The organism is Kluyvera sp. CHPC 1.2972, from assembly GCF_036759925.1.
GTDB lineage: Bacteria > Pseudomonadota > Gammaproteobacteria > Enterobacterales > Enterobacteriaceae > Kluyvera.
On the sequence record NZ_JAPKIB010000009.1, the window covers coordinates 115,343 to 171,177 of the forward strand.

The window sequence follows — 55,835 nt, forward strand, 5'->3', positions numbered from 1 at the left end:
TACTATATGTCGTTTGCCACCAAGGCCACCGACGATAACCCGCAGCTCGACTACGACGAAACCACCAGCCTGGTCTCTAACCCATACGTACAGAAGTCTGACTGGGGCTGGCAGATTGACCCGGTGGGCCTGCGCTATTCGCTGAACTGGTTCTATGACCACTATCAGCTGCCGCTGTTTATCGTGGAGAACGGCTTCGGGGCGATTGACGTGCTGGAAAGCGACGGCACGGTGAACGACCAGTACCGTATCGACTATCTCTCAGCGCATATTGCCGAAATGAAAAAAGCGGTAGTAGAAGACGGTGTGGATCTGATGGGCTACACCCCGTGGGGCTGCATCGACCTGGTTTCTGCCGGTACCGGCGAAATGAAGAAACGCTACGGCTTTATTTATGTCGATAAAGACAACGAAGGTCACGGTACGCTGGCGCGCAGCCGTAAAAAATCTTTTGCCTGGTATCAGAAGGTGATTGCGACCAACGGTGAAGAGCTCTAACCCGCTGAATATGTAAAATAAAACCCCGCGAGTCGGGGTTTATTTTTATCCTGTCTTATACTCTCTGGGGACCCATTCACCGCTTTGCTTGATCCTGGTCAATCATCACAGGTATGGCGCAATCGTAAAAAAGCGGTATAATCCCGCGATTTTTTTTGTGGCTGCCCTATCTAAAGGAGAAAGAGAATGAAGATTGTGGAAGTTAAACACCCACTCGTCAAACACAAGCTGGGCCTGATGCGCGAGAACGACATCAGCACCAAACGCTTCCGTGAACTCGCCTCCGAAGTCGGCAGCCTGCTGACTTATGAAGCTACCGCCGGTCTGGAAACCGAAAAAGTGACTATCGAAGGCTGGAACGGCCCGGTAGAAATCGACCAGATCAAAGGTAAGAAAATTACCGTTGTGCCAATCCTGCGTGCAGGCCTGGGCATGATGGACGGCGTACTGGAAAACGTACCAAGTGCGCGTATCAGCGTTGTCGGTATGTACCGTGACGAAGAGACGCTGGAGCCGGTACCTTACTTCCAGAAGCTGGTCTCCAACATCGATGAGCGTATGGCGCTGATCGTTGACCCAATGCTGGCTACCGGCGGTTCCGTTATCGCGACCATCGACCTGCTGAAGAAAGCGGGCTGCTCCAGCATTAAGGTGCTGGTGCTGGTTGCTGCGCCGGAAGGTATCGCCGCGCTGGAAAAAGCGCACCCGGACATCGAGCTGTACACCGCGTCGATTGACCAGGGCCTGAACGAGCACGGATACATTATTCCGGGCCTCGGCGATGCCGGCGATAAGATTTTTGGTACTAAGTAAACGAAAAAATAAAAAGAGCCGACTTTGATAGTCGGCTTTTTTTTGAATAAAAAAACTCAGACTAATAACACAGAGGAAAACACAATGACGCGCCGTGCAATTGGGGTAAGCGAAAGACCACCGTTGTTACAGACCATCCCGCTTAGCTTGCAGCATTTATTCGCCATGTTTGGCGCAACCGTGCTGGTGCCAGTCCTGTTTCACATCAACCCGGCGACCGTTCTGCTGTTCAACGGTCTCGGAACGCTGCTGTACCTCTTCATCTGTAAAGGCAAAATCCCGGCCTATCTGGGCTCCAGCTTTGCCTTTATCTCTCCGGTACTGCTGCTGCTGCCGTTAGGCTACGAAGTGGCGCTGGGCGGCTTTATTATGTGCGGCGTACTGTTCTGCCTGGTCTCCTTCATCGTGAAGAAAGCGGGTACCGGCTGGCTTGACGTGATGTTCCCTCCTGCGGCGATGGGCGCAATCGTTGCCGTTATCGGTCTGGAGCTGGCGGGCGTGGCGGCGAACATGGCGGGCCTGCTGCCGCCGGACGGTCAGTCTGCGGATACCAAAACCATTATTATCTCGCTGGTAACCCTGGGCGTCACCGTGTTTGGCTCGGTGCTGTTCCGCGGCTTCCTGGCGATTATCCCGATTCTTATCGGTGTGCTGGTAGGTTATGCGCTCTCCTTCGTGATGGGCGTTGTCGATACGTCACCGATTGCGAATGCGCACTGGTTCGCGCTGCCAACCTTCTATACGCCGCGCTTTGAGTGGTTTGCTATCTTCACTATCCTGCCAGCGGCGCTGGTGGTGATTGCCGAGCACGTCGGCCACCTGGTGGTGACGGCGAACATCGTCAAGAAAGACCTGATTCGCGATCCGGGTCTGCACCGTTCTATGTTTGCCAACGGCCTTTCTACCGTGATCTCCGGTTTCTTTGGCTCCACGCCGAACACCACCTACGGTGAAAACATTGGCGTGATGGCGATTACCCGCGTGTACAGCACCTGGGTTATCGGCGGCGCGGCAATCATTGCGATTCTGCTCTCCTGCGTCGGCAAGCTGGCGGCGGCGATTCAGATTATCCCACTGCCGGTCATGGGCGGCGTTTCTCTGCTGCTGTACGGGGTAATCGGTGCCTCCGGTATCCGCGTGCTGATCGAATCCAAAGTGGATTACAGCAAAGCGCAGAACCTGATCCTGACCTCCGTCATTCTGATCATCGGCGTCAGCGGCGCGAAAGTGCACATCGGCGCGGCTGAGCTGAAAGGCATGGCGCTGGCGACGATCGTTGGTATCTGTCTGAGCCTGGTCTTCAAGCTGATAAGCGTCCTGCGCCCGGAAGAAGTGGTGCTGGACGCGGACGAGAGTGAAACCTCTAAGTCGTGATCCTCAAACCGGGCGGATCGCCGCCCGGTTCTCTCCCCGCTATTTTCTGTGGTAAACTCTTCCCGTTTTTTCGTAAGCCCATGTTGAGGTCTCTCTGAACGCACCGGCACAGCTCTCTTTGCCACTATATCTTCCTGATGATGAAACCTTTGCCAGTTTCTTCCCAGGTGATAACCCTTCTTTACTTGCTGCACTGCAAAACGTGCTGCGGCAGGAGCACAGCGGATACATCTATATCTGGGCACGTGAAGGTGCCGGACGCAGCCATTTGCTGCATGCAGCCTGCGCCGAACTCTCGCAGCGCGGCGATGCCGTGGGTTACGTACCGCTGGATAAACGCACCTGGTTTGTTCCGGAAGTGCTGGAAGGGATGGAGCAGCTTTCGCTGGTGTGCATCGATAACATCGAATGTGTGGCGGGAGACGAATTGTGGGAGATGGCGATTTTTAATCTCTATAATCGGATCCTCGAGTCGGGCAACACCCGCCTGCTGATCACCGGCGATCGCCCGCCACGTCAGCTGAATCTCGGCCTGCCGGATCTCGCTTCGCGCCTCGACTGGGGACAAATCTACAAGCTGCAGCCGCTGTCTGATGAAGATAAATTACAGGCATTGCAGCTGCGTGCCCGCCTGCGCGGCTTTGAAATGCCGGACGATGTGTGCCGCTTTATGCTCAAACGGCTGGATCGCGAAATGCGCACGCTGTTCCAGACGTTGGATCAGCTCGATCACGCCTCCATCACCGCCCAGCGTAAGCTGACCATTCCGTTTGTGAAAGAGATTCTGAAGCTCTAGCACGCTTTCCGGCGGCGCTTCGCTTGGCCGGGCTACTTTATCGCGTAGCCCGGCCGAACGGAGTGACGCCGGGTTTACTCTCCACTATCCAAATCGTTGAGCAAATGCTGCATCAGCAGCGGAATCGGCCTGCCTGATGCCACGCTTTTGCCCCCTTCGCGCCACAGCGCCGTGCCGCTGACGTCAAGATGCGCCCACGGGATGTCAGCAGGGCAGAAGTGGTGCAGCAGCCAGGCCGCGGAGGCGCTGATCGCCGCGTTGTTGGTCGGCGTGTTGCAGAGATCGGCAATGGCGCTCTCCGTTTGTTTTTTCAATCGCGCATCTAACGGCAGAGACCAGACTTCATCGCCGCTCTGTTCCCCGGCGATGGTTAAGGTCGAACGCAGCCTATTATCCTGGGTCATCAGTCCGCTCAGCTCATAGCCCAGCGCTTTCACCACCGCACCGGTCAGCGTGGCGAGGTCGATAATATACTGGGTTTGCGCATGACGTTGGCTGGCCCAGGCAATGGCGTCGGAAAGCACCAGACGGCCTTCGGCATCGGTATTATTAATTTCCACCGTCATCCCATTGCAGGCACGCGCGACGCTGCCCGGCTGCATCGCATCGGGACCGATGGCGTTTTCCGCCAGCGCCAGTACGCCCATCACCCGTACCGGTAGTCCTAGCTCGGCGATGCTTAGCATTAGCCCAAGGACGTTGGCCGCGCCGCACATGTCATACTTCATGGTGTACATGCCTGCGCCTTCTTTTAGCCAGAGGCCGCCGGTGTCAAAGGTTACGCCTTTGCCAACATAGCTGCGCACGGGGCCATGGCTTGCTCCTTCGTAATGAATCGCCAGCAGGCGCGGAGGACGGCTGGCACCTTTGCCTACCGCGTGTAGCAAGCCAAGGCCTTGCTCGACAATTGCCTGCTCATCCAGCACTTCACAACGCAGGGCAGGGAAGGCCGCGCACAGACGTTGGGCCTCTTCGACCACGTACTGAGGTGTGCACTGTTCGGAGGGAATATCCGCCAGGCGACGGGCGGCAATCATGCCGTTGGCAATGGCCTGCTGTTGGTTGAACAGGGTCTCAAGACGTGCCCGTTCAGCATCGGGACAGAACGCGTCAATACGTGCCAGGCGCACGTCGTTTTGTACCGACGTTTTTAGCCCGAGGTCGGTCAATTTGTGGTCCTGGTTAAACAGGAAACGCAGCGTTTTCGCCAGTACGGTATCGTGAATGTGCGTGCAGTCGAACAGGACGTCACGGCATATCGGTTTAGCAAACAGCGGGCGAAGGAAGGTCAGCAGCGCGTCCGTCAGGCTGTCTTGCCAGGCGCTTTGCGGCACTACCGTGATTCGGGCAAATGGCCCACAGCCGAAACAGGTGTCTGCCAATGTTCCCTGGGCCGCACGAGCCGTCATTTCGGCAATCAGCGGGTTATTGCGCAGCGCTTCCTGCTGAAGCAAAGGGCTGTCAGGTCTGGTGATGAGGTGACTCTGTGCCAGTTCGCCGGGCAGCGCCGTCACTAAGCGGTAGTTAATCATCGTTTACTCCTCGATAGGGGCGCGAATGCGGTCGGCGTAGGCTTGCATCCAGGCGTCGTCCACCGGTTGATAATGGGTCTTCTCTTTAACGCGCTCGGCGCGGAACACCGTCAGCGGTTGAGTGGCGGTGGCCACCACAAAAGAGAAGGTTTTGATGTTGGTTGCGGCGCCGAACTCCCCTTTGCGGTTCATGCACACCACGGACAGATCCCCCGCGCGGCCAAAGCGCGACATCAGCTTATCTTCCAGTTCGTACACCACTGAATCTGCCGCCTGCTGTGGAGTCATGCCTTGTTCCATCCGGCGGACGATTTCGTAGCTGGTGCAGCCTTTCATTAAATCTTCACCCACGCCGGTGGCGGTAGCCGCACCGATTTGGCTGTCGCAGTAGAAGCCGGAGCCGATAATCGGCGAGTCGCCAATTCGCCCGCGCTTTTTCATAAACAGGCCGCTGGTGGAGGTGGCGACGCTCATCGACCCCCGTTTGTCGAGGGCGATAACGCCAACGGTGTCGTGACCGTCGTAAGGGCTTAAACCTTTATCCAGCGTCTCGCGGCAGCGTTTACGGTAGTGCTGCATCGCGCGTTCGGTGAGCATTTTTTTCTCGGCAAAGCCCTGGCTCAGGGCCCATTCACGCGCACCCTGGCCGACCAGCAGCGAGTTATAGCGCTGGCGACCCAGCGCCTGCGCCACTTTCACTGGGTTGGCGATATCGACCAGATTGCCCACCGCACCAAAGGCCAGCGTGTCGCCGTCCATCCAGGCCGCGTCGAGCTCAACCTCGCCGTTCTCGGTGGGCAGGCCGCCATAGCCCACCGATTTGTAGAACGGAAAATCTTCTACCGCGACCACGGCATCCACCACGGACGTCGTCGCCGCGCTGCCTGCCGCCAGCGCGGACGCCGACTCATCTACGCCTTCCAGCGCCATACGCCAGGTTGCAATAATTCCCCACATCTTGTTTTACTCCTGTTTTGCTAGCGTGCTGGATCCCTCAACGGCACTGATTTCTGCATTGCGGTACTGCTTATCGACGATGCGCATAAACGGCAGATACAGCATCGCGCCAATCAACAGGTTAATGATTTGCATCACGCTGCCGGAAATATGCCCGGTGACGATAAACCCGCTGATAACCGGCGGCAGAGTCCATGGGATAAATACCCCGGTGGTCACGGCGACGGCGCCAATTTTCATCGCCAGATATTGGATAGTCACCAGTACCAGCGGGACCAGGTTGAACGGGATCAGCATGATCGGGTTCATGATGACCGGCAGGCCGAAGAGTACCGGCTCGTTGATGTTGAAGATGGAGGCCCCCGCGCCCAGACGTGCCACTTCGCGCATGTTTTTACTGCGGGCGAAAATCAGCATGGCAATGACCAGCGACAGCGTAGCCCCGGCACCCCCCATCCAGATCATGTCGAAAAACTGTTCGGTAATAATGTGCGGCGGCGTCACGCCCGCCTGAATGGCCGCAATGTTGTCGGTCTGGTTTTCCATCCACAGCGGACGGATGATGCCGTTGACCATTGAGCCGGAGTTGATCCCGACTGACCAGAGAATCGTGATGCTGAAGACGGTCATCAGCGCGCCAAAATAGGAGGTGCCGAAGTGGCGAACCGGGGTGGCGACGACGTCATAAATAAACTGATGAATGGTGTGGTAGTGGGTGTTTTCAAAGCCGATGCGAATGGCCAGCACCAGAATCATCACCACCAGCGCTGGAATCAGCGCGGCGAAAGACTCCTGTACCGCAGGCGGTACCCCTTCCGGCATCTTGATGACCAGCTTTTTGCGCTTCAGCCAGCAGAACAGCTCGGTCCACAGCAGTGAACCAATCATCGCGACGAACAGGCCTTTGGTGCCAATCCACTCCACCGGCATTACGGTAATACCGCCGTTTTCGGCGACCTTAATAAACGGTGTCAGGATCAGGAAGCAGACCAGCGCCAGAATGCCGCAGGAGATTCGGTCATCACCGTAGTGTTCTGCAAGGCGATAAGCGACAAGGAAGCTGATAAACAGCGACATGGTAGAGAAGACCGCGTTAAACGGGATCTCGATAATGGCGCTCCAGCTTGCGCCAAAGGTGCTGGACATAAATTGCTGATAGCCTTGATTCGGGAACGACGAGATAACCAGCAGAATAGAGCCGACGATAATAAACGGCATGAAGGATACATATGCACCACGGATGGCACCGAGATGACGCTGTTGTGCGGTTTTCGCCGCAATCGGCATCAATTTCTCTTCTAAAAATCCCAGAACATTGTTCATTGTGAACTCCGTATAAGATTAACGGACATTGTGTGTGTTATGTAATAGAAAACGACGAAAGGATTATGGGAGAAAGCCTGGTGCGGAAAGGTGAAACGGGTCACAATGCATCGACTTAATCCATATAAATCTCATATGATTGGTTATTAATTTCTTAAGGAAGACCATGGAAATTAAACTGCACGCTAACGCCACAACGACACCGAGAATTCGTAAATATCTCCAGGAATCGAAAAAAAGTGACCGGGAACTGGCGATTGAACTGGGGATCTCCGTGACGACGGTACGTCGCTGGCGTAAGCGCGAGCAGACGACAGACAGAAGTACGACGCCGACGGTTGTACACAAAGCGATGAGACAAGAACAGGTTGCGCTGATTAATGCCCTACGCGAAATCCTCCGCGCGCCGTTAGACGATTTGCTGTCTATTGTGGTGGAAGGGCTTGGCATTCCGCTGTCTCGTGCGACGCTTAGCCGCTATCTGACGTCGTCGTACCCGAAAAACAATGAGGCGATACTGCATGGAAAGAGGGCGCTTAAGGCGGGCGTTCGGACACAGACGCTGACGCTGCATTACCGCTTTTTGTCGCTGCATATGGATGATGACGGTGACCACCATCTGCTGTGGACCCAGGAGCCTGTGAGCGGTTGGTGTGCGGCACGCGTTTACTCGGGTATGTCATCGCCGCTGGTCATTCACTGGCTGGATGAGGTGCTCGCGCAGTTTCCGGGTGATATCCAATCTGTTGAGATTAAAAGTGACGAGTGGTTAAACGAGGCGCAGGTTACCGTGCTGAGTCAGCATTTGGCTGAGCGGGGGATAAGCGTCAGCGTCATGATGACGGGGGAAAAGCGTCCGGCGGTGGCGGTAACCGTGCCGCTGGTGGAGATTATCCCCGCACTTCGGACCCATACGCCTGATCAACTGGCGATTAAGCTCTGCGCATTATTCAACGGCGGGAAGGCGCAGAAAAAGCTGGGGAATATGACGCCGCAGGCTTTTCTGGAAGCGCTGCGGCTTTAGGGGGGAATCAGCGGACGATTTCCAGCACCTGCTCCGGCGGACGACCAATGCGCGCCTGGCCATTGTGAACAACGATAGGTCGCTCAATCAGCTTCGGATTCTCAACCATCGCCTGGATAAGCTGCTCTTCGCTGAGCTGGCTATCGGCGAGGTTCAGCGATTTGTAGAGATCTTCTTTCTGGCGCATCAGTTCGCGCGCGCTACCAAGACCCAGCATCTTAATTAGCTTGCTGAGCGTTGCGGCATCCGGTGGCGTGTCGAGGTAAAGCACCACCTCAGGGGCGATGCCGTTATCTTTCAGCAGGGTTAAGGTCTCGCGGCTCTTTGAGCAGCGCGGGTTATGATAAATCGTGACCGAATCCGTCATCGTCTCTCCTGTTTACATTTTCTGATAAGGGCGGAAGCGTTCCTGCAACTCACGCAGCTGATCGATACGGGCATCGTAACGCGCCTGCTGCAGGCTGCGCAATTTCACCTGGGCGCTGGCCGAGCTGAGCATAGAAATCGCCTGATCGAGTCTTCCTACCAGCGCCATATTCTCGGCGCGCGCGGCCAGCTCCTGGTCACGGTTACCCAGCGCGGCTTCCGCCTGGGCTAGCAGGTCCCAGCCGTTGGTGTCGTCTTTATTGTTAAAGGTGTAGCGGTTCAGAATGGTTGCAGCTTCCGCTGGCTGCCCGCCCTCAAGCAGGGCGTTCGCCAGGTTGAGCTGCAGCACCGGATTGGTACGCAGTTCACGGGCATTTTTCAGACGACTGATGGCCTCGGTGGTTTTCTTCTGCCCGAGGTCGATATCCGTTGCCAGGTCAAGATACCAGGCATTTTGCGGCTCGGCGCTCAGCAGCGGCTGTAGCTGTTTACTCGCCTCGGCGTAGTTTTTCGCTTCCATAGCCAGCAGCGCACGGCCGTACTGCGCGGCGTGCTGCTCGCGAATGTTGCCCTTCGACCAGCTATCCAGCAGGTCGCTGCCGAGCTGGTTCTTACCGGAGTTATACATGCCGAGGGTACGTGCTTTAGCGAAATAGAAATCGGCGGAAGATTGCACCACCACCGGACGCATCTGGTTGGCGCGGTTACGCGCATCGGACAGACGGCTTTCCGGCAGGGGGTGAGTCAGCAGCATTTCCGGCGGCCGCGATGAGTAGCGCGACTGGTCGAGGAGCTTTTCCATAAAGGCGGGCATAGCCTGGGGATCGAAGCCTGAACGCTGAAGCACCTGGATACCGATGCGGTCAGCCTCTTCTTCATTCTGGCGAGTAAAGCTGATCATGCCCTGTTGGGTACCGGCCAGCGTGCCGCTTAGCGCCGCCATACCGGCCTGCGGGCTGGCCATCGCCAGTAAAATTGAGCCGAGTGCGCCAACCCAGGTTAGCGGGGCGTTACGTTTCTGATCTTCCATCGCTCGCGCCAGGTGACGCTGGGTGACGTGGGAGATTTCGTGCGCCATTACCGACGCCAGCTGGCTCTCGGTATCGGAATAGCGAAAGAGCGCCGAGTGCAGCACCACGTTACCGCCGAAGAAGGCGAAGGCGTTGATGTCGTCGTTATTAATCAGGTAGAAGTGGAACGGCGTACGGACGGAAAAGGCGTGCGAGACCAGACGCATCCCCAGTGAATTGATGTACTGAACCAGCAGCGGGTCATTAATCAGTGGGGCGCTTCCGCGCAGCTGACGAACATAGTAATCCCCCATCTGCATCTCCTGACCGATGGAGAGCGTGCTTCCTGCTGAGGTGCCCATATCCGGAAGCGTGTCCGCAGAATCCGCAAAAGCGGGTGCGATTTGCCCGAGCGCAAGCGTTGCAATAAGGGATGCCAACAGCGTTTTTTTCAACTGCCTGAACATAACCTCTGTCCTGTAATGTGGGGATGTGCCTGTTTTGACCAACAGCATAATGTTACGTTCCATTTTACGCTGCTCTGGGAGTGTATCTATCTGCTCACGGGATGAAAATGATAATCGCGAGATTGTTGGGATAAATATAAAAAGCGGAGTCTTTTTTGTGACACTTCGATACAATTCATCTCCGTGTGAAAGCAAAGCGTTCAGGGAATCGATTTATGCTCGAGATGTTGATGCAGTGGTACCGCCGCCGATTTAGTGACCCGGAGGCGATCGCGCTGCTGGTCATTCTGGTGGCAGGTTTTTGCATTCTGTTCTTCTTCAGCGGCCTGTTGGCGCCGCTGCTGGTTGCACTGGTGCTGGCCTACCTGCTGGAGTGGCCGACCGTCCGCCTGGAGCGGCTGGGCTGGTCGCGTACCTGGGCTACCACCGCAGTGATGGTGCTGTTTATCGGTATTTTGCTGCTGATGTCCTTCGTGGTGATGCCGATTGCGTGGCAGCAAGGGATTAACCTGATCCACGATATGCCGGGGATGCTGAATAAGCTTTCTGATTTCGCCGCCACGCTGCCGCGCCGCTATCCTGCGCTGATGGATGCCGGGATCATTGATGCGATGGCCGAAAATATGCGTACCCGGATGCTGACCCTTGGCGACTCGGTGGTGAAATATTCGGTGGCCTCGCTGATGGGACTGCTGACGCTGGCAGTCTATCTGGTGCTGGTGCCGCTGATGGTCTTTTTCCTGGTGAAGGATAAAGAGCAGATGCTGAACGCGGTGCGTCGCGTTCTGCCGCGCAACCGCGGTCTGGCAGGGCAGGTGTGGAAAGAGATGAACCAGCAAATTACCAACTACATTCGCGGTAAGGTGCTGGAGATGATCGTCGTCGGCGTTGCCACCTGGCTTGGCTTCCTGATGTTTGGCCTTAACTACTCGCTGCTGCTGGCGGTGCTGGTGGGGTTATCGGTACTTATTCCTTACATCGGCGCGTTCGTGGTCACGATTCCGGTGGTCTGCGTGGCGCTGTTCCAGTTTGGCCTCGGCACCGAGTTCTGGAGCCTGTTTGCGGTCTATCTGATTATTCAGGGGCTCGACGGTAACCTGCTGGTGCCGGTGCTGTTCTCCGAAGCCGTGAACCTGCACCCGCTGGTGATTATTCTGTCGGTGGTGATTTTCGGCGGACTGTGGGGCTTCTGGGGCGTGTTCTTTGCGATTCCGCTGGCGACGCTGATTAAAGCGGTAGTGCACGCCTGGCCGGATGGGCTGGTGGTGGAAGAGGACGTGTCGAATTGACGTGTAGCCCGGGCGAGGCGTTTACGCCGACCCCGGGGGAACCCCGGCGTCGCTGCGCTCGGCCGGGTTACGTGATTGGGTTAGGCGTTTGCCTGCAGCCAGCCCAGCACGATGTCGTGGTGGTTGGTAGTTTTGAAGTCGTCGAAGACGTGCTCAACTTTACCGTCGGCGTCAATCAGGAAGCTGGTGCGGTGAATGCCGTCATAGGTTTTGCCCATAAAGGTTTTCTCACCCCAGATGCCAAACTGCTCGCAAACCTGGTGATCTTCATCGGAGAGCAGCGTGAAGTTCAGCAGCTCTTTTTCGGCAAAGCGGGAGAGCTTCTCTGGCTTATCGGTGCTGATGCCCAGCACTTCAACGCCAACCTTTTTCAGCTCATCCATATTATCGCGAAGGCCGCAGGCCTGCACGGTGCAGCCAGGGGTCATTGCTTTCGGGTAGAAATAGACCAGAACACGTTGTCCCTGGAAGTCGGTTAAATTTACCTGTTCGCCGTCTTGATCGGGCAAACTAAATTTCGGTGCGATATCACCGGCTTTCAGTGGGTTCATTACTCAGCTCCATCCTGTTCATCATGCTGTGAATAATTGATCACGTTTATACTGCCTTGTGCGTTCAGTTCTGTACATAGGGCTTTGAACGCTTGCTCAATATTTGATGCATTTTTCGTAGCGGGGCTGTGGGCGGTTATTTGAATAAACAGCTGCGCGACGCCTTCGTTATCGCCAGGCTGCGTGCGCGATACCAGTTCGGCAATGTTCATTTCCCAGCTATCAAACAGTGCAGTAAAGCGCTCAATAATATGCGGTGAATCAGGAACCTCGACCTGCACCCAGACGGTGGCAGGCATCGCCGGACGCGGACGCGCGGTGGTGCGCTTCATCACGATCAGCAGATCCAGCTCCGCGCCCTTGAGCGGCAGGGTGGATTCAATCAGCGTAATGGCGTTCCATGAACCGGAAAGCAGCATAATAAAAGTGAACTCATCCCCCAGCATGGCCAAGCGACTGTCTTCGATGTTACAGCCGCAGCTGCTCACGTGACGGGTAATCGTATTGACGATGCCAGGGCGATCCGCGCCCAGGGCTGTAATGACCAGATAGTGTTGTAATGAGGCTGTCAAACCTGTTCTTCCTTTAAAAAGGTGCGGTATTCCTTAGGAAAGCATAAAAAAAACCGGCATACAACATTCTGAAGGCCCTCAGTCTCTTGCTTTTATTACAAGACCAAACGTACCATTGAGATTCATGTCCGCACGTCAGCACAGAGGATGGCCCATGTTTACGGGAAGTATTGTAGCGCTTGTCACGCCGATGGATGAAAAAGGTAATGTCGACCGTTCAAGCCTGAAAAAACTGATTGATTACCATGTCGCCAGCGGAACCTCGGCGATTGTCTCGGTAGGAACGACCGGCGAATCGGCAACGCTCAGCCACGAAGAGCATGGCGATGTCGTGATGACGACGCTGGAGCTGGCCGACGGCCGCATTCCGGTTATCGCAGGAACGGGGGCAAATGCAACCGCAGAGGCGATCAGCCTGACCCAGCGTTTCAATAATACCGGCGTGGTGGGTTGCCTGACCGTCACCCCGTATTACAACCGTCCAACTCAGGAAGGTCTGTTCCAGCACTTCAAAACGATCGCTGAGCATACTGACCTGCCGCAAATTCTGTATAATGTGCCGTCCCGTACCGGTTGCGATATGCTGCCGGAAACCGTAGGTCGCCTGGCGAAAATTAAAAATATTATCGCGATTAAGGAAGCCACGGGGAACTTAAGCCGTGTTCACCAGATCAAAGAGCTGGTTTCAGACGACTTCATCCTGCTGAGCGGTGATGATGCAACCGGTCTGGACTTCATGCAGCTCGGCGGTCATGGCGTTATTTCAGTAACGGCAAACGTTGCGGCGCGTGATATGGCGGAAATGTGCAGACTGGCAGCTGATGGCCAGTTTGACCAGGCGCGTATCATTAACCAGCGTTTGATGCCGCTGCACAATAAATTATTTGTCGAACCCAATCCAATCCCAGTGAAATGGGCATGTAAGGAATTGGGACTTGTGGCGACCGACACCATGCGTCTGCCGATGACCCCTATCACTGACCACGGTCGTGATGTTGTGGCATCAGCATTGAAGCATGCCGGTTTGCTGTAAAGTTTAGGGAGATTTGATGGCTTACTCAGTACAGAAGACGCGCCTGGCGAAGGTTGCGGGGGTATCGCTGGTTTTACTGCTTGCGGCCTGTAGTTCCGACTCGCGCTATAAGCGCCAGGTCAGCGGTGATGAATCCTACCTGCAAGCCACACCGTTGAGTGAACTTCACGCCCCTGCGGGCATGATTCTGCCGGTTGAAAATGGCGACTATAACATTCCGGTCGCTAACGGTAGCGGTGCCGTCGGTAAAGCGCTGGATATCCGTCCGCCGGCTCAGCCGCTGGCGCTGGTTTCTGGTGCGCGTACCCAATTCACGGGTGATACCGCCATGCTGCTGGTTGAGAGTGGCCGTAGCGGTTCTCTGTGGCCGCAGGTTGTCAGCATCGTTCAGGCAAAAAACTACACCATCACCAAACGTGATGATGCGAGCCAGACGCTGACCACCGACTGGGTTGAGTGGAACCGTCTTGATGAAGACCAGCAGTACCGTGGTCGCTATCAGATCTCCGTACAGCCGCAGGGCTACCAGCAGGCCGTCACGGTGAAGCTGGTTAACCTGGAACAGGCCGGTAAGCCGGTTGCTGACCGTGCTTCTCTGCAGCGTTACAGCGCTGAGATGCTGAACGTGATTTCCGCTGGTCTGGATAAGAACGCGACGGATGCCGCGAACAGCTCCAGAGGCACTGCGGGTGCAACCTTCGATGTTCAGAGCGCTTCTGACGATACCGGTCTGCCAATGCTGGTGGTACGTGGTCCGTTTAACCAGGTATGGCAGCGTCTGCCGGGCGTGCTGGAAAAAGTGGGCATGAAAGTGACCGACAGCACCCGTTCTCAGGGCAGCATCGCGGTGACCTACAAGCCGCTGTCTGACAGCAGCTGGAAAGATCTGGGCGCCAGCGATCCGGGTCTGGTCTCCGGTGACTACAAACTTCAGGTCGGCGACCTGGACAACCGTAGTAGCCTGCAGTTCATCGATCCGAAAGGTCATACGCTGACGCAGTCGCAGAATGATGCCCTGGTAGCCGCATTCCAGGCCGCATTTAGCAAGTAATTAAACAGGGCTGGAGCAATCCGGCCCTTTTTTCTGTATAGTGACGCAATCGTGTGCGTCGCCGGAAAATGCACAAATATTTATCGTAATCATCACTGGAGTGACAAAGATGCAAAAGCTAGCTGAGTTGTATCGTGGTAAAGCGAAAACCGTATACAGCACCGAAAACCCGGATCTGTTGGTACTCGAATTCCGTAACGATACGTCAGCAGGGGATGGTGCCCGCATTGAGCAGTTCGATCGTAAAGGCATGGTGAACAACAAGTTCAACCATTTCATTATGAGCAAACTGGCAGCAGCAGGAATTCCAACCCAAATGGAAGCGCTGTTGTCCGATACCGAATGTCTGGTGAAAAAGCTGGATATGGTGCCGGTGGAATGCGTGGTGCGTAACCGTGCGGCTGGTTCGCTGGTGAAACGCTTGGGGATCGAAGAAGGCATCGAGCTGAACCCACCGCTGTTTGACCTGTTCCTGAAAAACGACGCGATGCATGACCCAATGGTTAACGAATCCTACTGCGAAACCTTCGGCTGGGTAAGCAAAGAGAACCTGGCGCGTATGCAGGAGCTGACCTTCAAAGCGAACGACGTGTTGAAAAAGCTGTTCGACGACGCAGGCCTGATCCTGGTCGACTTCAAGCTGGAGTTCGGTCTGTTCAAAGGCGAGGTGGTACTGGGCGATGAGTTCTCCCCGGACGGTAGCCGCCTGTGGGATAAAAAGACCATGGACAAAATGGACAAAGACCGTTTCCGCCAGAGCCTGGGTGGCCTGATTGAAGCGTACGAAGAAGTGGCACACCGTTTAGGCGTGAAGCTCGACTAAGTTTCTACGCCTCCCCGGCGTCGCTTTGCTCGGCCGGGCTACGAATCAGGTAGCCCGGCCGAGCAAAGCGACGCCGGGAACCCCCGCACAACATTTCCAGTGGTAATCCCCCCCGTAACCGCCTACGATCATCTCAGTATTTCTGAGAATAAGACTGAGGTAGTTATGCGTTGGCAAGGTCGTCGCGAAAGCGACAATGTAGAAGACCGGCGGAATAATTCTGAATCCCCGATGATGGGAGGGCGCGGCCCTGGTTTTCGCATCCCGAGCGGTAAGGGCGGTATTGTCCTGCTGATTATCGTGCTGGTGGCGGGCTACTACGGCGTAGATCTGACCGGCCTGATGACGGGTGAACCCATCGGTCAGCAGCAAACTTCCCAGCGGGTGAGCGGCCCGAAAGATGACGAAGCCGCTAAGTTCACCTCGGTGATCCTCGCGACGACAGAAGACACCTGGGCGCAGGAATTTAAGGCGATGGGCAAAACCTATCAGCCGCCGCGCCTGGTGATGTACCGCGGCGCGACGCGCACCGGATGCGGCACCGGGCAATCGGTGATGGGGCCATTTTACTGTCCGACCGACAGCACGGTCTATATCGACCTCTCATTCTACGACGACATGAAAAACAAGCTTGGCGCGGGCGGTGACTTCGCTCAGGGCTACGTGATTGCGCATGAAGTCGGTCATCACGTACAAAAACTGCTGGGCATCGAACCGAAAGTGCGTCAGATGCAGCAGGGCGCCTCGCAGGCGGAGGTGAACCGCCTCTCCGTACGCATGGAGCTTCAGGCGGACTGCTTCGCGGGCGTCTGGGGACATAGCATGCAGAAACAGGGCATTCTGGAAGCCGGTGATCTGGAGGAAGCGCTGAATGCTGCCGAAGCCATTGGCGACGACCGCCTGCAACAGCAGGGTCAGGGACGCGTGGTGCCGGATAGCTTTACGCACGGTACCTCACAGCAGCGCTATACCTGGCTGAAACGCGGCTTTGATAGCGGCGACCCGGCGCAGTGCAACACTTTTAGCAAATCACTCTGACGGCGGGTCATAAGCCATGGATGAACTGCTGGCGCACGCTGAGCGCATGGCGCAGGAGGGCATTCGCCGCCTGCTGGTGATAAGCGGCGAACGCACATGGAGCGAACAGCAGGCCGCCGCGTTTCGCGCAGCGGCGGGGGAAGAGGTGCTCTGGGTTGGTTTGAACCCGGCCACCGCGGCATTCTGCCCGTCCTCTAAGCTGGTCACGCTGCTGGGGCGCGAGTTCCAGCACGCTATCTTCGACGCCCGCGATGGCTTTGATGTCTCGGCCTTTGCCGCGCTGGCGGGCACGCTCCGGGCCGGAAGTTGGCTGATACTGCTGGTGCCGGAATGGGCGCTGTGGCCCCATCAGGCCGATGCGGATTCACTGCGCTGGAGTGATACGCCGGAACCGATTGCCACGCCGAACTTCGTCGACCATTTCTGCCAGACGCTCTCCCGGCATGCCGAAATGCGACTCTGGCGGCAGGGTGCTCCACTGCCATCTCTCATGTTCCCCGTACGGCCTGACTGGCATCGCGCCAGCGGTGAGCCTGAACGCGAGCAGGAGGCGATACTGACGGCTCTGGCGGGGGCGACTGCACCGGTATCGGTGGTGACGGCAGAGCGCGGACGAGGAAAGTCAGCGCTGGCGGGCATGCACATCCGGCACCTGCGCGGCGAGGCTGTTGTCACCGCACCTTCCCGGGCGTCGGCGGAGGTGATTGCCGCCTTTGCCGGCGAACGTTTTCGCTTTATGGCTCCCGATGCGCTACTGGACTCAGATGAATGCGCCGACTGGCTGGTGGTGGATGAAGCCGCCGCTATCCCTGCACCACTCCTCCAGAAGCTTATCGCTCGCTTTCCCCGTACGCTGCTGACCACCACCGTGCAGGGCTACGAGGGCACCGGGCGCGGTTTTTTACTTAAACTCTGCGCTGCATTTCCCGAACGGCACGTTTTCACCCTCAACCAGCCTATCCGCTGGGCGGCAGGATGTCCGCTGGAAGCGCTGGTTAACGATGCGCTGATTTTCCACGATGAAGCCTTTACCACCTTGCCAACTGGCGAGGTGATGCTGCTCCCCGTTTCGCAATCGGCCTGGCAGTCCAGCCCTGAGCAGCCAACCGCGTTGTATCAACTTCTTTCCGGTGCGCATTATCGTACCTCTCCGCTCGATCTGCGGCGGATGATGGATGCGCCGGGGCAGCATTTTATCAGCGCACAAACGCCGCAGGGGCCAGCCGGGGCGCTATGGCTGGTGGATGAAGGGGGGCTGTCGCCCGAGCTGAGCCAGGCCGTATGGGCGGGCTACCGTCGTCCTCGCGGGAATCTGGTGGCGCAGTCGATGGCGGCGCACGGCGGCAGTCCGCTGGCAGCAACGCTTATTGGGCGGCGCATTAGCCGAATTGCGGTTCATCCACAGCGTCAGCGCGAGAGGATAGGTCAGCGGCTGATTGCACAGGCGTGGGTAACGGCGCCGCAATGTGATTATCTGTCGGTGAGTTTTGGCTACACCGAGGAACTGTGGCGCTTCTGGCAGCGCTGTGGCTTTACGCTGGTGCGCATTGGCACCCAGCGGGAGGCGAGCAGCGGCTGCTATGCCGCGATGGCGCTGCGTCCACTCACGGCGGCGGGAGAAGCGCTGATGCTGCGTGAGCACCATCGGCTGTGTCGTGAGTGGCGCTGGCTCTCACAGTGGGTTGATGAAAAAGTGCCGCTAGCCGATGTGCCAGAGGCTATCCTTACTGAAGATGATTGGTGGGACCTGGCCGGGTTTGCCTTTGCTCATCGCCCGATGCTGGCGGCGCTGGATAGCCTGCACCTACTTTGTGGCGGCAGTGAACTGGCGCTTCCTGCGCTGCGCGGACGTTTATCTGGCGAGAATGAGCAGGCGCTCTGCGCCCGACTTGGCCTGCACGGGCGGAAAGCGCTGCTGGTGAGGCTGCGTGAGGACGCGGCGCAGGCGATGCTGCATCTCGACGAGGTTCGGACAAATCAGCTCATGAAACAGGTTCAACAACTGCAATTTTTTTAACTGACTCATTCAGTTAAATGGCATGGTCATTATTTTGGCGCGGCGTAAACTGACCGTCAAAACCAAGGAGACAGCCATGACACACGATCATTTTGTTGTTCAAAGCCCCGCGAAGCCCGCTCAACAGCTGCTGCTGTTGTTTCATGGCGTGGGCGATAATCCGGTGGCAATGGGCCAGATCGGCAGCTGGTTTGCGCCACTGTTCCCGGATGCGCTCATCGTGAGCGTAGGCGGTGCAGAACCTTGTGGCCCGGCACCGGGCCGCCAGTGGTTCTCGGTGGCGGGCGTGACGGAAGAAAACCGTCAGGCGCGCATTGATGCCATTATGCCGACCTTTATTGAGACCGTGCGCTACTGGCAGAAGCAGAGTGGCGTGGGGCCTCAAGCGACGGCATTAATTGGCTTCTCTCAGGGGGCGATTATGTCACTTGAGGGGATTAAAGCGCAGCCGGGGCTGGCATCACGGGTGATTGCCTTTAACGGCCGCTACGCGACGATGCCGGAAAAAGCGGATACCGCCACGACCATCCACCTGATTCACGGCGGGGAAGACCGGGTTATCGATCTTGCCTGGGCGGTGAAAGGCCAGGAAGCACTCCAGGCCGCAGGCGGCGATGTGACGCTGGATATCGTTGAGGATCTAGGCCACGCGATAGACGATCGCAGCATGCAGTTCGCGCTGGATCACCTGCGTTATACCGTGCCGAAGCACTATTTCGATGAAGCGTTGAGCGGCAGTACGCCGAAGAATGACGATCTTATTGAGATGATTTAAATCTTGTGTGTTCCCCGGCGTCGCGTTGCTCGGCCGGGCTACTATCTGGTAGCCCGGCCGAGCAACGCGACGCCGGGATCGACACCGAACTATTTCTTCGGCTGGTCCTTCTTCGGCCAGTCGTCGTCATCGTCCCACTTGTCGTTAAAGTCGCGGTGCGGCGGAAGGTCCGGTTTATTGGCAAGGAATTTTTTGTGATCGACGCGATTGAGATCTTTGATCACGTTGATAATCACCCCCACCAGAAACACCAGCACCAGAATCCACCAGTATTTTGACAGCCAATCCATGTGCATTACCCCTTATGTTGTGCCGTCAGGCGACAAGTTGTTCCATGATGCGCTGATACATCCGCGCCAGCATCTGCAGGTCTGCCGCGTTCACACACTCATTAATTTTATGAATGGTGGCATTCACCGGACCCAGTTCAACAACCTGCGCGCCCATCTGGGCGATAAAGCGACCATCTGACGTGCCGCCGGTGGTCAGCAACTGCGGTTCTATTTCATTATAGTGCGCGATAGCGTTCACCACCGCGTCGACCAGTTTACCGCGTGCGGTCAGGAACGGCTGCCCGGAAATCCACCAGTCAACGCTATAGCGCAGCTGATATTTATCCAGCAGATCAATGACGCGCGCTTTGATCATCTCATCCGTCAACTCGGTGCTGAAGCGGAAGTTGAACTGCACGAACAGATCGCCTGGGATCACGTTGTTGCTGCCGGTGCCAGCCTGAATATTGGCAATCTGCATGCTGGTCGGCGGGAAGAATGCGTTGCCCTGATCCCACTCAATCGACACCAGTTCGTTCATCCACGGCGCAGCGCGGTGAACCGGGTTATCAGCGAGGTGCGGATAGGCTACATGCCCCTGCACGCCATGAATGGTCAGATTGCAGGTCATTGAGCCACGACGGCCGTTTTTCACCACGTCGCCAACCACTTCGGTGCTGGACGGTTCGCCCACCAGACAGTAGTCCAGACGCTCGTTACGGGCCATCAGCGCTTCCACCACTTTCACCGTACCGTGCGTGGCGCTTGCTTCTTCATCGGAGGTGATCAGGAACGCCAGTCGGCCTTTATGGTTCGGGTGCTGAGCGACGAAACGCTCAGCCGCCACGACCATCGCCGCCAGCGAGCCTTTCATATCGGCAGCACCACGGCCAAACAGCATGCCGTCGCGAATCGTGGGTTCAAACGGTGGGTTAATCCAGCGGTCAGCATCGCCTGCAGGCACCACGTCGGTGTGGCCTGCAAATGCCAGGGTTTCTCCTTTACCGCGCCAGGCCCAGAAGTTCTGGGTATCGCCAAAATCCATCGGCTCAATGGTAAAACCTGCTGCGCGTAGACGTTCAATCATTAACGCCTGACAGCCCGCATCGTCCGGGCTAAGAGAAGGGCGGCGAATAAGCTGCTGAGCCAGCTCAATGACTGGGCAAGACATAAACTAGACCTCGTTATTTTCGTTATCTGAAACTGTAAAACAGGGCCAACGGCGTTAGCGCGTCTGGGCGACCCATTGGCTATAACTGGCATCACTGAAACCCAGCAGCATAGGCTGTGCGGGCGCGCAGAGCAATGGGCGTTTGATGATTGCCGGCATTTCCAGCATCAGCGCCGCTGCGGCATCGGCATTGTTGATTCCGGCACGCACCTGTTCATCCAGCTTGCGCCAGGTGGTGCCACGGGTATTCAACAGCGCTTCCCAGCCCAGCTCACCAATAAAGGTTGCCAGCAGTTCCGGCGTCAGGCCATCGACGCGATAGTCATGAAAGCGATATTCAACCTGATGCTCATCCAGCCAGCGACGGGCTTTCTTGATGGTGTCGCAATTCTTTATTCCATAGAGGATGGTCATGTTGCACCTTTATATCTGCAGGTTTTAGGGGACTCGAATATACACGTAATTCCCGCGGCTGCCTGTTTTAATTTTATCCGGCTAAAGTGGTTGAAAAGCGTACAGTTTATCATGCTATCTACGCGCTTTGACGTAGCGGGTTTGCGTTGTCATAGGTTAAATATGTATCATATGATTCACATTCTGATAACTATTTCAGAATGTTGCTGTTGGTCACATTAAATGTCAAAATTCCAGCCCATAGTGACCTCAAGCAGTAAACAAAGGTTGGCAGCGTCAATCAAAGTAATCGGATTAACCGTATTCACAGGTCATACATTTGTACGTAAAATACGCATAATAATAAGAGAGGTAGTTATGATCGAACGTGAACTGGGGAACTGGAAAGATTTTATTGAAGTGATGCTTCGTAAATAATTTCCAGCAATGTGATTTAAAAGCGCTGTGTTCTTTCAATAACCATGATGGTGTTGTTTGCAGTACAGAGTCGTTGCATCACATAAAGCTTAAAAGGCGACATTCATCATGTCGCCTTTTCTGTTTTTAGCGCTTAGCCGTTATTCCGGCTTCTCTTTTAGCGGGAAGCGGCGGCGCACCAGCACAAAGAACAGCGGCACGAAGAAGATGGCCAGAATCGTCGCGGAAACCATCCCCCCGACTACGCCGGTACCCACTGCGTGCTGCCCGCCGGAACCTGCACCGGTGGTGAGCGCCATCGGCAGTACGCCGAAGATAAACGCCAGCGAGGTCATCAGGATAGGGCGCAGACGCTGACGGCAGGCTTCCAGCGTTGCCGTCATCAGATCTTCCCCTTTCTGATTCAGATCGTTGGCAAACTCGACGATCAGAATGGCGTTTTTGGCGGATAGGCCGATCACCGTCAGCAGCCCCACCTGGAAGTAAACGTCGTTTTCCAGCCCGCGCATCCAGGTCGCCAGCAGCGCACCGATAACCCCCAGCGGAACCACCAGCATGACTGAGAACGGCACTGACCAGCTTTCGTACAGCGCCGCCAGACAGAGGAAGACGACCAGCAGCGAGATGGCATAAAGTGCCGGTGCCTGTGCCCCTGACAGCCGCTCCTGATAGGACATCGCCGTCCATTCAAGGCCGAAGCCGGTTGGTAATTGCTGCACCAGGTTTTGCATCACGTCCATGGCGGTACCGGTACTGACCCCCGGTGCGGCTTCACCGATAATCTCAACCGCCGAGTAGCCGTTATAGCGCTCCAGACGCGGTGAACCGGTCTCCCAGCGCGAGGTGGCGAAGGCGGAGAACGGTACCATCTGCCCGGAATTATTGCGTACGTACCATAGGTTCATGTCTTCTGGCAGCATGCGGTACTTCGCCGCCGCCTGAACGTAGACTTTCTTCACGCGTCCGCGATCCATAAAATCGTTCACATAGCTTGAACCCCATGCGGTTTGCAGCGTGTCGTTAATATCATCGATAGATACCCCCAGCGCCTGCGCTTTACGCTGGTCGATATCAACCTGCAACTGAGGGCTGTCGTCCAGGCCATTGTGGCGTACGCGCGTCAGCTGCGGATCGTTACCCGCCAGCTCCAGCAGCTTATCGCGGGCGGCCATCAACGCGTCGTGCCCGGCACCGGCGTGATCCTGCAGCTCCATATCGAAACCGGCAGAGCTGCCCAGGCCGCTGATGGCCGGTGGGCTGCTGGCGTAAACGCGGGCCTCTTTAATCTTGTTCAGCGCTTTGGTGGCACGTTCGATAATGGCGAACGAGGTCCCCGTTTTACTGTCACGCTCGTCCCAGTCTTTCAGGCGCACGAACATACGCGCTACGTTCTGGCCGTTACCGCCAGGGCCGGAGCCGATGGTGGCAAATATTGACGTGACGTTGTCCTTCTCATTTTTGAAGAAATAGTCTTCAACCTGCTCTACCACCTTCAGCGTCTGCTGCTGGGTTGAACCGCTTGGCAACTGAACGGAAGTGGTGAACATACCGCGGTCTTCCAGCGGCAGGAAGGAGGAGGGCAGGCGCAGGAACAGGAACACCATGCCGCCCAGCAGCAGCACGTAAATCAGCATCCAGCGGATACTGCGATGGAGAATTCTGGCGACGCCGGATTCGTAGCGACGCGCGCTGGCATCGAAATGACGGTTAAACCAGCCGAAGAAGCCTTTGGTGCCGTGCACTTCGCCTTTATGAATCGGCTTGAGAATAGTGGCGCACAGCGCCGGGGTGAGGATCATCGCCACCAGCACCGACAGCACCATCGCTGAAACGATGGTAATGGAGAACTGGCGATAGATGGCCCCGGTAGTGCCGCCGAAGAAGGCCATCGGGATAAAGACCGCCGACAGCACCATGGCGATACCCACCAGCGCCCCTTGAATCTGCCCCATTGATTTGCGTGTCGCCTGCCGCGGCGTGAGCCCTTCGGTACTCATTATTCGCTCAACGTTTTCGACCACCACGATGGCGTCATCCACCAGCAGGCCGATGGCGAGCACCATCGCGAACATTGTCAGGGTATTAATACTGTATCCGCAGGCGTAGAGAATGGCGAAGGTCCCCATCAATACCACCGGAACGGCAATGGTCGGAATCAGCGTCGCGCGGAAGTTCTGCAGGAACAGGTACATCACCAGGAACACCAGCAAAATGGCTTCCAGCAGCGTTTTTACCACATCCTTAATTGAGGCTTTGACGAACGAGGTGGTCTCGTAGGCCACTTTATATTCCAGCCCATGCGGGAAGTACTGCTTGAGTTCATCCAGACGTTGGATCACGCGCTCGGCGGTCGCCATTTCGTTGGCGCCAGAAGCGAGCTTAATCCCCAAGCCAGAGGCCGGATTACGGTTGTAGCGGCTGAGGTAGTCGTACTTTTCGGCCCCCATTTCGACGGTCGCCACATCGCCAAGGGTCACTTCTGAACCGTCCTGGTTGACGCGTAGCGTAATGTCGCGGAACTGCTGCGGTGTTTGCAGCAGCGATTGGGCGTTAATCGTGGCGTTCAGCGCCTGTTTGTCGATGGACGGCGTGCCGCCAAGCTGGCCGACCGCAATCTGGGCGTTCTGGGATTTAATGGCATCGGTCACGTCGGCCGTGGTCATCTGATAGCTGTTAAGCTTGGCTGGGTCCAGCCAGATGCGCATCGAATACTGCGAGCCGTAGGCGTCGATATCGCCCACGCCGTCCACGCGGCTGATGGGGTCCTGAACGTTACTGGCGACGTAGTCGGAAATATCCTGCTTATCCATGCTGCCGTCGGTAGAGACGAAGGCGATGGTCAGGATGTTGGTATCCCCGGTTTTTCGTACCGTGACGCCCTGAGTTTGCACCGCCGGTGGCAGTTTGTTCATGGCGGTTTGCAGCTGGTTTTGCACCTGCTGCACCGCTTCGTCAGGGTCGGTCCCGGCGACGAAGCTTAAGGTAATCGTTGCCTGTCCGGTGGCGCTACTTTGTGAGGACATGTACATCAGGTTATCGATACCGGTCATATTCTGCTCGATAACCTGCGTGACGGTGTTCTCCAGCGTTTGCGCGGAGGCACCTGGGTAGTTCGCCGTGACGCGCACGTTCGGTGGCGCCAGGTCAGGGTATTGCTCAACGGGTAAAGAAAATATCGCCAGGGCCCCTGTGAGGCACAATAGGATTGCTAGCACCCAGGCAAAAATGGGGCGATCAATAAAGAAATTCGCCATCAGGATTTGAACCTCGTGTTGTTCATTTTTTTACGTACTGAATTGCGTCAAACACTGTAGCGGTAAGGCCCTCAACAATCGTGGAGAAAAAAAGGAGATAATGTAAATTATCATTCCGCTTTTCTGAAACGGTTTGCACATCCTTACGCTATCGGCCTTGGCCCCTGAAACGTAATTTCATTTAAGCTGAAATTTTTTGATCTGCCACATCATACTGATAAATAGTCACCGTTTCTGGGCAAATGGACATTGCCTGGGTGAGGAATACTCGGCTAATAAATAGGACTTATAAATATAAGGTTAATTTGAACCATAGGCTGAGAATGTATGAACCGTTTTATTAGGGTAGATAGCCAAAAATGCATTGGATGCAAGGCGTGTGAAGTAGCCTGTGTAATGTCGCATAACGATGAGCAACATGTGCTGACTTCAGCGCAGTTTATTCCGCGCATTACCACCGTGAAGATGAACAATCAGCGAGGGGTGGCGACCTGCCACCATTGTGAAGATGCCCCCTGTGCCCGCAGCTGCCCGAACGGCGCGATACGCCAGAGCGGTGACGCTATTCTGGTCGATCAGGCAAAATGCATTGGCTGTAAATCCTGCGTAGTGGCCTGCCCGTTCGGCACCATGCAGATGGTGTTGACGCCAACCAAAGAGGGGCGCGTTAAAGCCAGCGCTCACAAATGCGATCTGTGCCATGACCGCGCGGCGGGTCCGGCGTGCGTGGAGAACTGCCCGGCAGATGCGCTGCAATTGATGACCAGCCAGCAGCTTACCGATATCGCCAAAAACCGCCGCCTGCAGACCGCCTGCCGGGAAGCGCAGCCGTGGCACAGCGACAGCCGTGCCGTTGCCCCTGAGGTATCGCGCAGCAAGGTCGAGCAGATGGGGCAGACGCCCGCACGCGGTGAGGCGGATAAGCTGAATATCGACGCCCGCAAAACCGTCTTTGCTGAAATCTATCTGCCGCTAAAAGAAGCGCAGGCGCAGCAGGCGGCTTCACGCTGCCTGACCTGTGGTGAGCACAGTATTTGCGAATGGACCTGTCCACTACATAACCATATCCCGCAGTGGATTGAACGCGTGAACGCCGGGGATATTGACGCCGCGGTAGAGCTGTCGCATCAGACTAACCCGCTGCCGGAGATTACCGGTCGCGTCTGCCCGCAGGACCGGCTGTGCGAAGGGGCCTGCACCATTCGCGACGAACACGGCGCGGTAACCATTGGCAATATCGAACGCTATATCTCTGACCGCGCGCTGGCCAAAGGCTGGCGGCCTGCGGTCGGTAACGTTGCCAGCAGCGGTAAGCGGGTCGCCATTATTGGCGCTGGCCCGGCGGGGCTGGCGTGCGCCGATATCCTGGTGCGTCAGGGCGTGGAGCCAGTGGTGTTTGACCGTCACCCGGAAATTGGTGGCCTGCTGACCTTCGGCATTCCCTCCTTCAAGCTGGATAAATCGCTGATGGCGCGCCGCCGTGAGATCTTTACCGGGATGGGGATTCGCTTTGAGCTCAACTGCGAGATTGGTAAAGATATCGCGCTGGAGACGTTACTGGCGGATTACGATGCGGTGTTTGTCGGCGTCGGAACCTATCGCTCGATGAAGGCCGATTTGCCGAATGAGGATGCGCCAGGGGTTTACGACGCCCTGCCGTTCCTGATTGCTAACACCAAAAACGTGATGGGCATCGGTGAGCGACCCGACGAGCCTTACATCAATACCAAAGGGCTGAACGTGGTGGTGCTTGGCGGCGGTGATACGGCGATGGACTGCGTGCGTACCGCGTTACGTCACGGTGCGCAGAAGGTGACCTGCGCCTATCGTCGCGATGAAGCCAACATGCCGGGGTCGAAAAAAGAGGTGAAGAACGCCAAAGAAGAGGGGGCCGAGTTTGAGTTTAACGTTCAGCCGGTAACCCTTGAACTGGATGAGAAAGGCCACGTTTGCGGCATTCGCCTGCTGCGCACTCAGCTTGGTGAGGCGGATGCTCAAGGCCGCCGTCGGCCAATGCCGATCCCCGGCAGCGAGTTTGTGATGCCCGCTGATGCGGTGATTATGGCCTTTGGTTTCCATCCGCACAGCATGCCGTGGCTCAATGCCAAAGGTGTCGACGTCGATGACTGGGGGCGTATCCGCGCCAACGTCAATTCGCCTTACCGCTATCAGACCAGCAACCCGCAGATTTTTGCCGGCGGCGATGCGGTTCGCGGGGCCGATCTGGTGGTGACCGCCATGGCCGAAGGGCGGCATGCCGCACAGGGGATTCTCGACTGGCTGGGGGTAAAAATCACCCCAGCGCATTGACGGTAGCCGGGCTCGGCGGCGTAATATGTGCTATTCGTATTCCGCCGTGGAGCCCGCATGTCCCTGAATATCACCGTTATCAAAGATAAAATCCTCTCCGAAAACTACTTTGTCCTGCGCAATATCACCTACAACTTAACCCAGCGAAACGGTGAGGTCGTCCAGCATAAGCGCGAAGTGTACGATCGCGGTAACGGCGCGACGGTACTGTTGTATAACCGCCACAAACAGAGTGTGGTGCTGGTGCGTCAGTTCCGCGTCGCCACCTGGGTTAACGGCAATCTCGACGGCATGCTGATTGAAACCTGCGCGGGCCTGCTGGACGATGATGAGCCGGAAGCCTGCATCCGCAAAGAGGCGATTGAAGAGACCGGCTACCAGGTCAGCAACGTGCGTAAAGTGTTCCAGTTGTATATGTCTCCGGGCGGCGTCACCGAAATCGTCCACTTCTTTATCGCTGAGTATGACGAACGTCTGCGGCAGAATGACGGCGGTGGCGTGGAGGATGAAGACATTGACGTGCTGGAGCTGCCGTTTACTCAGGCAATTGAGATGATTCGTAGTGGCGAAATTTGCGACGGTAAGACGGTGATTTTGCTCCAGTATCTGCAAAACTCCGGCCTTATGGCGCAATAAGGGACAATGCTCAATCCGATAAATCCGATTGAGCCTCGCCGCTTCGATAGTGAAGATACCCCCAGTATGCTGATGCTTTTTTCTTCTGGGGTTGTACCGTCCATGCGTTACCACGTTCTCCTTTTTTTCTTCTGCATCGGGTGGCTCCCGACGTCGGTGACGTGGGCCGCGCCAGCGCAGCAGCTGTTTTCCGACTGGTTAGTGACCTGCAATAACCAGAATTTCTGCGTGACCCGCAACGTGGGTCTGCACCACGGTCTGGTGATGACGTTAAGTCGTAGCGCTGGGGCGCACACCGACGCACAACTGCGTATCGAGCTAGGTGGTCTGGTGAACCCGGTCGCCGCCGTTCCGGCGATTGAGCCGCGGCTGCTGCTGGACAGCAAACCGCTCAAGCTTTCCGGCGAACACTGGAAAGTGCAGCCTAAGCTTCTGACGACTGGCGATAGCGTCACCATCGATGCGTTTCTCCAGCAGGTTCAGGATGCCGATGCGATTACGCTGGATAAAGGCGTGCAGGTGATGTCGCTGAAGGGGCTGAAGGCCGCGCTGCTGTTTATCGACGCTCAGCAAAAGCGAGTGGGTAATGAAACGGCATGGGTTCGCAAAGGCGACGAACCGCCAATGAGCGTGCCGCCCGCACCGGCGCTGAAGTCAGCGGTGAAAGCGATACCTGCGCCCGTGCCACTGAGCCACGCGGAGTACAACGATCTGCTCGACTTCGCCACCTGGCGTATGAACAACAACCAGTGCTCACTGGAACCAATCCGCCGCGAAGTGTGGGTCACCGCCTTAAGCGATGATAAAGCGCTGATCATGACCAGCTGCGAATCCGGTGCCTACAACACCATCTATCTTGCCTGGCTGGTATCGCGCCAGAAGCCGTTCATCACGACGCCAATACGTCTGCGCCTGCCGTTCCTGCCTGCTGGCAGCGACAGCCGCGACGTTGAGCTGGTCAATTTGACCTTCAATGAAAATTCCCGGGAGCTAGTGACGCTGGATAAAGGCCGTGGTCTGGGCGACTGTGGCGTGCAAACGCGCTGGCGCTACGACGGCCAACGCTTCCGCCTGGTGCGCTATGCCGCGCAGCCGGAATGCGACAGCTGGCAGAGCGCGGATGCGTGGGCGACGCAGTGGGTCTCCGGTTAACGCTTTCTGATTTCCGTAATATAGGTAACGGCCACGTTAGCAGCAAAGTTCGGCACGTCGTCGAACGCCTCCTGACCTACCGGAGAAGCAAAGGCCGCCATTGCGCCCTCCAGTGAATCAAACCACAGCTCGGAAAAACCGTCGATCGGTGAGTCGGGGTAGACACGGCGATCGATAGGGTTCAGCACGTAGCCGCGCAGGCCCGGCAGCGCCAGGGCAATCTTGCTGTGCACGGCCTGCCAGTGGGCGACAAATTCTTCAAAACTCTGGGTCTCTTTTTTCGTCAGCAGACCGACGTGTTTAAAACCGTTTACCGTCGTCATAATGTTCTCCAGCTTATCAACGTAATGATTAATTTAACGATTCAGGATGATGGCTTAACAGGCCTGCTTTGCCGCATGATGGCGATTCGTCATCACGCTGAATACTATGATTGATTTTATTCTGGCGATAAATGGGGTTTTAGTTGCTTCTTTGTAGACATAAATTCTCCAATACGCTACAGCATGAGGGGACTTAATCCAGTGGACGTGGAACGATGCGAAAAACCGATAACCTTGGCGGGATCACCGCTTTTGTGACAACGGCTCAGCAGGGCAGCTTTACCGCTGCCGCAGAGCAACTGGGGCTGACCAAATCGGCGGTGGGCAAGAGCGTGAGCCGCCTCGAAGCGCGCCTCGGGCTAACGCTGTTTCAGCGTTCTACCCGCCGCCTGAGCCTGACCCCCGACGGCGAAGCCTTCCTTTCGCGCTGTCAGCAGGCGATCGATATTCTTGAGCAGGCGGAAGCTGAGCTCACTTCGCACGTGATTCATCCGTCCGGTCGGCTGCGGGTTGATCTACCGTCGGCTTTTGGCCGCCAGCGCGTGCTGCCGATCCTGCTAGCCATTACCCAACGCTACCCTGAACTGTCGTTGACGGTGACCTTCAGCGAGCGCTTTGTTGACCTGATTGAAGAGGGGATCGATCTGGTGGTGCGCATCGGGGAACTGGCTGACAGCAGCGGGCTGGTCGCTCGACGGCTGACCACGCAGAAGCTGGTTATCTGCGCGGCCCCGGCCTATCTGGCGGCATTCGGCGAGCCGCTGAGCGCAGAAGCGCTGGCTCGCCATCGCTGCGTGGTCGGTTTTCGGCGGAATCAGCCGATTTCGTGGCTGCTAAAATCGACTGACGGAAAGATAACGCGCTTCACGCCGCCGCCAACCTTTGAGATGGCCGACGGTGATGCCATGCTGACGGCAACGCTTGCTGGCTGCGGGCTCTCGCAGCTGCCGCGCTGGCTGGTGGCAGACGCGCTGGCACAAGGATTGCTGGTTGAAGTGTTGGCGGAAAGCGCGGGCGCGGAGATGCCCATCAGCGCCATCTGGCCGAAGAATCACCAGCTGCTGCCGAAGATTCGCTATGCGGTGGATGAGCTGGTGCGGGCGGGTCAGGAGGGGCGGTTGGATTAAGTCCATAACGATTTGGTTATGGCGAACATAACGAAAAAGCATAGATGGAAATCATGATCTTGCTATCGATAGTTGATAACATGCGAGCAATAAATCAATAACAAAGCAAAGCGTGTTCGCAAGAGTATGGCGGCCTTCAAAGTTTGCCGGGCTGCCAAAGGCGATACTAGGCGCTTCCTTCGGGAGTGCATCAGGAACGTAATTGCGCTTCACCTTTTTAGTTCGATACGTGAAAGGAACCCTAAATGGACGACCAATTAAAACAAAGTGCCCTCGATTTCCATGAATTCCCTATCCCAGGAAAAATTCAAGTCTCCCCGACCAAGCCGCTGGCAACGCAGCGCGACCTTGCGCTGGCCTACTCTCCGGGCGTAGCGGCGCCGTGTCTGGAAATCGAAAAAGACCCGCTGGCGGCGTACAAATATACGGCGCGCGGCAACCTGGTGGCAGTGGTATCAAACGGTACCGCGGTGCTCGGGTTGGGGAATATCGGCGCGCTCGCCGGTAAACCGGTAATGGAAGGCAAGGGCGTTTTGTTCAAGAAGTTCGCCGGTATTGATGTTTTCGACATCGAGGTGGACGAAACCAACCCTGACAAATTTATCGACGTGGTTGCTGCACTGGAGCCAACCTTCGGCGGCATCAACCTGGAAGATATCAAAGCACCGGAATGTTTCTACATTGAGCAGAAACTGCGTGAACGTATGAACATTCCGGTGTTCCATGACGATCAGCACGGTACGGCTATCATCAGCACCGCGGCTATCCTCAACGGCCTGCGCGTCGTCGAGAAAAATATCTCCGACGTGCGCATGGTGGTTTCCGGCGCGGGCGCGGCGGCGATCGCCTGTATGAACCTGCTGGTGGCGCTCGGGATGCAGAAACACAACATCGTGGTCTGCGACTCGAAGGGCGTGATTTACGAAGGCCGCGAGCCGAATATGGCGGAAACCAAAGCCGCTTATGCGGTAAAAGATGACGGTAAACGCAGCCTCGACGACGTGATTGCCGATGCCGATATCTTCCTTGGCTGCTCCGGCCCGAAAGTGCTGACCCAGGAGATGGTCAAGAAGATGGCGCGTGCGCCGATGATTCTGGCGCTGGCTAACCCAGAGCCGGAAATTCTGCCGCCGCTGGCGAAAGAAGTGCGTCCGGATGCGATTATCTGTACCGGACGCTCTGACTACCCGAACCAGGTCAACAACGTGCTGTGCTTCCCGTTCATCTTCCGCGGCGCGCTGGACGTTGGCGCAACGGCGATTAACGAAGAGATGAAGCTGGCTGCAGTCCACGCGATTGCGGAGCTGGCGCACGCCGAGCAGAGCGAAGTGGTCGCCTCCGCCTATGGCGATCAGGACCTGAGCTTTGGCCCGGAATATATTATTCCTAAGCCGTTCGATCCGCGTCTGATCGTCAAGATCGCCCCTGCGGTAGCGAAAGCGGCGATGGACTCCGGCGTGGCGAATCGCCCGATTGCCGATTTTGATGCCTACATCGAAAAACTGAGCGAGTTCGTCTACAAAACCAACCTGTTCATGAAGCCGATTTTCTCTCAGGCGCGTAAAGAGCCGAAGCGTATCGTGCTGGCAGAAGGGGAAGATAACCGCGTACTGCACGCGACGCAGGAGTTGATCACGCTGGGTCTGGCGAAGCCGATTCTGATTGGTCGTCCAAGCGTCATTGAAATGCGCCTGCAGAAACTGGGGCTGCAAATCAAAGCGGGCGTAGACTTCGAAATCGTTAACAACGAATCGGACCCGCGCTTTAAAGAGTACTGGCAGGAATATTACAACCTGATGAAGCGCCGTGGCATCACTCAGGAGCAGGCGCAGCGTGAAATGCGCAGCAACACCACCGCGATTGGCTCCATTATGGTGCTGCGCGGCGAAGCTGACGGCATGATCTGCGGCACCATTGGCGATTATCACGAGCACTTCAGCGCGGTACAGCCGCTGTTTGGCTACCGTGAAGGCGTACACACCGCTGGCGCAATGAATGCGCTGCTGCTGCCAAGCGGCAACACCTTTATTGCCGATACCTACGTCAACAACGATCCGACGCCAGAGCAGATTGCGGAAATCACCCTGATGGCGGCGGAAAGCGTGCGTCGTTTCGGTATCGAACCGCGCGTGGCGCTGCTGTCACACTCTAACTTTGGCTCGTCCGACTGCCCGTCAGCCAGCAAAATGCGCGATGCGCTGGAGCTGGTGAAGGCGCGTGCGCCTGAGCTGATGATTGACGGTGAGATGCACGGCGATGCCGCGCTGGTGGAAAGCATCCGTAATGACCGTATGCCGGACAGCCCGCTGAAAGGCTCCGCGAACATTCTGGTGATGCCAAATATGGAAGCGGCGCGTATCAGCTACAACCTGCTGCGCGTATCCAGCTCTGAAGGGGTAACCGTGGGGCCCGTGCTGATGGGGGTATCGAAGCCGGTACATATCCTGACGCCGATTGCTTCCGTTCGCCGTATCGTTAACATGGTGGCGCTGGCGGTAGTCGAAGCACAAACCCAGCCGCTGTAACAAGTCGCCCGGGCGAGGCGTTTATGCCGACCCCGGGTTAGCTCAGAGCCAGTCTTTCACTTTAATGAATTCACTCAAGGCGGCTTCCGGGCTGCCTTCTTCCGGCTGGTAGTTGTACTCCCAGCGCACCAGCGGCGGCATCGACATCAGAATCGACTCCGTACGCCCCCCGGTCTGCAGGCCGAACAGCGTGCCGCGGTCCCACACCAGATTGAACTCCACGTAACGCCCGCGGCGGTAGAGCTGGAAATCACGCTCGCGCTCACCGTATGGCATCGCCTTGCGACGCTCAACAATCGGCAGGTAGGCGTCGGTGAAGCCTTTCCCCACGGCCTGCATAAAGCCAAAGCAGTGGTCGAAGTCAGGCGTATTCAGGTCGTCAAAGAACAGGCCGCCAATGCCGCGCTGCTCGTTGCGGTGCTTGAGATGGAAATAGTCGTCGCACCACTTTTTATAGTGCGGATAGACATCCTCGCCAAACGGCTGACACAGGTCGCGAGCGACGGTATGCCAGTGCACCGCATCTTCCTGAAAACCGTAGTAGGGCGTTAAATCGAAGCCGCCACCAAACCACCACACTGGCTCAGCGCCCGGCTTTTCGGCGATAAAGAAGCGCACGTTGGCGTGGCTTGTCGGCACGTACGGATTACGCGGGTGAACGACCAGAGAAACGCCCATCGCTTCAAAGCTGCGCCCGGCAAGCTCCGGGCGATGCGCAGTGGCGGAGGCGGGCATCGCGTCGCCGTGGACGTGGGAGAAATTCACTCCGGCCTGTTCAAAGACGCTGCCGTCGCGCAGCACCCGGCTGCGACCGCCGCCACCCGCTTCACGCTGCCAGCTATCCTCAATAAAGACGCCGCCGTCTACGCGTTCAAGCTGTTGGCAGATATCGTCCTGCAGCTTAAGCAGAAAGGCTTTCACCTGTTGTACGTTGATGGTCATTAACGTCTCTTCGCGTGGGCTTTCTGGTTATCAAACCAGTGGAAATAGCTGATGATGCCGGAGGCAATCGCATCGGCAATTTTCTGTCGGAACGCGGTGGTACCCAGCAGCTTTTCTTCACCTGGGTTGGTGATAAATGAGGTTTCCACCAGCACCGACGGAATGGACGGCGACTTCAGTACCACAAATGCGGCCTGTTCCGTGCTGCGGCTGTGCAGCTTGTGCACCGGCTTAATTTTCTTCAGTACGTGTGAGCCGAGCGTCAGGCTATTTTTAATGGTGTCGGTCTGGACGAGGTCAAACAGCACCTGCTGGAGCAGATGGTCTTTATCCTTGGCCTTCTTACCGGCGAGTTCATCGGCGGCGTTCTCTTTATCCGACAGGTATTTTGCCATGGCGCTACTGGCCCCACGGTTCGAGAGGGCAAATACCGAGGCGCCCGCGGCAGAAGGGTTGGTAAAGCCGTCCGCGTGGATCGACATAAACAGATCCGCGCCGTGCTGATGGGCAATTTCGACCCTGTCGTACAGCGGAATAAAGGTGTCACCAGAGCGGGTCAATTTGGCATCGATACCGTTCTTTTGCAAAATAGCGCGGACGTTTTTGGCAATCGCCAGCACCACGTGTTTCTCTTTCGAACCATTATGCCCAATGGCCCCGGTATCAATACCGCCGTGGCCTGGGTCCAGCATCACTAAGCGTCTGCCCGACGATTTCTTTGCCGGTTTACTGTGACCGTTGCTGGTTTTTAAATTGGTCTCTTTAGCGACTGCCTGGGAGGCGATCCCCGACAGCGTGAGTGCAGCCAATCCGGCTTTTAGCACCTGGCGGCGCGAAGTCAGTATTTTTAAGGGTTTAAAAGTGCTCATTCCGGCCTGAGTTGTAAAAACAAGAATCCATATGTTATATCGTATCGCGATTTCGGTTACGACTGTTCGTGATGAGAATTGTTTTACTTTTCATTTCAATACGTGTCTGTACCGTATTATGCCATTTTTTTCACTGTGCCGCGTCAGATATTGGCTAAATTGCCCGTTCACGCCATAATCACTGTTTTTAAACCTGAAAAGGCGGGTAATACCATGGAGATACGCGTTTTTCGCCAGTCGGACTTTGAAGAGGTCATCACCTTGTGGGAGCGATGCGATCTGCTGCGGCCGTGGAACGACCCAGAGATGGACATTGAGCGCAAGGTCAACCACGACGTCAGCCTGTTTCTGGTCGCCGAAGTGAACGGTGAAGTGGTGGGCACTATTATGGGCGGCTACGATGGTCATCGTGGCTCCGCATATTATCTCGGCGTACACCCGGAATACCGGGGACGTGGCATCGCCAACGCGCTGCTTAATCGCCTTGAGAAAAAGTTGATTGCCCGCGGCTGCCCGAAGATCCAGATTATGGTGCGTGAAGAAAATGACGTGGTGCTGGGGATGTACGAGCGTTTAGGCTATGAACATGCCGACGCACAAAGTTTAGGTAAGCGCCTGATAGAAGATGAAGAGTACTGAGTTTTCGCCCGCTGATTACGACCCGCAGGGCCGTCTGCGCCTGCCTTTCCTGTTCTGGTGCCTGCTGCTGTTGCAGGCGCGGACGTGGGTACTGTTTCTGATGGCGGGCGCATCGCGCGACCAGGGCGATGCGCTGCTGAATCTGTTTTATCCCGACCATAGCCTTTTCTGGATAGGTCTGATCCCCGGCGTACCGGCGGTACTGGCTTTTTTGCTGAGCGGGCGGCGGCATCTGTACCCGCGCCTTTGGCAATGGCTGCGCCCGGTGCTGATCTTCGCCCAACTGATTTTACTGTTCTGGCAGCCCTGTCTTTGGCTGAGCGGCGAAACGCTCTCTGGCATAGGCTTAAGCCTGTTTTTACTCGATATTTTTGCCTTATGGTGGCTTATCACCAACCGGCGTTTACGCGCCTGTTTTACGGATGTCGCAGAATAGACGGCACTTTTTGTGTTTACTGGACTCCAATAGGCCTGACTTGAATATATAGGAAGTATCAATGAAATCGCTGCGTTTACTCTTGTGTGCCCTCCCGCTGGCGCTGACCGGCTGCTCTACGCTGTCGTCGGTGAACTGGTCCGCCGCCTATCCGTGGAACTGGTTTGGTTCCTCTGCCGGCGTGACGGAGCAGGGCGTGGGCGGGCTTAGCGGTTCAACGGCGCTGAACGAGCAGGCGATTAGCGACGCGCTCGGCAGCAGCTACCGCCTGCGTAGCGGGATGAAAGCGCACGACGGCAATATCGTTCACTACTTTGAAGCGCTGCGCGGCGACACGCTGGCGCTGGTGATTAACGGCGATAGCGGCACCGTCAGTCGTATTGATGTTCTTGATGACAGTATTGAAGCCGCTGATGACGTGAAGGTCGGTACCCCGTTCAGTAACGTTTACGATAAAGCCTTCGGCAACTGTCAGGCGACCACGGGAGACGACAGCAACGTCGTCGAGTGTAAGGCCAAAGGCAGCGAGCACATCAGCTATCAGTTCTCGGGCGACTGGCAGGGGCCGCAGGGTCTGATGCCGCCGGACGATACGCTGAAGAACTGGACGCTGAAGAAAATTATCTGGCGTCGCTAAATTTGACGCCAGATAGCCCGCAGATGCCAAAAGCGGGTACAATATGTGAGGTTTTTATATGCCACGATGTCGTGGCATTTTATTTCAGGAGGAGCGATGTCTCAGGTTCAGAGCGGCATTTTGCCGGAACATTGCCGTGCGGCGATTTGGATTGAAGCCAATGTTAAAGGGGACGTAAACGCCCTGCGCGCTGGCAGCAAAATTTTTGCCGAAAAGCTGGCGGCGTTTCAGGATAAATTCCCGGATGCACATTTAGGCGCGGTAGTGGCGTTTGGCCACAATACCTGGCGTGAGCTGAGCGGCGGCGTAGGTGCAGAAGAGCTGAAAGACTTCCCTCCGTATGGTAAAGGGCTTGCGCCTTCCACGCAGTTTGATGTGCTGATCCACATTCTGTCGCTGCGCCATGACGTAAACTTCTCCGTTGCCCAGGCGGCGCTGGCGGCGTTCGGTGATTCCCTGGACGTGCAGGAAGAAGTGCACGGTTTCCGTTGGGTTGAAGAGCGTGACCTGAGCGGCTTCGTTGATGGCACCGAAAACCCGGCGGGTGAAGAGACGCGCCGCGAAGTTGCGGTCATCAAAGACGGCGTTGATGCAGGCGGCAGCTACGTCTTCGTGCAGCGCTGGGAGCACAACCTCAAGCAGCTTAATCGCATGAGCGTGCCGGATCAGGAAATGATGTTTGGCCGTACCAAAGAAGCCAACGAAGAGATTGACGGCGACGAGCGCCCGGAAACCTCTCACCTGACCCGCGTTGACCTGAAAGAAGACGGCAAAGGGCTGAAAATTGTGCGCCAGAGTCTGCCTTACGGCACCGCGAGCGGCACTCATGGCCTCTATTTCTGCGCCTACTGCGCACGTCTGCACAACATTGAGCAGCAGCTGCTGAGCATGTTTGGCGACACCGACGGTAAGCGTGATGCGATGCTGCGTTTCACCAAGCCGGTGACCGGCGGGTATTACTTTGCGCCTTCGCTGGATAAGCTGGTGGCGTTGTAAGGAACACTTTCTTCAGATGCCATAAACCGAGCCGTCTGATAGTGATACCGGCAGGCAGCAATCAGTAGAGCATCGTTATCAATACAGTAGACGAGGCGATGCTCTAATGTGATCCGGCGGGACCAGAACCCCGCCAGATCGTACTTCAGCGGTTCCGGCTTTCCTTTGCCTGAAAAAGGAGTTCGCTTTATCTCCCTGATAAGCTCGTTTATTTTTTTGATTGTGCTCTTATCGGTATTTTGCCAGTACAGATAATCCTCCCACGCCTGCGCCGACCAGATAAGCTTCACTCCATTAAATCCCTCTGAATCCCTTTTCCTGCTTTCAAATCTTTTATTGCATCGACAAGCCGTCTGGCGTTTTCCGGTGACTGCATCAGATAGGCGGTTTCTTGCTGGGCGCGATTTTCAGCAGCCTGGCGCATTGCCGTAGATTGGCTCTGTTGGGCATCGCTATCGCCGAACGTTCTCATCGTTCATCTCCTTATGATATTTTGCACATAATAGTAGCGTGATGATGCTTAGCACACTATTGATACGGCTATTTGAAACCGGACTTACTGTCTGAACAAGCAGTCGATGGCGCTTTTTCGAGGCGTTATCCAGATATTTTTATCATGTTAAAAATCCTTATTCTCTTTTCAACTTCCAAATCACCAAACGGTATATAAAACCGTTACTCCTTTCGTCCCCGTTATAAATACACTGATGCTCAGAGAGTCCTCAAACGATAGGGTGCGCAATGGCTATGACGTTACTGAAAAAAAGATACCTGGCGCTGGCTGCTTCAATGCTGCTGGTGGCACAAGCACAGGCGACAGAGCTGTTAAACAGTTCTTATGACGTCTCCCGTGAGCTGTTTGCCGCCCTGAATACGCCGTTTGAGCAGCAATGGGCCAAGGATAACGCGGGTGACAAGCTGACGATTAAGCAATCTCACGCCGGTTCTTCCAAGCAGGCGCTGGCGATTTTGCAGGGCTTAAAAGCTGACGTTGTAACTTATAACCAGGTGACCGATGTGCAGATCCTGCACGACAAAGGCAACCTGATTCCGGCTGATTGGCAGTCTCGTTTACCGAACAACAGCTCGCCGTTCTACTCGACCATGGCCTTCCTGGTGCGCAAGGGCAACCCGAAGCACATCGAAAGCTGGAATGATCTGGTGCGTCCGGACGTGAAGCTGATTTTCCCGAACCCGAAAACCTCCGGTAACGCGCGCTACACCTATCTGGCTGCGTGGGGCGCAGCGGATCAGGCGGACGGTGGCGATAAAGCCAAAACCCAACAGTTTATGACTCAGTTCCTGAAAAACGTCGAAGTGTTTGATACCGGCGGCCGTGGGGCAACCACCACCTTCGTGGAACGTGGTCTTGGCGACGTGCTGATCACCTTCGAATCTGAAGTGAACAACATCCGTAAGCAGTATGAAGATCAGGGCTTCGAAGTCGTGGTGCCGAAGGTCAACATTCTGGCGGAGTTCCCGGTCGCGTGGGTGGATAAAAACGTCAAAGCTAACGGTACCGAGAAGGCGGCGAAAGCCTACCTGAACTATCTGTATAGCCCGCAGGCGCAAACCATTATCACCGACTATTACTACCGCGTGAACAACCCGCAGGTGATGGACAAGCTGAAAGACAAATTCCCGCAGACCGAACTGTTCCGCGTGGAAGATAAGTTCGGTGCCTGGCCAGAAGTGATGAAAACGCATTTCGCCAGCGGTGGCGAGTTAGACAAGCTGTTAGCGGCGGGGCGTAAGTAATGTTTGCAGTCTCCTCCAGACGCGTGCTGCCGGGTTTCACCCTGAGCCTCGGCACCAGTCTGCTGTTTGTATGTTTAATTCTGCTGCTGCCGCTGAGCGCGCTGGTTATGCAACTGGCGCAGATGAGCTGGTCGCAGTACTGGGAAGTGATCACCAACCCGCAGGTGGTGGCGGCCTACAAAGTGACGCTGCTGTCGGCGTTTGTGGCCTCGATTTTTAACGGCGTGTTTGGCCTGCTGATGGCGTGGATTTTAACCCGCTACCGTTTCCCGGGCCGCACGCTGCTGGACGCGCTGATGGATCTGCCGTTTGCCCTGCCAACGGCGGTGGCTGGCCTGACGCTGGCGTCGCTGTTCTCGGTGAACGGCTTCTACGGCGAGTGGCTGGCGAAGTTTGATATCAAGGTGACCTATACCTGGCTCGGTATTGCGGTGGCGATGGCGTTTACCAGCATCCCATTTGTGGTGCGTACCGTACAGCCGGTGCTGGAAGAGTTAGGTCCCGAGTATGAAGAAGCGGCGGAAACACTGGGCGCGACGCGCTGGCAGAGCTTCCGTAAAGTAGTGCTGCCGGAGCTGTCTCCGGCGCTGGTGGCGGGCGTGGCGCTGTCGTTCACCCGCAGCCTCGGCGAGTTTGGCGCGGTGATTTTCATCGCCGGTAACATCGCCTGGAAGACGGAAGTGACCTCGTTGATGATCTTTATTCGCCTTCAGGAGTTTGATTATCCGGCGGCGAGCGCGATTGCGTCGGTGATCCTCGCGGCCTCTCTGCTGCTGCTGTTCTCAATCAATACCTTGCAAAGTCGCTTTGGTCGACGTGTGGTAGGTCACTAATGGCGGAAGTTACTCAATTGAAACGCTATGACGCCCCCCGCATCAACTGGGGTAAATGGGTGCTGATTGGCATCGGGATGGTGGTGTCGGCCTTTATCCTGCTGGTGCCGATGATCTACATCTTCGTCCAGGCCTTCAGCAAGGGGCTGATGCCGGTGCTGCAAAACCTGGCCGACCCGGACATGCTGCACGCCATCTGGCTGACGGTGATGATTGCGCTGATTACCGTGCCGGTGAACCTGGTGTTCGGCGTGCTGCTCGCCTGGCTGGTGACGCGCTTTAACTTCCCGGGGCGTCAGCTGCTGCTGACGCTGCTGGACATCCCGTTTGCCGTCTCGCCGGTGGTGGCGGGTCTGGTTTATCTGTTGTTCTACGGTTCCAACGGCCCGCTTGGCGGCTGGCTGGAAGCGCATAATCTGCAGATTATGTTTGCCTGGCCGGGCATGGTGCTGGTCACCATCTTCGTGACCTGCCCGTTTGTGGTGCGCGAACTGGTGCCGGTGATGCTGAGCCAGGGCAGTCAGGAAGATGAAGCGGCGGTGCTGCTGGGTGCTTCCGGCTGGCAGATGTTTAAACGCGTCACGCTGCCGAACATTCGCTGGGCGCTGCTGTACGGCGTGGTGCTGACCAACGCTCGCGCTATCGGTGAGTTTGGCGCGGTGTCGGTTGTCTCCGGCTCGATTCGCGGCGAGACCCTGTCGTTACCGTTACAGATTGAACTGCTGGAGCAGGACTACAACACCGTCGGTTCCTTTACCGCCGCCGCGTTGCTGACCCTGATGGCTATTTTGACCTTGTTCTTAAAGAGTGCGTTGCAGTGGCGTTTGCATAATCAAGAAAAACGCGCGCAACAGGAGGGAAATCATGAGCATTGAGATTGCCAATATTAAGAAGTCTTTTGGTCGCACCCAGGTGCTGAATGATATCTCTCTGGATATCCCTTCCGGCCAGATGGTCGCGCTGCTGGGGCCGTCCGGCTCCGGGAAAACCACGCTGCTGCGTATTATCGCCGGGCTGGAACACCAGACCAGCGGGCATATTCGCTTCCACGGCACCGACGTGAGTCGTCTGCACGCCCGTGACCGCAAGGTAGGTTTTGTTTTCCAGCACTACGCGCTGTTCCGCCATATGACGGTGTTCGACAACATTGCCTTTGGCCTGACCGTGCTGCCGCGCCGCGAACGTCCTAACGCCGCGACCATTAAAGCCAAAGTCACCAAACTGCTGGAGATGGTGCAGCTTGCCCATCTGGCAGACCGCTACCCGGCGCAGCTGTCCGGCGGGCAGAAGCAGCGCGTGGCGCTGGCTCGTGCACTGGCGGTTGAACCGCAGATTTTACTGCTCGACGAACCGTTTGGCGCGCTGGATGCGCAGGTGCGTAAAGAGCTGCGCCGCTGGCTGCGTCAGCTACATGAAGAGCTGAAATTCACCAGCGTCTTCGTTACCCACGACCAGGAAGAGGCGATGGAAGTCGCTAACCGCGTGGTGGTGATGAGCCAGGGCAATATCGAACAGGCCGACGAGCCGGATCAAGTATGGCGCGAGCCCGCGACCCGTTTTGTGCTGGAGTTTATGGGGGAAGTGAACCGTCTGCAGGGTACCATTCGCGGCGGGCAGTTCCACGTTGGCGCACACCGCTGGCCGCTGGGCTATACGCCGTCCTATCAGGGGCCGGTGGATCTGTTCCTGCGCCCCTGGGAAGTGGACGTGAGCCGTCGTACCAGCCTTGATTCTCCGCTGCCGGTGCAGGTGCTAGAAGCCAGCCCGAAAGGTCACTACACCCAATTAGTTGTTCAGCCTCTGGGGTGGTATCAGGAGCCGTTAACGGTGGTGATGCGCGGTGACGACGCGCCGCTGCGAGGCGATCGCCTGTTTGTCGGCCTGCAGAATGCGCGCCTGTACCACGGCGACCAGCGTATTGAGTCCCATGAGACGCTTGCTCTGGCAGAAACGGCCTGATAGCTTAATCGCACGTGGTTTTGCCGGGTGGCGCTACGCTTACCCGGCCTACAAGACAATATTGACAGGCCCGGTAAGCGAAACGCAGCCGGGCTTTTTATTGGACAGCAGAAGTGAATACATTAGAACAAACGATCGGCAACACGCCGCTGGTCAAATTACAACGTCTGGGGCCGGATAACGGCAGCGAAATTTGGATCAAGCTGGAAGGCAACAACCCGGCGGGGTCGGTCAAAGACCGCGCGGCGCTGTCGATGATTGTCGAAGCGGAAAAGCGCGGCGAAATTAAGCCGGGCGACGTGCTGATTGAAGCGACCAGTGGCAATACCGGCATTGCGCTGGCGATGATTGCCGCGCTCAAGGGCTATCAGATGAAACTGTTGATGCCCGACAACATGAGTCAGGAACGCCGTGCGGCGATGCGCGCTTACGGCGCCGAGCTGATTCTGGTTACCAAAGAGCAGGGGATGGAAGGGGCGCGTGATTTAGCGCTTGAAATGGCTCAGCGTGGCGAAGGCAAGCTGCTGGATCAGTTCAACAACCCGGATAATCCGTACGCGCACTACACCACCACCGGCCCGGAAATCTGGCAGCAGACGGCGGGGCGCATTACCCATTTCGTCTCCAGTATGGGTACTACCGGCACCATTACCGGTGTCTCGCGCTTTTTACGCGAGCAGGACAAAGCGGTCACTATTGTTGGCCTGCAGCCGGAAGAGGGCAGCAGTATTCCGGGCATTCGCCGCTGGCCGGCAGAGTATATGCCGGGTATTTTCAATGCCAGTCTTGTCGATCAGGTGCTGGATATTCACCAGAACGCCGCGGAAAACACCATGCGTGCGCTGGCGGTGAAAGAAGGCGTGTTCTGCGGCGTGAGCTCTGGCGGTGCGGTAGCCGGGGCAATTCGCGTGGCCGAACAAAACCCGGGAGCGGTAGTGGTAGCGATCATCTGCGATCGCGGCGATCGCTACCTCTCAACCGGCGTGTTTGGTGAAGAGCACTTCAGCCAGGGCGCAGGGATTTAAACCTCGGGATTATCCAGCAGGTCTGTACCGTAGGAGTTGTCTACGGTACAAAGCCAGCGGTCCGCGAGCTTTTGAAAAACGTAGGTGGCGCGGCGCGTGACCTGCGTTGAACCGCCTTCCGCCAACGGAATATCCAGCCGGGTTTCCATGATCACCAGCGCGTTATCGCCACCTTCAATAATCTCCATCCGACCCTGCATCACCACCAACCGGTGCTGAAAGTAGTCGGCGATGGCAATAAACGCTTTGTGAATATTCTCTTTGCCGCTGACGACCATGCCCGGCTTAACCACCAGAGTGGCGTCGTCGGCGTAGTATTCCATCAGCGTGGCGTAGTCTTCCTGCGAGATAGCGCGGTCGCAGGCTTCGATAACGGCTTTTAGCGATGTTGCTGGCATGGGTTCTCCTTGGCTGGGAGCTTCCCCGGCGGCGCTGCGCTTGGCCGGGCTACAGGGGAAAACGTGTAGCCCGGACGAGGCGAAGCCGACTCCGGGGAACTACTGGGTCAGCTTATCAAGGAATTCCCATAACTTCTGGTTCATTTCGCGATAATCGTACGCGCGCATCTCCTCCACCGAACGGATAAACGGTTTGCCTTTGGCCTCTGCCAGTTCCTGCTCGGAGTGCTGAATTAACCCCTCAATCGCATCGGCGGTGAACTCCATATGACACTGGAAGCCATAAACCTTATCGCGATACTGAACGATTTGGCGCGGGCAGCCTGCGCTCTCGGCTAGAATCACCGTCTCTGAGGTCAGGCCCGGCATATCGTTGTGCCAGTGGCCGATGGTCAGCGGCGAGCCGAAATGGCTGAACAGCGGATGTTCAAGCCCTGCCGTGGTGAGCGTAATCGGGTAGTGACCGATCTCTTTATCCGGGCTCTGCTGCACTTCTGCGCCAAGCGCTTCGCCGATTAGCTGCGAGCCAAGGCAGATCCCGACCACGATACGCCCGGCCTCAATCGCCTGGCGAATCAGCCGCTGTTCGGCTTTCGAGTCAAAATAAGGGCACTCGGCAAGCGTGGTACGCGGCGACTGCGGGCCGCCAAAGACTACCAGCATTTCAAAACCATCGACGCTCTCCGGCACCGCTTCCCCGGTATACACGTGGGTCTCGCTCACGATGTGGCCGCGCGTCGCAGCCCATGGCAGGTAGGCGCCCGCAGACTCAAATGATTCATGAATAACAAAATGGACTCGCACGGATGTTCTCCTGTTAGTGGCCCAGCGCCTGACGAATATCGCCAGCCAGCCGGTTAATGTCGTTGTCGTTAAGTGTGGAAAGCGTAATGCGCAGACCCTGCGCTGGCGCCTGCACGCCAAAAGCGTCCCCCTCGCGCACCAGCCAGCCGAATTTGGCGAGCGCAAAGGCCGTTTCATGGCTGGAATCTGTGAGCGGCAGCCAGAAGTTCAGGCCGTCGCCGGGGGCAATATTGGCGATGCCTTGCGCCTGAAGCGCCTCGGCCATTTTTTGGTGCTGCCCGGCGTAAAACTGGCGAGTCTGCTCAAGGGATTGCTGGAAGTCCGGGTCGCTTAAGCAGGCGTAGACCAGATCCTGCAACAGGTGGCTGACCCATTGGCTGCCGGCGTTCAGGCGAAGCCTCAGCTTCGCCGAGGTGGTTTTATCACTGGCGACAAAGGCCAATCGCAGGTCCGGGCCCAGCGTTTTTGACATCGAACGCACCACCGCCCAGTGCTGCGTTTGTGGCGAAATCACCGGGTGCCATGGCGTTTCGGCGAGCAGGGCAAAGTGGTCGTCGAGAATGACCAGCGTTTGCGGGTAGCGACTCAACACCGCTTGTAAAGCGGTGGCACGGGTGGCGTTCAGGCTGCACCCGGTGGGGTTATGGGCGCGTGGCGTCAGAATCACCGCGCGAGCGCCTTTGCTCAGCGCCTGTTCCAGCTTTTCCGGCAGCATACCTTCCCGGTCGATGGTAACCGGGTTGGCGGCAAAGCCGCTGTAGCGCAGCATGCTGATGCTGCTCAGAAAGCAGGGATCTTCAACGGCAACGCTATCGCCGGGCAGCAGGTGGGCGCTCAGGAGTCGCTCAATGGCATCAATCGCCCCGCTGGTGAGGTCGATTTCTCCCGCCGTGGGCATGGCGTCCTGCATCCATTTCGCTGCCCAGTCAGCCAGCGCTGGCGACACCGGCGTATCGCCATACAGGCGCGGCGAGCTGCTGATGTGGGAGATATACTTGGCCAGGTTTGGCAGCCGCGCCGTGGCGGGATTGCCGCTGGAGAGATCGGTAAGCGGCGTATGCGGGTTACCGCCTTCCAGTGCCAGCGGCGCGGCGGTCTCTTTAACCACGGTGCCGTTACGACCCAGGCTCAGCGCCAGCCCGGAGGTGACCAGCCGCTTATAGGCGGACGCCACCGTATTGCGGTTAACGCCAAGCTGGACGGCCAGTTCACGTACCGGCGGCAGCGTTTCACCCTTCGCTAAGGTTCCGCTGGTGATATGCTGACGAATACTGTCAAAGATTTCGTTGGCGCTTTTTCCGTCGATCATTATTGACCTATGACAAAATGAATTTTAGCATATGACGATAATAGTGAGGCGTTAGCCCGCTGTCCAGAGTCAGAGGAGAAGTAGATGGGGCAGGATAGTGAAATACAGTCGGTGCTCTTCAACGATACGCACCGGGCATTACAGACGGACATCGTGGCCGTTCAGTCACAGGTGGTCTACGGCAGCGTAGGCAACAGTATTGCGGTACCGGCGATAAAATCCCACGGCCTGCGGGTGACCGCCGTGCCGACGGTGCTGTTCAGCAACACGCCGCACTACGAGACGTTCTACGGCGGCGTCATTCCCGGTGAGTGGTTCGGCGGCTACCTGAAGGCGCTGAACGAGCGTGATGCGCTGCGCGAACTGAAAGCGGTCACCACCGGCTATATGGGCAGCGCGGAGCAGATTGAACTGTTGGCTGAGTGGCTGAAAACGGTACAGGTGTCGCATCCGGATATCTGCATCCTGGTTGACCCGGTGATTGGCGATGTCGACAGCGGGATCTACGTGAAAGCGGAAATCCCGGAGGCTTACCGTACTCATCTTTTGCCGCTGGCTCAGGGGTTGACGCCGAACGTGTTCGAACTGGAAATGCTGAGCGGTAAGCCGTGTCGTACGCTGAATGAGGCGATTCTGGCGGCGAAATCACTGCTCAGCGACACGCTGAAGTGGGTGGTGATTACCAGCGCGCCGGGGCAGACAGAAAACAATATTACGGTCGCCGTGGTGACCCCGGAATCGGCGGAGGTGATTGAGCATCCGCGTCTGGAAACGGACCTGAAAGGGACGGGGGATCTGTTCTGCGCTGAGCTTATTAGCGGCATTGTACAGCAACAGCCGCTGGCCGCAGCGGCGCATGCGGCGGCAGAAAGGGTGCTGGCAGTGATGAGTTGGACGCAGCAATGCGGTTGTGATGAATTAATACTGCCACCGGCAGGGGAGGTGCGATGAAGTGTTATCGTCTGGTTATTCGGCATAATGGCCGTCTGGTAGGGCATTTTGATACCAGCGGGCAGGATGCTCTTGAGGATGCCTGCGTCGCGCGGGCGATGTTTGGCGTGACCGGTGGCTATCAGTGCGAACTGCTGGTGTCTGATTCTGAACGTCGAATGCTGGAAAGCGGGCCGGAAGGAATGAAAATTCTGATGCGCGAGCCGTGTTTCCGCCCGGTGACGTCGCAGCTGTAAATCGGTTCACAGGCAAAAAAAATGGCGCCAATCGGCGCCATTTCTATATGCAATTAAGCATTACTTCTTAATGCGGATGACTGGGGTTTCACCCACAGTTACGCTGCCGGACAGTTTGATCAGTTCTTTGATCTCGTCCATGTTGGAGATAACAACCGGAGTCAGGGTAGACTTGGCTTTTTCTTCCAGCAGAGCCAGATCGAACTCAATCACGGTATCGCCAACTTTAACGCGCTGGCCTTCTTCCGCGATACGAGTGAAACCTTCGCCTTTCAGTTCAACGGTATCGATACCGAAGTGAACGAACAGTTCGATGCCGCTATCGGATTCGATAGAGAAAGCGTGGTTGGTTTCAAAGATTTTACCGATGGTGCCGTCAACCGGCGCAACCATTTTGTTGCCGGTCGGTTTGATAGCAATGCCATCACCAACGATTTTCTCAGCAAACACTACGTCCGGCACGTCTTCGATGTTGACGATTTCGCCAGAGAGCGGTGCAATGATCTCAATGGTTCCGGTGTCTTTTTTATCATCAGAAACCAGAGATTTCAGTTTATCGAACAAACCCATGATCTTCTCCTAAGCAGTAATTTGGGCCGCATCTCGTGGATTAGCAGATTGTTTTTTCTTCAATGAACTTGTTCACCAACGCCAGCAGTTCGTCTGTAGTTGGTTGAGCAAGTGCTTGCTCTGCTAAAACCTTTGCATCTTCGAAGTTCGTGTTACGGATAATCTTCTTAATGCGTGGGATAGAAATGGCGCTCATAGAGAATTCGTCCAGACCCATACCCAGCAACAGAAGTGTAGCACGTTCGTCGCCTGCAAGCTCACCACACATGCCAGTCCATTTGCCTTCAGCATGAGAAGCATCAATAACTTGCTTGATCAAAGTGAGGACAGACGGTGACATTGGCTGGTAAAGATGTGAAATCATATCATTACCACGGTCAACTGCCAGAGTATACTGCGTTAAATCATTGGTACCGATACTAAAGAAATCAACTTCTTTGGCTAAATGACGAGCGATAGTCGCAGCGGCAGGGGTTTCTACCATCACGCCAACTTCGATGGTCTCGTCAAATGCTTTACCTTCGTCGCGCAGTTCCTGTTTATAGATTTCGATCTCTTTCTTCAGTGCACGCACTTCTTCAACAGAGATAATCATCGGGAACATGATGCGCAGTTTGCCGAAAGCAGAGGCACGCAGGATAGCGCGAACCTGGTCACGCAGGATCTCTTTACGATCCATTGCGATACGCACGGCACGCCAGCCCAGGAACGGGTTCTCTTCTTTCGGGAAGTTCATGTACGGCAGCTCTTTGTCGCCACCGATGTCCATGGTACGGACGATAACTGCCTGAGAGCCACATGCTTCAGCAACGGCTTTGTATGCCGCAAACTGTTCTTCTTCAGTTGGCAGCGCGTCGCGGTCCATGAACAGGAATTCGGTGCGGTACAGACCAACACCTTCAGCGCCGTTACGCTCAGCACCGTCGATATCACGAACGGTACCGATGTTGGCGCAAACTTCAACCTGGTGGCCATCAAGGGTGATTGCCGGCAGGTCTTTCAGTTTAGCCAGTTCGGCTTTCTCATTGGCAACCTGCTCCTGAATGGCGCGCAGCTGCTCAATTTCTTCGTTAGTTGGGTTGACGTAAACTTTGTTGTTAACGGCATCCAGAATCAGATAGTCGCCATTTTTCACCTGAGTGGTGACGCTACCGGTACCCACGATCGCTGGCAGTTCCAGGGAACGCGCCATGATGGAGGTGTGGGAAGTGCGGCCACCAACGTCAGTGATGAAACCCAGCACCTTCTTCAGGTTCAGCTGTGCGGTTTCAGACGGCGTCAGGTCTGCGGCAACCAGGATAACTTCATCCTGAATGGCGCTCAGGTCAATAATGGCCAGACCCAGGATGTTGCGCAGCAGGCGCTTACCGATGTCACGTACGTCAGCCGCACGTTCTTTCAGGTATTCATCATCCAGTTCTTCCAGGGCAGTTGCCTGACCTTCGATAACTTCATGCGCAGCTGCGTCAGCCGTCATGTTCTTATCTTTAATCAGGGCTATGATTTCCTGCTCCAGCTCCTCATCTTCGAGCAGCATGATGTGCCCTTCGAAGATGGCTTCTTTTTCTTCACCGAAAGTTTCGCCAGCTTTGGTCTTGATAGCTTCCAGCTGAGCCGACGCTTTAGAACGGCCGCTCAGAAAACGTTCAATTTCCTGCTCTACTTTATCGGCAGAAATTTTCTTCCGGTCGATGACAATCTCATCTTCTTTCAGCAGCAGTGCGTTGCCGAAAGCGATACCCGGGGATGCTAAAATGCCTGAAATCATAACCCTACCTTACTTGTGACTGATATTTAAAAGAACTCGTTGAACTTACTCGAGTTCAGCCATCAGTTTAACCAGATGTTCAACTGCTTTCTGCTCGTCTTCACCTTCTGCGGACAGGGTAACAACGGTGCCCTGGGTCAGACCCAGAGTTTGCAGTTTGAACAGGCTTTTTGCGCTAGCGCTTTTGCCGTTGGAGGTCACAGTGATCTCGGAAGTGAAGCCTTTCGCTTCTTTAACAAACTGAGCAGCAGGGCGGGTATGCAGACCGTTCGGAGCGGTAATGGTAACTTCTTGCTGGAACATTATATTTCCCCAACTTATAGGTTTAGTGTTGTGGAACTAAAGTCTAGCCTGGTGGATAGACTTTAGCCTGTATTACAAATCAAGCGACGCCCACAAAATCAGCACTACCATCGGCGACAAACCTTCCGACGCAGACGCTTCTGGCCTTTGACGTTTCGCTTATCATTAAACATTATGCCGTGAAAGCAGGATTTGAACCAAATCATAAAATCGATTCAGCTTATGGAAAACCTGTTAAGAATAATTTCGCGGCTCAAAATAAATATGAGAGGTTAAATACCAGACCTACGGAGGTGAATCAATGGCAGGGGGGGTAAAAGTTTGATGCATGCCACAAAAAAGCACCCATTTGGGTGCTTTTTTACACGATTTTAACCAACTGGCATTACTGTTGCAGTTCTTTCTCGGTGAAGAGGTCTGCGAACAACGCCGTGCTTAAATAACGCTCACCCGAAGACGGTAGGATAACCACAATATTCTTATTGGTAAAGGTTTCATCTTCCTGGAGTTTCAATGCTGCGGCAACCGCGGCACCGGAAGAAATACCGGCCAGAATACCTTCCTCTTCCATCAGGCGACGGGCCGTGGAGATAGCCTCTTCGTTGGTGATGGCGACAACTTTATCAATCAGCTTCAGATCGAGGTTACCAGGGATGAAACCTGCGCCGATCCCCTGGATCTTATGCGGGCCTGGCTTCAGCTCTTCGCCTGCCAGTGCCTGAGCAATAACCGGAGAATCGGTTGGCTCAACGGCGACAGAGATCAGATCCGTTTTGCCTTTGGTATTTTTGATGTAGCGCGTTACGCCGGTCAGCGTACCGCCGGTGCCCACGCCTGAAATGAACACGTCAACCTGACCGTCGGTATCTTCCCAGATTTCCGGGCCGGTGGTCTTTTCGTGAATTTCCGGGTTGGCCGGGTTGCTGAACTGCTGCAGCAGCAGGAATTTTTCCGGATTGCTGGCAACGATCTCTTCCGCTTTCTGAATCGCACCTTTCATGCCTTTCGCGCCTTCGGTCAGCACCAGATTGGCGCCCAACGCTTTTAGCAGCTTACGGCGTTCAACGCTCATGGTTTCCGGCATGGTCAGCGTCAGCTTATAGCCACGGGCGGCAGCAACATAGGCCAGAGCGATACCGGTATTACCACTGGTTGGCTCAACCAGTTCGATGCCAGGCTTCAGCACACCGCGTTTTTCGGCATCCCAAATCATATTGGCACCGATACGGCATTTAACGCTGAAGCTTGGGTTACGTGACTCAACCTTCGCCAGAATGCGTCCGTTACCGATGCGGTTCAGTCGTACCAGTGGTGTATGACCGATAGTCAGGGAGTTATCTTCAAAAATCTTACTCATGGCCTATCCTTAACTGTATGAAATTTGGGGTACTCGACCAGCATACCTGCTTAAAGATTCTGCGGAAGTAAGGATTTCGCATATCTATATACTGAAGGGAAATAATGGCAAGCGGGATGGAATAAGGCAGGGCATAAGCCCCGCCTGGAGAGGAGATTACTTCCACATCGCGTGTTTGTCGCGATAGCAGTCAACCCACATCGCCGTTGCGCCGCAGATGGCGACCGGAATAATCACCAGATTCAGCACCGGAATCAGGGTGAACAGACTCACCAGCGACCCGAACTGCATATTGGTGACCTTGCGCGTTCGCAGGGCCTGGCGCATGGTTTTAAACGGCACTTTATGGTTGTCGAACGGGTAGTCGCAGTACTGGATCGCCAGCATCCACGCGCTGAACAGGAACCACAGCACCGGCGCGACCGTCTGACCAATGCCCGGAATAAAGTACAGCAGGAGCAGCACAATCGCGCGCGGCAGATACCACGCCAGCTTCTGCCATTCACGCTTCATGATGCGCGGCAGATCTTTCATGATGCCAACCACGCCGGTATCCGGCGGCGTCGCGCCCGTTAAGCGCGCTTCCAGCTGTTCTGCCAGCAGGCCGTTGAACGGCGCGGCAATCCAGTTGGCAATGGTCGAGAAGAAGTAGCCAAACACCAGTAGAATCGAGATCACCACCACCGGCCACAGCAGATAGCTCAGCCACTGCAGCCAGTCGGGGATACGGTTCATTAAGGAAGGGATCCAGCTTTCCAGCTTGCTGAACAGCCACCAGAAGGCGCCGCCCATCAGGATGATATTGACCAACAGCGGTAAGATGACGAATCGGCGGATGCCCGGCAAGCCGATCAGTTTCCAGCCCTGAGAGAAATAGTAGACGCCGCTGCGCGCGGCAGGGGTGGACGATGAAACCATGGTCAGGTGAAGCTCCTTTTACGGACTGCATTGAAAAGACGACTATATATTATCGAGTTGTTGGACAATGACCAGTTAGGAAATGTTCGAAAAAACAGCAAAAAGTACGATTTAACGCATCTTTATGCGGCGAATGTCATGTGCACACTTGCACTTGACGTGATGGGCAAATACTCTTAGTGAGTAAATGTTTGCCGTGGTGGCAAGGTGTTAGAACAACAGAGAATATAATGATGCAGGATTTGCGTCTGATATTAATGATTGTTGGCGCGATCGCCATACTTGCTTTACTGGTTCATGGTTTCTGGACGAGCCGTAAAGAGCGTTCATCGATGTTCCGCGATCGACCAATAAAGCGAATGAAGTCTCGTGATACTGACGATGAGTCGGAAGACGATACTGATGACAATGCTGAAGGCGTGGGTGAAGTTCGGGTCCACAAGGTCAATTACGCCCCTGGGGCAACTGGGGAGCATGAAGCTCCTCGTCACGCGCCTCAACACCAGTACCAGCCGCCATACGAGCGTCAGGCGCCTCAGCCTGCACGAGCGCCTGAGCCGGTGCCGCAACCGCATGTGCAACAGCCTTACCAGCCTGCACAGCCCGCGCCGGTGCCGCCGCCTGCCCAGCAGCCTCCGCATCCGCCGGTTGTAGAACCGCAGCCGATGGCACAGCCGCCGCAACCCGTTGCGCCTCAGACGCCGCAGCCGGTAGAAGCGCCCGCCGCTCAGCCAGTGCAGCAGCCAGAGCCGATTGCTGCGCCTGAACCAGCACCTGTCGAGAAGCCTGAGCGTAAAGAGACGGTTATCGTCATGAACGTCTCCGCGCACCAGGGCACACAGATTAACGGCGAGCTGCTGTTGAACAGCATCCAGCAGGCCGGGTTTAAATTTGGCGACATGAACATTTTCCATCGCCATCTGAGCCCGGACGGCAGTGGTCCAGCGTTGTTTAGCCTGGCGAATATGCTCAAGCCTGGTACCTTTGACCCGGATACGATGGGTGAGATGCAAACTCCGGGCGTGACCATCTTCATGCAGGTGCCGTCCTACGGTGACGAGCTGCAAAACTTCAAGCTGATGCTGCAGTCGGCGCAGTACATTGCCGATGAAGTGGGTGGCGTGGTGCTGGATGACCAGCGCCGCATGATGACCCCGCAAAAACTGCGTGAGTATCAAGACCGCATCCGCGAAGTGAAAGACGCTAACGGCTGATAGGCCCGCGCGTTTCCAATCCTTCCTGAACCCCCGCCTGTCGGGGGTTTTTTATCATTGATGGTGTGATATGCAATCTATAGAACAACAACTGAATGAACTGCGAGCGACGCTTCGCCATCATGAATATCTGTATCATGTGTTAGATGCCCCGGAGCTACCGGATGCGGAGTATGACCGTCTGATGCGCGAACTGCGCGAGCTGGAAGCGCAGCACCCGGAGCTGATTACCCCCGACTCTCCCACGCAGCGCGTCGGTGCCGAACCGCTGGCGGCATTCAGCCAGATTCGCCATGAAGTGCCGATGCTGTCGCTGGACAACGTCTTTGACGAAGAGAGCTTCCTCGCCTTTAACAAGCGCGTTCAGGACCGTCTCAAGAGCACAGACAAACTGACCTGGTGCTGCGAACTTAAGCTGGATGGCCTGGCAGTCAGCATTCTCTATGAAAACGGTGTGTTCGTCAGCGCGGCAACGCGCGGTGACGGCACCACTGGTGAAGATATCACCTCGAACGTCCGCACTATTCGCGCCATTCCGTTGAAGCTGCGCGGAGAGAACATTCCCGCCCGTCTGGAAGTGCGCGGTGAAGTGTTTATGCCACAGGCCGGGTTTGAAAAAATCAACGACGAAGCCCGTCGTACCGGTAACAAAGTGTTCGCTAACCCGCGTAACGCCGCCGCTGGCTCGCTGCGTCAGTTGGACCCGCGCATTACCGCGAAGCGACCGCTCACTTTCTTCTGCTACGGCGTGGGTGTGCTTGAAGGCGGCGAGCTGCCGGATACCCATCTGGGGCGCTTGCTGCAGTTTAAAGCGTGGGGGCTGCCGGTGAGCGATCGGGTCACGCTGTGTGATTCCCCGGAGGAAGTGCTCGCTTACTATCATAAAGTTGAAACTGACCGCCCGACACTCGGTTTTGATATCGACGGCGTGGTGATTAAGGTGAACTCGCTGGCGTTGCAGGAACAGTTAGGCTTTGTAGCCCGCGCGCCGCGCTGGGCGGTGGCGTTTAAGTTCCCGGCGCAGGAGCAGATGACCTTCGTGCGCGACGTGGAGTTCCAGGTCGGGCGTACCGGGGCAATTACGCCGGTGGCGCGCCTGGAGCCGGTGCAGGTAGCTGGCGTGCTGGTCAGCAACGCGACGCTGCATAACGCCGATGAAATCGAACGTCTTGGTCTGCGCATTGGTGACAAAGTGGTGATTCGCCGCGCGGGCGATGTGATTCCGCAGGTGGTCAACGTGGTGCTTTCTGAGCGCCCGGATGACACCCAGGAAGTCGTCTTCCCAACCCATTGTCCGGTGTGTAATTCTGACGTGGAGCGCGTGGAAGGTGAAGCCGTAGCTCGCTGTACCGGTGGCCTTATCTGTGGTGCGCAGCGTAAAGAGGCGCTCAAGCATTTCGTCTCCCGTCGTGCGCTCGACGTAGACGGCATGGGCGACAAAATCATCGACCAACTGGTAGAGAAAGAGTACGTCCATACGCCTGCCGATCTTTTTACCCTGACCGCTGGCAAGCTGACTGGACTTGATCGCATGGGGCCGAAATCGGCGCAGAACGTCGTCAGCGCGCTGGAAAAAGCCAAACAGACCACCTTCGCCCGTTTCCTCTACGCGTTAGGGATTCGTGAAGTGGGCGAGGCAACGGCAGCCGGTCTGGCGGCCTACTTTGGTACGCTTGAAGCACTGGAAGCCGCTTCCATTGAAGAACTGCAAAAGGTGCCGGACGTCGGCGTGGTGGTGGCGAATCACGTGTTCAACTTCTTTGCCGAAGAGAGCAACCGTAACGTGATTCAGCAACTGCTGAAAGAGGGCGTAAACTGGCCTGCTCCGGTGGTGATCAACGCCGAAGAGATAGATAGCCCGTTTGCTGGTAAAACCGTGGTGCTGACCGGGAGCCTGAGCCAGATGTCCCGCGACGATGCCAAAGCGCGCCTGGTTGAGCTGGGGGCGAAAGTTGCCGGTAGCGTGTCGAAGAAGACCGATCTGGTGATTGCCGGTGAAGCCGCAGGCTCGAAGCTGGCGAAGGCGCAGGAGCTTGGCATTGCGGTGATCGACGAAGCCGAAATGCTACGTCTGTTAGGAGTCTGAGGTGGATAAAGCGCAGCTGATTGAGATCGCCAACACCGAAATGCCGTTTGGTAAGTATAAAGGGCGGCGGCTTATTGATGTGCCGGAAGAGTATCTGCTGTGGTTTGCCCGGAAGGATCAGTTTCCTGCCGGGCATCTTGGCGAGCTGATGCAGCTAACGCTGTTAATCAAAACAGAAGGGCTGAGCCAGCTGGTTCAGCCCCTTAAGCGCTAGCTGCCTACGCGGGCCTGCTCTTTGGCCTGCTGTTTTTCGGCCTGCGCTTTGTAGCGACGGGCCAGCACTGCGCAGGTCATCAGCTGGATCTGGTGGAAGATCATCAGCGGCAGCACCATCATCCCCAACACCGACGTTGGGAAGAGGATATTGGCCATCGGGATACCGTTGGCCAGACTCTTTTTCGACCCGCAGAAGACAATCGTAATCTCATCCGCCTTATTGAAGCCCAGACGACGGGCAACCACGGTGTTAATCAGAATCACCAGCGCCAGCAGCACGATACTCACTACCACGATAAACAGCAGTGATCCTACGCCTACCTTATGCCAGATACCGTTGACCACCGCTTCGCTGAAAGCGGAGTAGACCACCAATAGAATCGAGGTCTGGTCGGTTTTGGCAATCCATTTTTTGTGTTTGGTCACAAACGCCGCGGTCCATGGGCGGGAAAGGTGTCCCAGCACAAACGGCAGCAGCAGCTGCAGCATGATTTTGCCCACCTGCTCAAGGCTACCGCCCGCGCCGTGGACGTTCATCACCAGGCCGACCAGCAGCGGTGATAGGAAAATCCCCAGCAGGCTGGATGCTGACGCCGAGCACACCGCCGCAGCGACGTTACCGCCCGCCAGTGAGGTAAAGGCGATGGCCGATTGCACGGTGGCAGGCAGAATGCACAGGTACAGGAAACCGGCATACAGCT

56 protein-coding genes and 1 pseudogene (2 of these 57 running past the window's edge) are annotated in these 55,835 nt (G+C 56.2%); 32 read left to right on the forward strand and 25 right to left on the reverse strand.

The features are described 5' to 3' along the window. The 4 genes from V6944_RS15200 to V6944_RS15215 all read left to right on the forward strand — a co-directional run. On the forward strand, positions 1-498 hold the 3' end of the coding sequence (locus V6944_RS15200; RefSeq protein WP_333499564.1) for a 6-phospho-beta-glucosidase. 933 nt of this gene lie to the left of the window's left edge; 498 of the gene's 1,431 nt are visible here — the last part of the coding sequence; the start codon falls outside the window, past its left edge; the stop codon is at positions 496-498. A gap of 186 nt (positions 499-684) precedes the next feature. Continuing rightward, the gene (upp, locus tag V6944_RS15205; protein WP_035891452.1) at positions 685-1,311 is read left to right on the forward strand and encodes a uracil phosphoribosyltransferase; all 627 of its coding nucleotides are present in this window, start codon (positions 685-687) and stop codon (positions 1,309-1,311) included. Positions 1,312-1,395: 84 nt separating this feature from the next. After that, complete coding sequence (gene uraA / locus V6944_RS15210; protein ID WP_333013077.1) at positions 1,396-2,685, forward strand: uracil permease; 1,290 nt, start codon at positions 1,396-1,398, stop codon at positions 2,683-2,685. Positions 2,686-2,779: 94 nt separating this feature from the next. Further along, a complete protein-coding gene (locus V6944_RS15215) occupies positions 2,780-3,481 on the forward strand; it encodes a DnaA inactivator Hda (protein ID WP_185668937.1) in 702 nt (233 codons plus the stop codon). A gap of 74 nt (positions 3,482-3,555) precedes the next feature. Here V6944_RS15215 and V6944_RS15220 read toward each other — a convergent pair whose 3' ends face one another. The 3 genes from V6944_RS15220 to celB are packed head-to-tail and all read right to left on the reverse strand — an operon-like array spanning position 3,556 to position 7,293. After that, positions 3,556-5,013, reverse strand: a complete 1,458-nt coding sequence (locus V6944_RS15220; protein ID WP_333499565.1) for a leucyl aminopeptidase family protein — start codon at positions 5,011-5,013, stop codon at positions 3,556-3,558. A 3-nt stretch (positions 5,014-5,016) separates the two neighbouring features. Next, the gene (locus V6944_RS15225) at positions 5,017-5,970 is read right to left on the reverse strand and encodes a N(4)-(beta-N-acetylglucosaminyl)-L-asparaginase (RefSeq protein ID WP_333499566.1); all 954 of its coding nucleotides are present in this window, start codon (positions 5,968-5,970) and stop codon (positions 5,017-5,019) included. A gap of 6 nt (positions 5,971-5,976) precedes the next feature. Then, complete coding sequence (celB, locus tag V6944_RS15230) at positions 5,977-7,293, reverse strand: PTS cellobiose transporter subunit IIC (protein ID WP_333499567.1); 1,317 nt, start codon at positions 7,291-7,293, stop codon at positions 5,977-5,979. Between the two features lie 166 nt (positions 7,294-7,459). Between celB and V6944_RS15235 the strand changes: the two genes are divergently transcribed. Continuing rightward, the gene (locus V6944_RS15235; protein WP_333499568.1) at positions 7,460-8,317 is read left to right on the forward strand and encodes a helix-turn-helix domain-containing protein; all 858 of its coding nucleotides are present in this window, start codon (positions 7,460-7,462) and stop codon (positions 8,315-8,317) included. 7 nt (positions 8,318-8,324) lie between these two features. Here V6944_RS15235 and arsC read toward each other — a convergent pair whose 3' ends face one another. Together arsC and bepA are read right to left on the reverse strand one after the other, a co-directional pair. Beyond that, positions 8,325-8,684 carry an arsenate reductase (glutaredoxin) gene (arsC, locus tag V6944_RS15240; RefSeq protein ID WP_333499569.1) on the reverse strand — a complete coding sequence of 120 codons (360 nt, stop codon included), beginning with the start codon at positions 8,682-8,684 and terminating at the stop codon, positions 8,325-8,327. 12 nt (positions 8,685-8,696) lie between these two features. Further along, positions 8,697-10,160, reverse strand: a complete 1,464-nt coding sequence (gene bepA / locus V6944_RS15245) for a beta-barrel assembly-enhancing protease (protein WP_333499570.1) — start codon at positions 10,158-10,160, stop codon at positions 8,697-8,699. Between the two features lie 215 nt (positions 10,161-10,375). Between bepA and V6944_RS15250 the strand changes: the two genes are divergently transcribed. Then, on the forward strand, positions 10,376-11,449 hold the full coding sequence (locus V6944_RS15250; RefSeq protein ID WP_333499571.1) for an AI-2E family transporter: 1,074 nt from the start codon (positions 10,376-10,378) through the stop codon (positions 11,447-11,449). Between the two features lie 80 nt (positions 11,450-11,529). Here V6944_RS15250 and bcp read toward each other — a convergent pair whose 3' ends face one another. Both bcp and V6944_RS15260 read right to left on the reverse strand, forming a co-directional pair. Beyond that, the gene (gene bcp, locus V6944_RS15255; RefSeq protein ID WP_185668932.1) at positions 11,530-12,000 is read right to left on the reverse strand and encodes a thioredoxin-dependent thiol peroxidase; all 471 of its coding nucleotides are present in this window, start codon (positions 11,998-12,000) and stop codon (positions 11,530-11,532) included. After that, complete coding sequence (locus tag V6944_RS15260) at positions 12,000-12,572, reverse strand: glycine cleavage system transcriptional repressor (RefSeq protein WP_035891472.1); 573 nt, start codon at positions 12,570-12,572, stop codon at positions 12,000-12,002. The genes bcp and V6944_RS15260 overlap by 1 nt, the downstream gene beginning before the upstream one ends. A gap of 154 nt (positions 12,573-12,726) precedes the next feature. On the opposite strand from V6944_RS15260, the gene dapA reads away from it, so the two are divergent. From dapA to ypfH, 6 genes are all read left to right on the forward strand, one after another. Continuing rightward, complete coding sequence (gene dapA / locus V6944_RS15265) at positions 12,727-13,605, forward strand: 4-hydroxy-tetrahydrodipicolinate synthase (protein WP_185668933.1); 879 nt, start codon at positions 12,727-12,729, stop codon at positions 13,603-13,605. 16 nt (positions 13,606-13,621) lie between these two features. Then, positions 13,622-14,656 carry an outer membrane protein assembly factor BamC gene (bamC, locus tag V6944_RS15270; RefSeq protein ID WP_333499572.1) on the forward strand — a complete coding sequence of 345 codons (1,035 nt, stop codon included), beginning with the start codon at positions 13,622-13,624 and terminating at the stop codon, positions 14,654-14,656. A 109-nt stretch (positions 14,657-14,765) separates the two neighbouring features. Further along, positions 14,766-15,479: a phosphoribosylaminoimidazolesuccinocarboxamide synthase gene (gene purC / locus V6944_RS15275; RefSeq protein ID WP_333499573.1), complete on the forward strand. Its 714-nt coding sequence runs from the start codon at positions 14,766-14,768 to the stop codon at positions 15,477-15,479. A 165-nt stretch (positions 15,480-15,644) separates the two neighbouring features. Further along, positions 15,645-16,517, forward strand: coding sequence for a KPN_02809 family neutral zinc metallopeptidase (gene ypfJ, locus V6944_RS15280; RefSeq protein ID WP_333499574.1), 873 nt, complete (start codon positions 15,645-15,647; stop codon positions 16,515-16,517). A gap of 16 nt (positions 16,518-16,533) precedes the next feature. After that, positions 16,534-18,534, forward strand: coding sequence for a tRNA(Met) cytidine acetyltransferase TmcA (locus V6944_RS15285; protein WP_333499575.1), 2,001 nt, complete (start codon positions 16,534-16,536; stop codon positions 18,532-18,534). A 76-nt stretch (positions 18,535-18,610) separates the two neighbouring features. Further along, positions 18,611-19,309 (forward strand): esterase, encoded by a 699-nt coding sequence (ypfH, locus tag V6944_RS15290; protein WP_333499576.1) that lies wholly within the window; start codon positions 18,611-18,613, stop codon positions 19,307-19,309. An 89-nt stretch (positions 19,310-19,398) separates the two neighbouring features. Here the strand turns inward: ypfH and V6944_RS15295 are convergent, their stop codons facing one another. The 3 genes from V6944_RS15295 to V6944_RS15305 are packed head-to-tail and all read right to left on the reverse strand — an operon-like array spanning position 19,399 to position 21,166. Next, a complete protein-coding gene (locus tag V6944_RS15295; protein ID WP_185669888.1) occupies positions 19,399-19,599 on the reverse strand; it encodes a YpfN family protein in 201 nt (66 codons plus the stop codon). 25 nt (positions 19,600-19,624) lie between these two features. After that, positions 19,625-20,752: a succinyl-diaminopimelate desuccinylase gene (gene dapE / locus V6944_RS15300; RefSeq protein WP_333499577.1), complete on the reverse strand. Its 1,128-nt coding sequence runs from the start codon at positions 20,750-20,752 to the stop codon at positions 19,625-19,627. Positions 20,753-20,806: 54 nt separating this feature from the next. Continuing rightward, complete coding sequence (locus tag V6944_RS15305; protein ID WP_185669890.1) at positions 20,807-21,166, reverse strand: ArsC family reductase; 360 nt, start codon at positions 21,164-21,166, stop codon at positions 20,807-20,809. A 357-nt stretch (positions 21,167-21,523) separates the two neighbouring features. Between V6944_RS15305 and ypfM the strand changes: the two genes are divergently transcribed. Continuing rightward, a complete protein-coding gene (gene ypfM / locus V6944_RS15310) occupies positions 21,524-21,583 on the forward strand; it encodes a protein YpfM (protein ID WP_001386977.1) in 60 nt (19 codons plus the stop codon). A 140-nt stretch (positions 21,584-21,723) separates the two neighbouring features. On the opposite strand, the gene acrD is transcribed toward ypfM, so the two are convergent. After that, positions 21,724-24,837 (reverse strand): multidrug efflux RND transporter permease AcrD, encoded by a 3,114-nt coding sequence (gene acrD / locus V6944_RS15315; RefSeq protein ID WP_333499578.1) that lies wholly within the window; start codon positions 24,835-24,837, stop codon positions 21,724-21,726. A 327-nt stretch (positions 24,838-25,164) separates the two neighbouring features. On the opposite strand from acrD, the gene aegA reads away from it, so the two are divergent. The 3 genes from aegA (at position 25,165) to V6944_RS15330 (ending at position 28,935) form a co-directional block, all read left to right on the forward strand. After that, on the forward strand, positions 25,165-27,147 hold the full coding sequence (gene aegA, locus V6944_RS15320) for a formate-dependent uric acid utilization protein AegA (RefSeq protein WP_333499579.1): 1,983 nt from the start codon (positions 25,165-25,167) through the stop codon (positions 27,145-27,147). A 57-nt stretch (positions 27,148-27,204) separates the two neighbouring features. Next, the gene (gene nudK / locus V6944_RS15325) at positions 27,205-27,783 is read left to right on the forward strand and encodes a GDP-mannose pyrophosphatase NudK (protein ID WP_333499580.1); all 579 of its coding nucleotides are present in this window, start codon (positions 27,205-27,207) and stop codon (positions 27,781-27,783) included. 102 nt (positions 27,784-27,885) lie between these two features. Further along, positions 27,886-28,935, forward strand: coding sequence for a DUF1176 domain-containing protein (locus tag V6944_RS15330; RefSeq protein WP_333499581.1), 1,050 nt, complete (start codon positions 27,886-27,888; stop codon positions 28,933-28,935). Here V6944_RS15330 and V6944_RS15335 read toward each other — a convergent pair. Further along, complete coding sequence (locus V6944_RS15335; RefSeq protein WP_333499582.1) at positions 28,932-29,258, reverse strand: EthD family reductase; 327 nt, start codon at positions 29,256-29,258, stop codon at positions 28,932-28,934. The genes V6944_RS15330 and V6944_RS15335 overlap by 4 nt on opposite strands. Before the next feature lie 215 nt (positions 29,259-29,473). Between V6944_RS15335 and V6944_RS15340 the strand changes: the two genes are divergently transcribed. Together V6944_RS15340 and maeB are read left to right on the forward strand one after the other, a co-directional pair. Beyond that, a complete protein-coding gene (locus V6944_RS15340; protein ID WP_333499583.1) occupies positions 29,474-30,385 on the forward strand; it encodes a LysR substrate-binding domain-containing protein in 912 nt (303 codons plus the stop codon). A gap of 245 nt (positions 30,386-30,630) precedes the next feature. Next, the gene (gene maeB / locus V6944_RS15345; protein WP_333499584.1) at positions 30,631-32,910 is read left to right on the forward strand and encodes an NADP-dependent oxaloacetate-decarboxylating malate dehydrogenase; all 2,280 of its coding nucleotides are present in this window, start codon (positions 30,631-30,633) and stop codon (positions 32,908-32,910) included. 42 nt (positions 32,911-32,952) lie between these two features. Here the strand turns inward: maeB and hemF are convergent, their stop codons facing one another. Next, positions 32,953-33,852, reverse strand: coding sequence for an oxygen-dependent coproporphyrinogen oxidase (gene hemF, locus V6944_RS15350; RefSeq protein ID WP_333499585.1), 900 nt, complete (start codon positions 33,850-33,852; stop codon positions 32,953-32,955). After that, positions 33,852-34,721 carry an N-acetylmuramoyl-L-alanine amidase AmiA gene (amiA, locus tag V6944_RS15355; protein ID WP_185669899.1) on the reverse strand — a complete coding sequence of 290 codons (870 nt, stop codon included), beginning with the start codon at positions 34,719-34,721 and terminating at the stop codon, positions 33,852-33,854. Before amiA ends, hemF begins: the two co-directional genes overlap by 1 nt. Before the next feature lie 213 nt (positions 34,722-34,934). Between amiA and V6944_RS15360 the strand changes: the two genes are divergently transcribed. The 4 genes from V6944_RS15360 (at position 34,935) to V6944_RS15375 (ending at position 37,429) form a co-directional block, all read left to right on the forward strand. Beyond that, positions 34,935-35,360 (forward strand): GNAT family acetyltransferase, encoded by a 426-nt coding sequence (locus V6944_RS15360; RefSeq protein WP_035891508.1) that lies wholly within the window; start codon positions 34,935-34,937, stop codon positions 35,358-35,360. Continuing rightward, on the forward strand, positions 35,347-35,796 hold the full coding sequence (locus V6944_RS15365; RefSeq protein WP_333499586.1) for a DUF2919 domain-containing protein: 450 nt from the start codon (positions 35,347-35,349) through the stop codon (positions 35,794-35,796). The genes V6944_RS15360 and V6944_RS15365 overlap by 14 nt, the downstream gene beginning before the upstream one ends. A gap of 61 nt (positions 35,797-35,857) precedes the next feature. Beyond that, positions 35,858-36,433 carry an RpoE-regulated lipoprotein gene (locus V6944_RS15370; RefSeq protein ID WP_333499587.1) on the forward strand — a complete coding sequence of 192 codons (576 nt, stop codon included), beginning with the start codon at positions 35,858-35,860 and terminating at the stop codon, positions 36,431-36,433. Positions 36,434-36,529: 96 nt separating this feature from the next. After that, entirely contained in the window at positions 36,530-37,429 is a 900-nt protein-coding gene (locus tag V6944_RS15375) for a Dyp-type peroxidase (protein ID WP_333496770.1), read from the forward strand. 38 nt (positions 37,430-37,467) lie between these two features. On the opposite strand, the pseudogene V6944_RS15380 reads toward V6944_RS15375, so the two are convergent. Both V6944_RS15380 and V6944_RS15385 read right to left on the reverse strand, forming a co-directional pair. Then, positions 37,468-37,719 (reverse strand): annotated as a pseudogene (locus V6944_RS15380) (Txe/YoeB family addiction module toxin); the annotation flags it as partial. Then, positions 37,716-37,901, reverse strand: coding sequence for a type II toxin-antitoxin system prevent-host-death family antitoxin (locus V6944_RS15385; protein ID WP_333499588.1), 186 nt, complete (start codon positions 37,899-37,901; stop codon positions 37,716-37,718). The pseudogene V6944_RS15380 and the gene V6944_RS15385, both read right to left, overlap by 4 nt. 269 nt (positions 37,902-38,170) lie before the next feature. Between V6944_RS15385 and V6944_RS15390 the strand changes: the two genes are divergently transcribed. The 5 genes from V6944_RS15390 (at position 38,171) to cysM (ending at position 43,004) form a co-directional block, all read left to right on the forward strand. Beyond that, a complete protein-coding gene (locus V6944_RS15390; RefSeq protein WP_123650234.1) occupies positions 38,171-39,187 on the forward strand; it encodes a sulfate ABC transporter substrate-binding protein in 1,017 nt (338 codons plus the stop codon). After that, the gene (cysT, locus tag V6944_RS15395; RefSeq protein WP_185669904.1) at positions 39,187-40,020 is read left to right on the forward strand and encodes a sulfate/thiosulfate ABC transporter permease CysT; all 834 of its coding nucleotides are present in this window, start codon (positions 39,187-39,189) and stop codon (positions 40,018-40,020) included. Before V6944_RS15390 ends, cysT begins: the two co-directional genes overlap by 1 nt. Further along, a complete protein-coding gene (gene cysW / locus V6944_RS15400; protein ID WP_333499589.1) occupies positions 40,020-40,895 on the forward strand; it encodes a sulfate/thiosulfate ABC transporter permease CysW in 876 nt (291 codons plus the stop codon). Before cysT ends, cysW begins: the two co-directional genes overlap by 1 nt. Continuing rightward, a complete protein-coding gene (gene cysA / locus V6944_RS15405) occupies positions 40,885-41,979 on the forward strand; it encodes a sulfate/thiosulfate ABC transporter ATP-binding protein CysA (RefSeq protein ID WP_185669906.1) in 1,095 nt (364 codons plus the stop codon). Before cysW ends, cysA begins: the two co-directional genes overlap by 11 nt. Positions 41,980-42,092: 113 nt before the next feature. After that, positions 42,093-43,004 (forward strand): cysteine synthase CysM, encoded by a 912-nt coding sequence (cysM, locus tag V6944_RS15410; RefSeq protein WP_333499590.1) that lies wholly within the window; start codon positions 42,093-42,095, stop codon positions 43,002-43,004. On the opposite strand, the gene V6944_RS15415 is transcribed toward cysM, so the two are convergent. From V6944_RS15415 to ptsJ, 3 genes are all read right to left on the reverse strand, one after another. Next, positions 43,001-43,402, reverse strand: coding sequence for a YybH family protein (locus V6944_RS15415; protein ID WP_333499591.1), 402 nt, complete (start codon positions 43,400-43,402; stop codon positions 43,001-43,003). The genes cysM and V6944_RS15415 overlap by 4 nt on opposite strands. A 99-nt stretch (positions 43,403-43,501) precedes the next feature. Next, positions 43,502-44,206: a type 1 glutamine amidotransferase gene (locus tag V6944_RS15420; RefSeq protein WP_333499592.1), complete on the reverse strand. Its 705-nt coding sequence runs from the start codon at positions 44,204-44,206 to the stop codon at positions 43,502-43,504. Between the two features lie 13 nt (positions 44,207-44,219). After that, positions 44,220-45,515, reverse strand: coding sequence for a MocR-like B6 salvage transcription factor PtsJ (gene ptsJ, locus V6944_RS15425; protein ID WP_333499593.1), 1,296 nt, complete (start codon positions 45,513-45,515; stop codon positions 44,220-44,222). An 84-nt stretch (positions 45,516-45,599) separates the two neighbouring features. Between ptsJ and pdxK the strand changes: the two genes are divergently transcribed. Both pdxK and V6944_RS15435 read left to right on the forward strand, forming a co-directional pair. Beyond that, a complete protein-coding gene (pdxK, locus tag V6944_RS15430) occupies positions 45,600-46,466 on the forward strand; it encodes a pyridoxine/pyridoxal/pyridoxamine kinase (protein ID WP_333499594.1) in 867 nt (288 codons plus the stop codon). Further along, complete coding sequence (locus tag V6944_RS15435) at positions 46,463-46,702, forward strand: cytoplasmic protein (protein ID WP_333496761.1); 240 nt, start codon at positions 46,463-46,465, stop codon at positions 46,700-46,702. The genes pdxK and V6944_RS15435 overlap by 4 nt, the downstream gene beginning before the upstream one ends. Positions 46,703-46,762: 60 nt before the next feature. Here V6944_RS15435 and crr read toward each other — a convergent pair whose 3' ends face one another. The 5 genes from crr to cysZ form a co-directional block, all read right to left on the reverse strand. After that, a complete protein-coding gene (gene crr / locus V6944_RS15440) occupies positions 46,763-47,272 on the reverse strand; it encodes a PTS glucose transporter subunit IIA (RefSeq protein WP_185669912.1) in 510 nt (169 codons plus the stop codon). 40 nt (positions 47,273-47,312) lie between these two features. After that, the gene (ptsI, locus tag V6944_RS15445) at positions 47,313-49,040 is read right to left on the reverse strand and encodes a phosphoenolpyruvate-protein phosphotransferase PtsI (protein ID WP_333499595.1); all 1,728 of its coding nucleotides are present in this window, start codon (positions 49,038-49,040) and stop codon (positions 47,313-47,315) included. 45 nt (positions 49,041-49,085) lie between these two features. Beyond that, positions 49,086-49,343 carry a phosphocarrier protein Hpr gene (gene ptsH, locus V6944_RS15450; protein ID WP_002913505.1) on the reverse strand — a complete coding sequence of 86 codons (258 nt, stop codon included), beginning with the start codon at positions 49,341-49,343 and terminating at the stop codon, positions 49,086-49,088. Between the two features lie 385 nt (positions 49,344-49,728). Further along, the gene (gene cysK, locus V6944_RS15455) at positions 49,729-50,700 is read right to left on the reverse strand and encodes a cysteine synthase A (RefSeq protein ID WP_333499596.1); all 972 of its coding nucleotides are present in this window, start codon (positions 50,698-50,700) and stop codon (positions 49,729-49,731) included. A gap of 156 nt (positions 50,701-50,856) precedes the next feature. Further along, positions 50,857-51,618 carry a sulfate transporter CysZ gene (cysZ, locus tag V6944_RS15460; RefSeq protein WP_333013095.1) on the reverse strand — a complete coding sequence of 254 codons (762 nt, stop codon included), beginning with the start codon at positions 51,616-51,618 and terminating at the stop codon, positions 50,857-50,859. Positions 51,619-51,848: 230 nt separating this feature from the next. Between cysZ and zipA the strand changes: the two genes are divergently transcribed. The 3 genes from zipA to V6944_RS15475 all read left to right on the forward strand — a co-directional run bounded on the left by zipA (position 51,849) and on the right by V6944_RS15475 (position 55,132). Beyond that, complete coding sequence (gene zipA / locus V6944_RS15465; protein ID WP_333499597.1) at positions 51,849-52,832, forward strand: cell division protein ZipA; 984 nt, start codon at positions 51,849-51,851, stop codon at positions 52,830-52,832. A 70-nt stretch (positions 52,833-52,902) separates the two neighbouring features. Further along, the gene (gene ligA / locus V6944_RS15470; protein WP_333499598.1) at positions 52,903-54,918 is read left to right on the forward strand and encodes an NAD-dependent DNA ligase LigA; all 2,016 of its coding nucleotides are present in this window, start codon (positions 52,903-52,905) and stop codon (positions 54,916-54,918) included. A gap of 1 nt (position 54,919) precedes the next feature. After that, entirely contained in the window at positions 54,920-55,132 is a 213-nt protein-coding gene (locus V6944_RS15475; RefSeq protein ID WP_035896906.1) for a DUF3820 family protein, read from the forward strand. Here V6944_RS15475 and V6944_RS15480 read toward each other — a convergent pair. Further along, positions 55,129-55,835, reverse strand: partial view of a bile acid:sodium symporter family protein gene (locus tag V6944_RS15480; RefSeq protein ID WP_333499599.1) — the 3' portion only. The gene runs 289 nt beyond the window's last position; the window shows 707 of its 996 coding nt (coding positions 290-996); its start codon lies off the right edge, out of view — the gene reads right to left on this strand; the stop codon is at positions 55,129-55,131. The genes V6944_RS15475 and V6944_RS15480 overlap by 4 nt on opposite strands.

Coding starts and splice junctions, on each gene's coding strand:
- upp (WP_035891452.1), top strand. CDS start 685: ATGAAGATTGTGGAAGTTAAACACCCACTCGTCAAACACAAGCTGGGC.
- uraA (WP_333013077.1), top strand. CDS start 1,396: ATGACGCGCCGTGCAATTGGGGTAAGCGAAAGACCACCGTTGTTACAG.
- V6944_RS15220 (WP_333499565.1), bottom strand. CDS start 5,013: ATGATTAACTACCGCTTAGTGACGGCGCTGCCCGGCGAACTGGCACAG.
- V6944_RS15225 (WP_333499566.1), bottom strand. CDS start 5,970: ATGTGGGGAATTATTGCAACCTGGCGTATGGCGCTGGAAGGCGTAGAT.
- celB (WP_333499567.1), bottom strand. CDS start 7,293: ATGAACAATGTTCTGGGATTTTTAGAAGAGAAATTGATGCCGATTGCG.
- V6944_RS15235 (WP_333499568.1), top strand. CDS start 7,460: ATGGAAATTAAACTGCACGCTAACGCCACAACGACACCGAGAATTCGT.
- arsC (WP_333499569.1), bottom strand. CDS start 8,684: ATGACGGATTCGGTCACGATTTATCATAACCCGCGCTGCTCAAAGAGC.
- bepA (WP_333499570.1), bottom strand. CDS start 10,160: ATGTTCAGGCAGTTGAAAAAAACGCTGTTGGCATCCCTTATTGCAACG.
- V6944_RS15250 (WP_333499571.1), top strand. CDS start 10,376: ATGCTCGAGATGTTGATGCAGTGGTACCGCCGCCGATTTAGTGACCCG.
- bcp (WP_185668932.1), bottom strand. CDS start 12,000: ATGAACCCACTGAAAGCCGGTGATATCGCACCGAAATTTAGTTTGCCC.
- dapA (WP_185668933.1), top strand. CDS start 12,727: ATGTTTACGGGAAGTATTGTAGCGCTTGTCACGCCGATGGATGAAAAA.
- bamC (WP_333499572.1), top strand. CDS start 13,622: ATGGCTTACTCAGTACAGAAGACGCGCCTGGCGAAGGTTGCGGGGGTA.
- purC (WP_333499573.1), top strand. CDS start 14,766: ATGCAAAAGCTAGCTGAGTTGTATCGTGGTAAAGCGAAAACCGTATAC.
- ypfJ (WP_333499574.1), top strand. CDS start 15,645: ATGCGTTGGCAAGGTCGTCGCGAAAGCGACAATGTAGAAGACCGGCGG.
- V6944_RS15285 (WP_333499575.1), top strand. CDS start 16,534: ATGGATGAACTGCTGGCGCACGCTGAGCGCATGGCGCAGGAGGGCATT.
- ypfH (WP_333499576.1), top strand. CDS start 18,611: ATGACACACGATCATTTTGTTGTTCAAAGCCCCGCGAAGCCCGCTCAA.
- V6944_RS15295 (WP_185669888.1), bottom strand. CDS start 19,599: ATGGATTGGCTGTCAAAATACTGGTGGATTCTGGTGCTGGTGTTTCTG.
- dapE (WP_333499577.1), bottom strand. CDS start 20,752: ATGTCTTGCCCAGTCATTGAGCTGGCTCAGCAGCTTATTCGCCGCCCT.
- V6944_RS15305 (WP_185669890.1), bottom strand. CDS start 21,166: ATGACCATCCTCTATGGAATAAAGAATTGCGACACCATCAAGAAAGCC.
- acrD (WP_333499578.1), bottom strand. CDS start 24,837: ATGGCGAATTTCTTTATTGATCGCCCCATTTTTGCCTGGGTGCTAGCA.
- aegA (WP_333499579.1), top strand. CDS start 25,165: ATGAACCGTTTTATTAGGGTAGATAGCCAAAAATGCATTGGATGCAAG.
- nudK (WP_333499580.1), top strand. CDS start 27,205: ATGTCCCTGAATATCACCGTTATCAAAGATAAAATCCTCTCCGAAAAC.
- V6944_RS15330 (WP_333499581.1), top strand. CDS start 27,886: ATGCGTTACCACGTTCTCCTTTTTTTCTTCTGCATCGGGTGGCTCCCG.
- V6944_RS15335 (WP_333499582.1), bottom strand. CDS start 29,258: ATGACGACGGTAAACGGTTTTAAACACGTCGGTCTGCTGACGAAAAAA.
- V6944_RS15340 (WP_333499583.1), top strand. CDS start 29,474: ATGCGAAAAACCGATAACCTTGGCGGGATCACCGCTTTTGTGACAACG.
- maeB (WP_333499584.1), top strand. CDS start 30,631: ATGGACGACCAATTAAAACAAAGTGCCCTCGATTTCCATGAATTCCCT.
- hemF (WP_333499585.1), bottom strand. CDS start 33,852: ATGACCATCAACGTACAACAGGTGAAAGCCTTTCTGCTTAAGCTGCAG.
- amiA (WP_185669899.1), bottom strand. CDS start 34,721: ATGAGCACTTTTAAACCCTTAAAAATACTGACTTCGCGCCGCCAGGTG.
- V6944_RS15360 (WP_035891508.1), top strand. CDS start 34,935: ATGGAGATACGCGTTTTTCGCCAGTCGGACTTTGAAGAGGTCATCACC.
- V6944_RS15365 (WP_333499586.1), top strand. CDS start 35,347: ATGAAGAGTACTGAGTTTTCGCCCGCTGATTACGACCCGCAGGGCCGT.
- V6944_RS15370 (WP_333499587.1), top strand. CDS start 35,858: ATGAAATCGCTGCGTTTACTCTTGTGTGCCCTCCCGCTGGCGCTGACC.
- V6944_RS15375 (WP_333496770.1), top strand. CDS start 36,530: ATGTCTCAGGTTCAGAGCGGCATTTTGCCGGAACATTGCCGTGCGGCG.
- V6944_RS15385 (WP_333499588.1), bottom strand. CDS start 37,901: ATGAGAACGTTCGGCGATAGCGATGCCCAACAGAGCCAATCTACGGCA.
- V6944_RS15390 (WP_123650234.1), top strand. CDS start 38,171: ATGGCTATGACGTTACTGAAAAAAAGATACCTGGCGCTGGCTGCTTCA.
- cysT (WP_185669904.1), top strand. CDS start 39,187: ATGTTTGCAGTCTCCTCCAGACGCGTGCTGCCGGGTTTCACCCTGAGC.
- cysW (WP_333499589.1), top strand. CDS start 40,020: ATGGCGGAAGTTACTCAATTGAAACGCTATGACGCCCCCCGCATCAAC.
- cysA (WP_185669906.1), top strand. CDS start 40,885: ATGAGCATTGAGATTGCCAATATTAAGAAGTCTTTTGGTCGCACCCAG.
- V6944_RS15415 (WP_333499591.1), bottom strand. CDS start 43,402: ATGCCAGCAACATCGCTAAAAGCCGTTATCGAAGCCTGCGACCGCGCT.
- ptsJ (WP_333499593.1), bottom strand. CDS start 45,515: ATGATCGACGGAAAAAGCGCCAACGAAATCTTTGACAGTATTCGTCAG.
- pdxK (WP_333499594.1), top strand. CDS start 45,600: ATGGGGCAGGATAGTGAAATACAGTCGGTGCTCTTCAACGATACGCAC.
- V6944_RS15435 (WP_333496761.1), top strand. CDS start 46,463: ATGAAGTGTTATCGTCTGGTTATTCGGCATAATGGCCGTCTGGTAGGG.
- crr (WP_185669912.1), bottom strand. CDS start 47,272: ATGGGTTTGTTCGATAAACTGAAATCTCTGGTTTCTGATGATAAAAAA.
- ptsI (WP_333499595.1), bottom strand. CDS start 49,040: ATGATTTCAGGCATTTTAGCATCCCCGGGTATCGCTTTCGGCAACGCA.
- ptsH (WP_002913505.1), bottom strand. CDS start 49,343: ATGTTCCAGCAAGAAGTTACCATTACCGCTCCGAACGGTCTGCATACC.
- cysK (WP_333499596.1), bottom strand. CDS start 50,700: ATGAGTAAGATTTTTGAAGATAACTCCCTGACTATCGGTCATACACCA.
- cysZ (WP_333013095.1), bottom strand. CDS start 51,618: ATGGTTTCATCGTCCACCCCTGCCGCGCGCAGCGGCGTCTACTATTTC.
- zipA (WP_333499597.1), top strand. CDS start 51,849: ATGATGCAGGATTTGCGTCTGATATTAATGATTGTTGGCGCGATCGCC.
- ligA (WP_333499598.1), top strand. CDS start 52,903: ATGCAATCTATAGAACAACAACTGAATGAACTGCGAGCGACGCTTCGC.